46 protein-coding genes (1 of these 46 cut by a window edge) are annotated in these 57671 nt (G+C 64.2%); 17 read left to right on the forward strand and 29 right to left on the reverse strand.

From position 1 onward, the window contains the following. From FOY53_RS13865 to FOY53_RS13900, 8 genes are all read right to left on the reverse strand, one after another. Window positions 1-524 carry the 5' portion of an NAD(P)-dependent alcohol dehydrogenase gene (locus FOY53_RS13865; protein WP_146589820.1) on the reverse strand. 520 nt of this gene lie to the left of the window's left edge, so 524 of the gene's 1044 nt are visible here — the first part of the coding sequence; it begins with the start codon at window positions 522-524; the stop codon falls past the left edge of the window. A 57-nt stretch (window positions 525-581) separates the two neighbouring features. Then, window positions 582-2219, reverse strand: a complete 1638-nt coding sequence (locus FOY53_RS13870) for a molecular chaperone GroEL (RefSeq protein WP_146589822.1) — start codon at window positions 2217-2219, stop codon at window positions 582-584. Window positions 2220-2290: 71 nt separating this feature from the next. Beyond that, window positions 2291-3094, reverse strand: a complete 804-nt coding sequence (locus tag FOY53_RS13875; protein ID WP_146589825.1) for a metal-sulfur cluster assembly factor — start codon at window positions 3092-3094, stop codon at window positions 2291-2293. 4 nt (window positions 3095-3098) lie between these two features. Continuing rightward, a complete protein-coding gene (locus FOY53_RS13880) occupies window positions 3099-4124 on the reverse strand; it encodes an amidohydrolase family protein (RefSeq protein ID WP_146589827.1) in 1026 nt (341 codons plus the stop codon). An 86-nt stretch (window positions 4125-4210) separates the two neighbouring features. Beyond that, window positions 4211-4582: an MmoB/DmpM family protein gene (locus FOY53_RS13885; protein WP_146589829.1), complete on the reverse strand. Its 372-nt coding sequence runs from the start codon at window positions 4580-4582 to the stop codon at window positions 4211-4213. A 32-nt stretch (window positions 4583-4614) separates the two neighbouring features. Next, window positions 4615-5679, reverse strand: coding sequence for an aromatic/alkene monooxygenase hydroxylase subunit beta (locus FOY53_RS13890; RefSeq protein ID WP_146589831.1), 1065 nt, complete (start codon window positions 5677-5679; stop codon window positions 4615-4617). 50 nt (window positions 5680-5729) lie between these two features. Then, entirely contained in the window at window positions 5730-6788 is a 1059-nt protein-coding gene (locus FOY53_RS13895; protein ID WP_146589833.1) for an NADH:ubiquinone reductase (Na(+)-transporting) subunit F, read from the reverse strand. A gap of 88 nt (window positions 6789-6876) precedes the next feature. Next, a complete protein-coding gene (locus FOY53_RS13900) occupies window positions 6877-8541 on the reverse strand; it encodes a ferritin family protein (protein ID WP_146589835.1) in 1665 nt (554 codons plus the stop codon). A gap of 1026 nt (window positions 8542-9567) precedes the next feature. On the opposite strand from FOY53_RS13900, the gene FOY53_RS13905 reads away from it, so the two are divergent. The 3 genes from FOY53_RS13905 to FOY53_RS13915 are packed head-to-tail and all read left to right on the forward strand — an operon-like array spanning window position 9568 to window position 11142. Further along, window positions 9568-9801: a hypothetical protein gene (locus FOY53_RS13905; RefSeq protein ID WP_146589837.1), complete on the forward strand. Its 234-nt coding sequence runs from the start codon at window positions 9568-9570 to the stop codon at window positions 9799-9801. A gap of 2 nt (window positions 9802-9803) precedes the next feature. After that, window positions 9804-10934 (forward strand): WD40 repeat domain-containing protein, encoded by a 1131-nt coding sequence (locus FOY53_RS13910; RefSeq protein WP_146589839.1) that lies wholly within the window; start codon window positions 9804-9806, stop codon window positions 10932-10934. A 25-nt stretch (window positions 10935-10959) separates the two neighbouring features. Next, the gene (locus tag FOY53_RS13915) at window positions 10960-11142 is read left to right on the forward strand and encodes a hypothetical protein (RefSeq protein ID WP_146589841.1); all 183 of its coding nucleotides are present in this window, start codon (window positions 10960-10962) and stop codon (window positions 11140-11142) included. On the opposite strand, the gene FOY53_RS13920 is transcribed toward FOY53_RS13915, so the two are convergent. Next, on the reverse strand, window positions 11139-12107 hold the full coding sequence (locus FOY53_RS13920) for a hypothetical protein (RefSeq protein WP_146589843.1): 969 nt from the start codon (window positions 12105-12107) through the stop codon (window positions 11139-11141). The genes FOY53_RS13915 and FOY53_RS13920 overlap by 4 nt on opposite strands. A gap of 125 nt (window positions 12108-12232) precedes the next feature. On the opposite strand from FOY53_RS13920, the gene FOY53_RS13925 reads away from it, so the two are divergent. The 4 genes from FOY53_RS13925 to FOY53_RS13940 all read left to right on the forward strand — a co-directional run bounded on the left by FOY53_RS13925 (window position 12233) and on the right by FOY53_RS13940 (window position 16980). Continuing rightward, on the forward strand, window positions 12233-13549 hold the full coding sequence (locus tag FOY53_RS13925; protein ID WP_146589845.1) for an RNA polymerase factor sigma-54: 1317 nt from the start codon (window positions 12233-12235) through the stop codon (window positions 13547-13549). Between the two features lie 146 nt (window positions 13550-13695). Continuing rightward, window positions 13696-14922 (forward strand): glutathionylspermidine synthase family protein, encoded by a 1227-nt coding sequence (locus FOY53_RS13930; RefSeq protein ID WP_146589847.1) that lies wholly within the window; start codon window positions 13696-13698, stop codon window positions 14920-14922. 15 nt (window positions 14923-14937) lie between these two features. Continuing rightward, window positions 14938-15519 carry a DUF1190 domain-containing protein gene (locus FOY53_RS13935; RefSeq protein ID WP_146589849.1) on the forward strand — a complete coding sequence of 194 codons (582 nt, stop codon included), beginning with the start codon at window positions 14938-14940 and terminating at the stop codon, window positions 15517-15519. A gap of 42 nt (window positions 15520-15561) precedes the next feature. After that, the gene (locus FOY53_RS13940) at window positions 15562-16980 is read left to right on the forward strand and encodes a DUF6880 family protein (RefSeq protein WP_146589851.1); all 1419 of its coding nucleotides are present in this window, start codon (window positions 15562-15564) and stop codon (window positions 16978-16980) included. Window positions 16981-17028: 48 nt separating this feature from the next. Here the strand turns inward: FOY53_RS13940 and putA are convergent, their stop codons facing one another. Continuing rightward, on the reverse strand, window positions 17029-20697 hold the full coding sequence (putA, locus tag FOY53_RS13945; protein ID WP_146589853.1) for a bifunctional proline dehydrogenase/L-glutamate gamma-semialdehyde dehydrogenase PutA: 3669 nt from the start codon (window positions 20695-20697) through the stop codon (window positions 17029-17031). Between the two features lie 192 nt (window positions 20698-20889). Beyond that, complete coding sequence (locus tag FOY53_RS13950) at window positions 20890-21810, reverse strand: hydrogen peroxide-inducible genes activator (protein WP_146589855.1); 921 nt, start codon at window positions 21808-21810, stop codon at window positions 20890-20892. Between the two features lie 142 nt (window positions 21811-21952). Here FOY53_RS13950 and katG point away from each other — a divergent pair, with 142 nt between their 5' ends. Continuing rightward, window positions 21953-24181 (forward strand): catalase/peroxidase HPI, encoded by a 2229-nt coding sequence (gene katG / locus FOY53_RS13955; RefSeq protein ID WP_146589857.1) that lies wholly within the window; start codon window positions 21953-21955, stop codon window positions 24179-24181. 78 nt (window positions 24182-24259) lie between these two features. On the opposite strand, the gene FOY53_RS13960 is transcribed toward katG, so the two are convergent. The 10 genes from FOY53_RS13960 to FOY53_RS14005 all read right to left on the reverse strand — a co-directional run bounded on the left by FOY53_RS13960 (window position 24260) and on the right by FOY53_RS14005 (window position 36105). Continuing rightward, window positions 24260-25330, reverse strand: coding sequence for an NAD(P)-dependent oxidoreductase (locus FOY53_RS13960; protein ID WP_146589859.1), 1071 nt, complete (start codon window positions 25328-25330; stop codon window positions 24260-24262). A 9-nt stretch (window positions 25331-25339) separates the two neighbouring features. Next, window positions 25340-26395 carry a dipeptidase gene (locus FOY53_RS13965; protein ID WP_146589861.1) on the reverse strand — a complete coding sequence of 352 codons (1056 nt, stop codon included), beginning with the start codon at window positions 26393-26395 and terminating at the stop codon, window positions 25340-25342. Between the two features lie 12 nt (window positions 26396-26407). Continuing rightward, a complete protein-coding gene (locus FOY53_RS13970) occupies window positions 26408-27172 on the reverse strand; it encodes an ABC transporter ATP-binding protein (RefSeq protein WP_146589863.1) in 765 nt (254 codons plus the stop codon). Then, complete coding sequence (locus FOY53_RS13975; RefSeq protein WP_146589865.1) at window positions 27169-28002, reverse strand: ABC transporter ATP-binding protein; 834 nt, start codon at window positions 28000-28002, stop codon at window positions 27169-27171. Before FOY53_RS13975 ends, FOY53_RS13970 begins: the two co-directional genes overlap by 4 nt. Then, entirely contained in the window at window positions 27999-28901 is a 903-nt protein-coding gene (locus tag FOY53_RS13980) for an ABC transporter permease (protein WP_146589969.1), read from the reverse strand. The genes FOY53_RS13975 and FOY53_RS13980 overlap by 4 nt, the downstream gene beginning before the upstream one ends. An 8-nt stretch (window positions 28902-28909) precedes the next feature. Beyond that, window positions 28910-29974: an ABC transporter permease gene (locus FOY53_RS13985; protein WP_146589867.1), complete on the reverse strand. Its 1065-nt coding sequence runs from the start codon at window positions 29972-29974 to the stop codon at window positions 28910-28912. Continuing rightward, window positions 29971-31572 carry an ABC transporter substrate-binding protein gene (locus FOY53_RS13990; RefSeq protein WP_146589869.1) on the reverse strand — a complete coding sequence of 534 codons (1602 nt, stop codon included), beginning with the start codon at window positions 31570-31572 and terminating at the stop codon, window positions 29971-29973. The genes FOY53_RS13985 and FOY53_RS13990 overlap by 4 nt, the downstream gene beginning before the upstream one ends. Window positions 31573-31802: 230 nt before the next feature. Beyond that, a complete protein-coding gene (locus FOY53_RS13995) occupies window positions 31803-33764 on the reverse strand; it encodes a pre-peptidase C-terminal domain-containing protein (RefSeq protein ID WP_146589871.1) in 1962 nt (653 codons plus the stop codon). 253 nt (window positions 33765-34017) lie between these two features. Then, window positions 34018-35259 (reverse strand): lytic murein transglycosylase, encoded by a 1242-nt coding sequence (locus FOY53_RS14000; RefSeq protein WP_439332543.1) that lies wholly within the window; start codon window positions 35257-35259, stop codon window positions 34018-34020. A 102-nt stretch (window positions 35260-35361) separates the two neighbouring features. After that, on the reverse strand, window positions 35362-36105 hold the full coding sequence (locus tag FOY53_RS14005) for a hypothetical protein (RefSeq protein WP_246107404.1): 744 nt from the start codon (window positions 36103-36105) through the stop codon (window positions 35362-35364). A gap of 128 nt (window positions 36106-36233) precedes the next feature. Between FOY53_RS14005 and FOY53_RS14010 the strand changes: the two genes are divergently transcribed. Continuing rightward, window positions 36234-37109, forward strand: coding sequence for a glycosyltransferase family protein (locus tag FOY53_RS14010; RefSeq protein WP_146589873.1), 876 nt, complete (start codon window positions 36234-36236; stop codon window positions 37107-37109). Between the two features lie 149 nt (window positions 37110-37258). On the opposite strand, the gene FOY53_RS14015 is transcribed toward FOY53_RS14010, so the two are convergent. Beyond that, window positions 37259-37672, reverse strand: coding sequence for a hypothetical protein (locus FOY53_RS14015; RefSeq protein WP_186766613.1), 414 nt, complete (start codon window positions 37670-37672; stop codon window positions 37259-37261). Window positions 37673-38015: 343 nt separating this feature from the next. Then, entirely contained in the window at window positions 38016-39386 is a 1371-nt protein-coding gene (locus tag FOY53_RS14020; RefSeq protein WP_146589875.1) for a M20/M25/M40 family metallo-hydrolase, read from the reverse strand. Window positions 39387-39728: 342 nt separating this feature from the next. On the opposite strand from FOY53_RS14020, the gene hemA reads away from it, so the two are divergent. The 3 genes from hemA (at window position 39729) to ispG (ending at window position 43596) form a co-directional block, all read left to right on the forward strand. Continuing rightward, window positions 39729-40952 carry a 5-aminolevulinate synthase gene (gene hemA, locus FOY53_RS14025; protein WP_146589878.1) on the forward strand — a complete coding sequence of 408 codons (1224 nt, stop codon included), beginning with the start codon at window positions 39729-39731 and terminating at the stop codon, window positions 40950-40952. Window positions 40953-41077: 125 nt separating this feature from the next. Continuing rightward, window positions 41078-42346: a helix-turn-helix domain-containing protein gene (locus FOY53_RS14030; RefSeq protein WP_146589880.1), complete on the forward strand. Its 1269-nt coding sequence runs from the start codon at window positions 41078-41080 to the stop codon at window positions 42344-42346. Between the two features lie 116 nt (window positions 42347-42462). After that, the gene (gene ispG, locus FOY53_RS14035) at window positions 42463-43596 is read left to right on the forward strand and encodes a flavodoxin-dependent (E)-4-hydroxy-3-methylbut-2-enyl-diphosphate synthase (RefSeq protein WP_146589882.1); all 1134 of its coding nucleotides are present in this window, start codon (window positions 42463-42465) and stop codon (window positions 43594-43596) included. Between the two features lie 82 nt (window positions 43597-43678). On the opposite strand, the gene FOY53_RS14040 is transcribed toward ispG, so the two are convergent. The 3 genes from FOY53_RS14040 to FOY53_RS14050 all read right to left on the reverse strand — a co-directional run bounded on the left by FOY53_RS14040 (window position 43679) and on the right by FOY53_RS14050 (window position 46917). Continuing rightward, window positions 43679-44452 carry a transglutaminase-like domain-containing protein gene (locus FOY53_RS14040; protein WP_146589884.1) on the reverse strand — a complete coding sequence of 258 codons (774 nt, stop codon included), beginning with the start codon at window positions 44450-44452 and terminating at the stop codon, window positions 43679-43681. A 364-nt stretch (window positions 44453-44816) separates the two neighbouring features. Continuing rightward, window positions 44817-45569: a DsbA family protein gene (locus FOY53_RS14045; RefSeq protein ID WP_146589886.1), complete on the reverse strand. Its 753-nt coding sequence runs from the start codon at window positions 45567-45569 to the stop codon at window positions 44817-44819. Window positions 45570-45597: 28 nt separating this feature from the next. Continuing rightward, window positions 45598-46917: a M48 family metalloprotease gene (locus FOY53_RS14050; protein ID WP_146589888.1), complete on the reverse strand. Its 1320-nt coding sequence runs from the start codon at window positions 46915-46917 to the stop codon at window positions 45598-45600. A gap of 76 nt (window positions 46918-46993) precedes the next feature. On the opposite strand from FOY53_RS14050, the gene FOY53_RS14055 reads away from it, so the two are divergent. From FOY53_RS14055 to prfB, 4 genes are all read left to right on the forward strand, one after another. Then, window positions 46994-48178: a pyridoxal phosphate-dependent aminotransferase gene (locus tag FOY53_RS14055; protein ID WP_146589890.1), complete on the forward strand. Its 1185-nt coding sequence runs from the start codon at window positions 46994-46996 to the stop codon at window positions 48176-48178. 84 nt (window positions 48179-48262) lie between these two features. Then, on the forward strand, window positions 48263-49471 hold the full coding sequence (locus FOY53_RS14060; protein ID WP_146589975.1) for an N-acetylmuramoyl-L-alanine amidase: 1209 nt from the start codon (window positions 48263-48265) through the stop codon (window positions 49469-49471). Window positions 49472-49603: 132 nt separating this feature from the next. After that, window positions 49604-52153 (forward strand): penicillin-binding protein 1A, encoded by a 2550-nt coding sequence (locus FOY53_RS14065; protein WP_146589892.1) that lies wholly within the window; start codon window positions 49604-49606, stop codon window positions 52151-52153. 167 nt (window positions 52154-52320) lie between these two features. Further along, window positions 52321-53445: a peptide chain release factor 2 gene (gene prfB / locus FOY53_RS14070; protein ID WP_146589894.1), complete on the forward strand. Its 1125-nt coding sequence runs from the start codon at window positions 52321-52323 to the stop codon at window positions 53443-53445. Window positions 53446-53526: 81 nt separating this feature from the next. Here prfB and FOY53_RS14075 read toward each other — a convergent pair whose 3' ends face one another. Beyond that, window positions 53527-54288 (reverse strand): helix-turn-helix domain-containing protein, encoded by a 762-nt coding sequence (locus FOY53_RS14075; protein WP_146589896.1) that lies wholly within the window; start codon window positions 54286-54288, stop codon window positions 53527-53529. 287 nt (window positions 54289-54575) lie between these two features. On the opposite strand from FOY53_RS14075, the gene FOY53_RS14080 reads away from it, so the two are divergent. Further along, the gene (locus FOY53_RS14080) at window positions 54576-54923 is read left to right on the forward strand and encodes a hypothetical protein (protein WP_146589898.1); all 348 of its coding nucleotides are present in this window, start codon (window positions 54576-54578) and stop codon (window positions 54921-54923) included. A 107-nt stretch (window positions 54924-55030) separates the two neighbouring features. Here FOY53_RS14080 and ilvN read toward each other — a convergent pair whose 3' ends face one another. Together ilvN and FOY53_RS14090 are read right to left on the reverse strand one after the other, a co-directional pair. After that, a complete protein-coding gene (gene ilvN / locus FOY53_RS14085; protein ID WP_146589900.1) occupies window positions 55031-55591 on the reverse strand; it encodes an acetolactate synthase small subunit in 561 nt (186 codons plus the stop codon). Between the two features lie 85 nt (window positions 55592-55676). After that, window positions 55677-57431, reverse strand: coding sequence for an acetolactate synthase 3 large subunit (locus FOY53_RS14090; RefSeq protein WP_146589902.1), 1755 nt, complete (start codon window positions 57429-57431; stop codon window positions 55677-55679). Between the last annotated feature and the right edge of the window lie 240 nt (window positions 57432-57671).

Consider the following 57671-nt stretch of genomic DNA (forward strand, 5'->3'; position numbering starts at 1 on the left):
GGATAGACCAGCCGGGCGGCGCGTTTGGCGGCGCGATAGGCGGTGATGCCGGCGTCCGCCATCGGCGCGACCTCGAGAGGGGTGACATTGGTGTTGAGCTTGATCAGCGAACTTTCCGTCGTCAGGAAATACTCGGCAAAGCCACCGTCGAGCCCCAGGCCGGGGAACAACCCGTGATCGCAATACATGTCATGGCCATAGCGACAGTTGAGGCAGATGCCGCAGCTGCGGTGCGGGTGGCAGATCACCGCGTCGCCGGGTTTGACCGAAGTGACATTGCTGCCCACATCCTCGACCCAGCCGGCATTTTCATGCCCCATGACATAGGGCAGCAATCCGCCCTGCGGGTCCATGATGTCCTTCCAGGCCCCTTCGATGATGTGCAGGTCGGTGCGGCAAAGCCCCGCTGCGCCGACCTTGACCACCACTTCGTCAGGGTGGTTCACCGTGGGGGCGGGCACTTCTTCGATCCTGAGCTGGGTGTTCATTTCGGGGTCGTATTCGTATAGCCGTGCAGCTTTCATCTTGCGCTCCTTTTCTGAGTTTGGGTCCGGTGCAGCGGGGACTGCACCGGGGCAGGGTCAGGCGCGACCCAGCAGTTCCGCGCCGCCGCCCAGGGCCGGCCCGGCGGTGGGGTCGGCTTCGCCTTCGGCCAGATCGCCCACCAGGGTTTCGGTGGTCAGGATCAGCACGGCGACCGAGGTGGCGTTGACCAGCGCGCTCGCCGTCACCCGCGCCGGGTCGATGATGCCGGCCTCGTACATGTCGCGGAATTCGCCGACCGAGGCGTCAAAGCCGTGCCCGTCGGGGGCCGAGATCACCGTGGCCACGACGGCGGTGGCATCAGCCCCGGCGTTGCTGGCGATGCGTTCCACCGGCCGGGTCAGGACCGAGCGGACCAGTTCGACTCCGCGCAGCACATCGCCCTGGTTCGAGGACACCAGATCGTCGAGGATCGGCCCGATCTGCGCCAGGGCAGTGCCGCCGCCCGCCAACACACCGTCTTCGGCGGCGGCGCGCACCGCGCACAGCGAATCCTCGATCAGCTGGATCTTGCGTTTCTGTTCGACCGGGGTGAAGCCGCCGGCATAGATCACCGCCGTGCCGCCCGAGAGTTTCGAGAGCCGGTCGCGCAGCTTGTCCTGCTCGATGTTCGGCGGGGCGACGTCGTGCTGGCGCTGGACCTGATCGCGGCGCGCCTTGATGTGCGCCGGGTCACCTTCGCCGCGGATGATGCTGGTGAAACTGGAGGTGACCTTGACCTTGTGGGCGCCGCCCAGTTGCGCGAGCGTCACGTTCTCGATCTTGCGGCCCAGATCCCGCGCGATCACTTCGCCGCCGGTCAGAATCGCGAGGTCGTCCATCATCTGGGTCCGCCACTGGCCGTATTCGGGCGGGTGAACGATCAGGTACTTGCCGGCCCCGCCACCGTTCATCAGCGACACCACCACGTCCGGGGCGATTTCTTCGGCGATGATCAGCAGCGGGCGGCCTTCCTGGTCGGCAAGCGTGCGGGCGGTCTGCAGCAGATCGGGGTGCGGGATCTTCTGGTCGGTGAGCAGGATCAGCGGATTGTCCAGCACCGCTTCCATCGCCTCGCGGTCGGTGACCATGTGATGCGAGATATAGCCGCGATCAAAGGACATGCCCTCGACCACCTCCAGCGTGGTGTCGATTGTGACCGAGAAATCGGCGCTGATCACGCCCTCCTTGCCGACGCGGCGAAAGGCCTGCGCCACAAGCGCGCCCAGTTCGCTGTCGGTGGCCGAGACCCGCGCCACCGCCTCGAGGTATTCGGGGTGGTCGTCACACGAGCGGGCGGTGGCGTTCAGCCCCGAAACGATCTTGTCCACCGCAAGTTCGATGCCCTTGCACAGGTCGACCGGCTTCACGCCTTCCTCGGTGATCTTGACGCCGCGCTGGATCAGCGCATTGGCGAGAACGATGGCGGTGGTGGTGCCGTCGCCGGCCACTTCGTTGGTCTGCATCGACACTTCGCGCACCACCTGAGCGCCCATGTTCTCAAACCGGTCAGGCAGTTCGATCTCGGAAGCGATCGACACCCCGTCACGGGTCACCAGCGGCGTGCCGACCGGACGGTCGATCATGGCGTTCAGCCCCTTGGGCCCCAGCGTCGGTTCGACCGCGGCGGCCAGCTTCAGGACGCCGGAGGCCAGCGCGCGCCGCGCGGTGCCGTTGTGAATGATGAGTTTGGCCATAGTATTCTCCCTCCCGGGTCACGAAGGCCCGGGTCTCTTGTGTGAATGTGCTTTCGTGTCCGTGGCCGCGCCTAGCGGGTGGCACGGTCCTGCCGAGGCGGCACGCGGTTCTGGATGAAGTCGATCAGGGTCGGCCCGTCCGCGCCGATACGGACCTCTTTGTACCGCGTGGACTGAAGCCCGCGGCACAGCGCGCCGTTGAACTCCATGTTGATCCGCACGCCCCGCAGCTTGGCGAGATAGTCGCGCAGTCCCGCGGTGGTGAGCCGCGCGCCGTCCCAGGTCACAAAGGCCGGATCCGCGGGCAGTCCCGCCAGCCCCTGCGCCAGCAGCAACGCGCGGTAGCGTGGCTTCTGCTTGCGCTCTTCCTCGCCCTGAAAGGCAATGCCGTCCAGGGTGCCAAGGGTCATGTCGACGATGTCCTGCGCCGAGTACCCCCAGGCTTCGAGCGCCAGAAGCAGCGTTTCCTGTCGCCGCACAAAGGCCTTTTCGAGGAATTTCATGCGGACGGCGTGCAGATCGTCGCCATCGCAATAGGCCGCGAAGACTTCGGAAAAGGGCCGGTCGCTGTTGACACCGGCGTTGACCTTGTCGGCAAAGCAGTGATCGTTCAGCGTGACCTGCACCTGTTCCACCCAGGGCATCCGGCCAACGGCGATGCGGATGTCAAAGGCCATCAGGAAGGCAAAGTTCGGCGAACACCAGTAGGTCGGAAGCCGAAAATCGACTTCCACCCGTTTTCTGTCGGGAAAGACCGCGATCCTCTCGACAAAGCCCATGTCGGTCACGGGTTCGTCGAGTTCGGGGTCGGTGACCTGTTCGAGGCAGTCCCAGACATCGGCCTCGAGTTCGGTTTTCTGAAACTCCAGAAACATCGGACTATTCCGCCGCGATCTGGACGGGCGCAGCGCCAAGCTCGGCCTTCTTGGCCGCGACGTCGATGTTGTAGAGTTTGGCGGCGTTCAGACCCAGGATCTTTTCCTTGATCTCGTCCGTCAGCTGCACACCGCCGCGCTCGGCCGAGATATCCTCGGGGATCTGATAGTTCCAGAACTGGTCCACCAGCCAGCCCGGCGTCCAGATTGCGTAATCCGAGCCGAACAGCAGCTTGTCCTCGCCAACCCACCAGAGCAGTTCGGCCATGACCTCGCCAAAGTAGCGGGGGCGCGAATGTACAAACGGCATCGCAACCGCAAGGCCGGCGTAGACGTTGGATTCCTGCGTGGCGATCCAGCAGAAGTCGTCCAGACGGGGCAGGCCGCAGTGTTCGACGATCCAGTTCAGGTTCACAAAGTCGGTGGCCGCGTGGTCGACGTCATGCACGTCGAAGGCATCCTTGTTCAGCGGCCGGATCGTCGGGCCCTTGTGGACATGGATGTTGCGGATGCCGAGCTTTTCGCACAGTTCGAAGCATTTGTAGGCTTCGGGATCGTTCAGCGCCCAGCCCTTGCTTTCGCCGTTCCATTCAGCGGTGTACATCTTGACGCCCTGAATGTTGAAAGTCTCCTTCATGTAGTGGATGTATTCCAGCGCCTTCTGGCCGTCCCGCGGATCGAAGGAGCCATTGACGATGAAACGCTCGGGGTGGCGCGACGCCATGTCGGTGCTGCGCTCGATGCTGGAAAAGCCGTCCTTGTAGAAATCGCGCAGATAGGTCGACTGGATGATCGCCATGTCATCCGGACCGTCGACAAAGAGGTCGCGATAGATGTCATCCGCGGAATATTTCTGGAACCGGCCCTTTTCCCAGAGATGCTCGGGCGGGCTCAGGTTGGTGTGGTAGGCGTAAAAGCAGTCGATGAACTGTTCGCCGTGCACGTTGGACTGGTTCTCGGGGCTCGCGTCCCAAAAATGGGTGTGCCCGTCGAGCACAAAGATTTCCTTGCCGTCCTTGGTGGTGTACATGTTGCAGCTCCTTGTCGGGATTTTGTTTTTTGGAAGAAAGACTGCAAACCCGGCCGGGAGGAGACCGGGCTTGCAGGAGGTCGGCGTTATTCGATGTATTCGAAAACGTCGTCCATATTGCCGAACAGGATGATGGTGTTCTCATCCACCCGAACCATCCGCCCGTAGTGGGTCGAGGTGTTCACCTCGAAGGTCTCGGCCGTCATGTCACGGCCCAGGTATTCGCTGATCTCGTCCATCTTGAAGACCAGCTTGCCCTCGCCGTCGACCCGGATCGTGGCCGGGTTGTGGGTCACGGTGACGGCGGGATCCTGATCCATGAATTCGGCGATTGCGCGGGCTTCGACCGAGTCATTCATGGTCACACCGCACTGGTGTGAAATGGTCTGATCAAAGGTGATGTCCTTCATCGCCTTGAAAATATTGCTCTTGGACGCGTCGCGTGCAGTACTCGACATGTGCGTTACTCCTTGGGGTTGGCGGCTGAAGGTTAGAGGCTGAGACCGAGTTCCGAGAGGATCTGCCCGACGCGTTCCTGCGACACGGCCTTGACGTCGTGGAACGACACCGGCTTGGAATGCGGCTGCGACCAGATCGGCTGCAACGCCAGGGCGGCCTTTTCAGCCAGAGCACCGTGCTTCTGTGCCCAGGACTGGAACAGCGCCTTGTTGTGCGCGCCGTGCTGCGCGTCATTCACCAGCAGATACATCAGGTCGATCGTGTTCGCGAGATTGCGCTCGTAGTCCGCCTCGGCGGCCGAGATCACCGGCGGGGTGATGAAATCGTTGTTGGCCGCCGCCGCCTGCATCAGGAAGCCCGAGCGGAACAGTTCGCCCACCATCGGTTCAAAGATGATGTTGGTGGCGAAATACTGCTCCAGATAATCCTCCGAACCCATGATGGTTTCGATGGCTTCGCGTGTCGGCTGCCAGATCGGATCTTCCAGCCAGCACTTTTTGCCCAGATCATCGTCCCAGCCGTCGATATCCATGCCGATTTCTGCGAGATACAGCGTGATGTCCTGGGTCAGGCGCATCTTGTAGGACGAGTTGGTCAACGTCGCGTTGTTGATCATCTGGGTGTAGCCGTAGCGCTGCGCCTGCATCATCGAGGTGCCGAGGCCGAATTCGGCATGTTTCCACGCACCCAGATGGGACTGCAGGATGCGGTTCCAGGTCTTGTCAAAGGCGGCATGGGCACCGGCCTTGCGGGCGTTGGAGATCACCGCCTGCACCATCGACACGATCTTGGACTGGCGCTGATAGTGGGTCCGCTCCCACTCCTGATCCGGCGCGCGGAAGGCATGCCAGTTCGAGCTCAGCGCGGCGGTGTTGTCCTTGACATAGGCGCCGCCGCCCTTGCCGCCCTCGAACTCGATGATCCAGTTCTGGATCAGATAGCGTTCGGGGTCGGGCTGGACGTCGACCGTGACATCCTCGTAATGCGTGGCGCGTTTTCCGCGCGGTTCAAAGTAGTTGTATTTGCGGCTTTTGGACCCCACGAACTGTGCGGCGCCTGCGGCACCCGATCCGACGGAACTTGATGTAGCTACCATTGTAGCCTCCCTTGGTTGGTTGTTGTCACGTGACGAGCGATCAACCCAAATCAGTGAGTTGATGAACCGGACGTCGGCGTGAACTTGTCGAAGAAAATACGTTCGGATTCGAAGCCGTTCATGAACAGCACCGGTGTCAGGGCGTCGATCATCGGCGGGGGACCGCAGGCATAGATGTCGCCTTCGCCATCCGCGTTCATCGCCTTGAGCCGCCGGTCCACGGTTTCATGCACAAAGCCGCGCTCGCCCGTCCAACTGGCATCGTCCTCGGCATGGCTCAGCACCGGGATGAATTCGACGGTGGGATAGGCCCTGGTCAGTGCGTCGATTTCGTCCAGCTTGAACAGGTCGCTCTGCGCGCGCGCGCCATAGAAGAACAGGATCGGGCGATCCTCGGCGCTGGTGATCTGATCGTGCAGGATCGACCAGACCGGCGACATGCCGGATCCGGCCCCCACCAGCACTACGGGTCCTTGTCGCTCTTCCCGTCGGAAGCACATTCCGAAGGGGCCGCTGACCTTGACGGTGGCGCCTTTCCTGATCCCGCCGGAGTCGAGCTCGTTGGAGAACCGTCCGTCGGGGTATTTCTTGATGATGAAAGAGAGCTTTTGGCCTTCGCTCGGCGGATTTGCCATGGAGAACGAGCGTGTAATCTCCTCCCCCGCTTCGGTGGTGACGGTGATGTCGACATATTGGCCCGCCCAAAATTTGAGCGGTGTGTCAATTTCGATCTCAACACCGCGGATGTCGTGGGTCAGCTTCTGGAAATCGGTGATCTGGCCGGTGAATTCCTTGACCGGGATGGATTTCGACATGAGCTCTTCGTCAAAGTTCAGAAGCTCCAGTTCGACATCGCTGTAGGCCACGGCGCGGCACATCAGGATATGGCCGCTCTCGCGCTCAAAGTCATTCAACGCGAAGGTCGAATACTTCAGCATGTCCGTTTCGCCGTCGAGCTGCACGCATTTGCAGGCGGAACATTGGCCGACCTTGCACCCGTGTGGCAGCGGGATGCCCTGCCGGAACGCTGCATCAAGGATGGTCTCTTCTTCTTCCACCTCGAATTCGACACCAACCGGTTCCAGGCGAACGGTGTACACTTCACTCATTTCTCGAGTCTCCTGTGGCCCGAAGTCCTGACGGACTTCGTGGAGGGATGCAGTGCAGAGGGGCCGACCCGCGGCCCCTCCACATGGATCAGTTGCAGGGATTGATGGTGAACCCGGCGCGGTAGTCGGCCAGATGGGCCGCGCGCTCGGAGTCGGACATCGCGCGCAGGGCGTTCAGCGGCGAGCCAAGGATGTTGCCGCGGACGTCGTCGAGGGTCCACATGTCCTTGTTGTCAAAGCGCAGGTGCGGTTGCGGCACCAGAGTCTTGCCATCGTCGCGGACAAAGTTCAGGTCCTTGATCGCATCCGCGAGGTCCCAGCCGTCATACATGCTTTCCCATTCGCGCTTGCCCGAGAACTTGCCCATGGCCGGTGTCGGACGGCCCTGATATTCGTCCGAGAACGCTTCGACGGCGGTCCAGCGGTCAAGTTCATGCGCAAAGGTGTGCAGTTGACCGTCGATCTCGTCGACCACCATGTCCTCGCGGATGAGGCAGGGCACGAGGCACGACCAGCAGCGGTGCGGATAGACATAACCCGTCTCGCTGTTCATGGTGATGACCTTCTGGCCCGGCACGCTGAGTTTGGCGTACCATTTCCAGTACTCACCGAACTCGGCGTACCAGCCCGGATACTTGTGCTCGAACCATTCGAAGTCCTTCTCGGTCTGGGCTTCGATCCGCCAGAAGTTCACCGGCCAGCCGACCGAGAAGAACTGGGCGACCTTGTGGACGTAGTTCTTTTCGGTGATCCGCTTCCAGGCTTCCTGCACGTCGTCGTGATGGATCTTCACGCCGTATTTCTCGAGCGGCAGCATGTAGGTCCGGTAGTAATCCTCAAAGATCCAGCGATGCCACATTTCCGCGTAGGATTCCTTGTCCTTGTCGCGGTTGGTGGTGCCGTATTCGATGAAGGTGCCGATGGCGGCATCGACGATGGCGTGGTTCTGCCAGAAGGCATAGCGGATGTCGCGTTCCAGCAGCAGATGGTTGTCGGGCTCTTTCAGCGCGGCCATCAGCAGCGAGTGGCCGTTGCCGATGTGACGGCTTTCGTCCGATTGCACCGACAGGAACACCGTGGGCAGCGCATAGTCGCCGTTGCGCGCGGCTTCCGACGGCATCGCCACGAACAACGTGTTGGTAAAGGCAGTTTCCGCGACCACGGTCAGGTACATGCAGGCGGCGGTCATGGTGTCGCCGGTGATGAAGCCTTCGCCGAACTGACGGCCGATGGTGGTGGCGTAACACTTGCCGAAAGCCTCTTCGGTGATGTCAAAACCAGCCGGGTCGATGTAGTTTTCCATGTACCACTTCTTCAGGTTCATCTGAATCGTGGAGTGGCGGAATTCGTCCACCATCTGCATGGTAAAGCCGGTGCGCAGATCCTCGCCCGGGGCCAGGCGGGCGACCATGGCCATCGACCGCGCAGCCGAGATTTCCGGAAAGGGGATGATCGCCAGGAAAAGCTTCATCCATTCGATCCAGCGCGGTTCCACGTTGCGGAACATGTCGCCCCGCAGCGCCGCATCCAGCGCGCCGTACACCCGGTTGTCCTTTTCCTCTTCCATCGGGAAGTAGGAGCGCAGCACCTGCTTCATCGGATCGCGCGGCGCCTTGGTGATCTTGTAGTCCGACGGATAGGTGCTGGCTTCCTGCACATAGGTCGGATTCCAGCCCAGATCCGAAATCTTCTTGGTGGCTTCGCCCACCGAGATTCCCCGTTGGGAGGTAATTTTATTTAGCGTTATTGCCATGCCATGAGCCTCCTTCAGCTCTGACCGATCAAACGGTCTTGTTGGAGGCAGCGAATGCTGCCGGGTGTTCGGTCCGGGTTGCGGCGTCACGCCCGTCGGGCATGCTGCCGGTTCTGCGACCGATCGGTTCACGGCAAAGGTTTAAGATATGGAGTCCTCCGGCGGCGGTTGCGTCGGCCCATCGGGCGGACCTCTTCCGTCGTGTTTGCCGGTCTTCTCCTCCCTGTTCCTTCGTTCTTGGTGGTCCCCGTTGTCCGGGAACGCGGCGTTATGACTGGGGAGTTGTAAGAACCGTGCCAGATTGGTCGGCACGGTCGTAAATTCTGGATATTTTTGTGATGGGATGGGTGTAACTAATTGAAAGAAATATTTTTATTTCGATGAGATTTTTACCGCAGCCCACCTGGGCAGGGGGCAGGCTGGCAAAGGGCGCAGTGGTGCGGACACTGCGGGGCGTATCGTTTCTTTACGAATGTTACGTTCACCGGACAGAGTTACACCCGCTGTTACAGCACCGCCCCGGCAGACGCGGCCCCCTCGTGTACCGGGCCCGCCCGCCACCGGTCGCGCCGCACACATATTCTATGCAAGGAAAATTTCGCATCCGACGGTGGGGACTGCTGGCGGCGGATTGCAATCGGTTCCGGCGATCGCATGGCCGGATCCCGGCGCAGTGCTGCAGCGCCGCATCCGGCGGGGTGATTCGCGCGCGCTGCCCCGGCAGGATCAGCTGGAAAAACGGCAGTGTAATGTTCTGAAACCATTGAGCTTTACACATCGTAACGAAGTGTAACGAACTGCCGGAATCGGCCCGAAATAACTTGGAATGACCCGGGTTTTCGGACCTCAACTGCCTTTGTCACCGGGGCGGGCGGTGGTAATCTTGGGGTGGTCAGAGGGCAGAGAAAAGCCCGCATCTGGCATCAAAACTTTTGTATGCCAGCGCGTCGCGCGGCACGCCAAGCCACAAGCGAGCGCCCCATGTCCGGTCAATCCAGCCCCCTGCAAGACCTGTTTCACAAACGCATGTCCGTGATCACCGCCCTGTCGCAGGCCAACGCCGACTATCTGCGTGCGCTGCAACTGCGCAGCGGCAGTGACATCCTGCTGCTGAAGGACGATCTGACTCCGGTCGGTCAGGCTGCGCTGAACGAGGCGGAAACCGCGCTTGCCGCGTGCCAGGTGCGCATCGACACGCTGGAACAGGATCTGGCGCGGATCGACCTCGACATCCAAGCCACAGAAAACAGGGAGATATGACAATGGGCCAGCATGCCGCATCGGGGCTTTCGCTCTTTGATCTGCTTGCACGGGAATGGACGCTTGAAAGCGATATCGTTCAGACCGACTTCAGCCAGGATGAAAGTGTCGCCGTGTTCCGGCTGTCCTCGGGCAGGATTGCACTGGCGGCCACGGCGGACGGCGAAAGTCCGAAGATCCGCACCCGGATGGATCTGGAAACCGGGCGTACCACGATACGGCCGCGCGAAAAGCCTGTGCCAGCGCTGAAAGTCCCTTTGGTGCAGGTCCATCCGGGGTTGCCGGTGGTGCGCTTCGGCGCCCGGGGCTTTGCGGTGGTGGACGACAGCGGCGCCCTGCAGCAGGTCACGGCGGGCGGGCAGGTGGTCGAACGGCTCAAGCCCCGCGACGGCGCCGTGACAGCACTGTGCAGCGATGCCCGTGGCGCGGTTCTCGCGCTTGCCCGGGGGGATGCGATCACGGTCCTGACTGCCGCGGACATGACCACGACCCAGTCCCGCAGTCTGGACCATGCGGTAAGCTGTGTGGCGATCAGTCCGCAGGGGACGACCCTGGCTGCCTGGGGGCAGGGGATGCTGAGCCTGGTTGACCTTCGGGAGGCACAGAGGATGCCGCAGGTGATGGAATGCCCCGGTGATATTGCCGAAATCAGCTGGAACGCCACGGGCACCCACCTGTCCTGTGCGTCAGAGGACAAAAGCGTTGTCATCGTCAACCGGGGCAGCGGTGGCCTGCAACGGATCGAGGGGTTTCCGGCGCCGGTGCGCTACACCGCGTTCTGTGGCCCCGACGGTGCGCTCGTGGCCTCTGGCGCCTACCGGCTGGCCGCCTGGTCGGGCACCGATTTACCAGCCAATGACCGTCCCGGCACGCCGCTGAGCACCGGAAAGCCGGGCTTTGTTGCGATCAGTGCCATCGCTGCGCATCCCACGCGGCCGCTCGTCGCCAGCGGATATGCCAGTGGCCTGGTGGCAATAGCCAGCATCGGGTCACCCGAGGAAATGATGCTGCACCAGGAACGCGGCACCGACGTCGGCGCGATGCGCTGGTCCGCCTCGGGGACACATCTGGCGATCGGGTTTGCCTCCGGCAAGGCCGCGATCGTCACCTTCCCCGAACAGATGTTCAAATAATCCCAGACTGCCAAGGAGAGTCATCATGCAGACGCAACTTTCACCCGAAGAGATCAGCAAGGACCGGTTCTTTGCAAAACTTTCGGCGCTGTCCGAGGAAATGGTCGAGGAACACGGCAAGGACTTTGCCATGGGCGCCCTTGTCATGGCGGCCCAGTGGATCGCCAAGGCGCAGACCGGCGGCCCGCAGCGCGACACCACGCACTAGTGCTGATATCTTGCCGGTGGCGCTTCCGAGGCGGTGTCACTGGCAAGGCTCCAGCGCAGCTGATCCACGGTGATTTCCGAGATCCGCGCCGTCAGCGCCCCGAGCGGCCTGCCCGCCGGGTCGCCGCAACCGGCGGCGGCGATCTTCTGGACCGTTGCCAGATCCTCACCGAAATCCTTTTGCAGAACATGAGAGTAGGCGCACATCTCTTGCAGCCGCAATGTCACGAAATACAGACAGTCGCAGATCTGCGACAGGTTTCCGCCACCCGGCCGCTGCAGGGCCAGTCCGCCGGGACGGAACGATGTATGCACCGCTGTGCCAAGGATTGCGGTGACTTGTTTGCGCCAGGCCGCGTATTCGCCCGCCTGATCAAACTCGAGCCCGGCGCGGTAGAGCTGTTCGCTGACCGCCTTGAACGCCCGGCCCCCGGCGATATGGCGGCGCCAGAATTCGTTTGCCTCGTCGATGGTGGCACAGCCGACAAAGCGCCGGGCCAGTTTCGGGCGGGCCAGAAAGGCCAGCGCCATATCGACATCCTCCGAGATCGACCGCGCGATCTGCATCGCGGCTGCGGGCAGTTCTGTAAGAAACAGCAGGCGGATGGCGTCCAGCTGTTCGATCATCCGAAAGGTCAGGGCCTGCAACGCCTGCCACTGCGCGGGATCAAGCCGGGTGGCGCGCCCGTCACAGGCCAGAGCCGCGGTGCCGTTCAGCGCCCCGACCCAGATGATCGCCTGATCCAGCATGAACAGGTTGTCCACCGGCCCGCTGTCCGGCCCGCCGTCCCAGCCATCGACGCCGCGAAATCCGCGCAGGCGTCCCACGGTCGCGTGCCAGGCCTGATCCAGTTCGAGATTGCGCGCCGACCACATCTGCCGTGTCCGGGCCAGCAGTTGCGGCGACAGCCCGGCATAACTTTTCTCGAGAGTGGCGGCGGGGGGGAAGGTGAGGTCGCTCAGCATGACGGCAGCACTGCCTCCTGTCTGCGGCAAGAGTACCAGACCGGAGTCAGCCGACAACCGCTGAAACGGACCCCGACCGGATTTTCCTGTCCCGTCACCGGCGGGGGTCGCAGCAGGAGGCCGCGATGGCCCTGAACTTCACCCAGACCGCCCGCCACACCGGGACGCTGAACCACAGTCTGGTGCAGGCGATTGCCGTGATGCGGATGAGCCGCATCGAGTTGCAGGAACATCTGGCCGCCGCCGCCGAGTCCAACCCCTTTGTACAGCCGGAACGGCCGCGTCCGGCCTCTGGGGGCGGTGGGTCGGGCGACCGGGATCTCGGCGACGTGGCCGCGAGGACAGAGCCCAGCCTGTACCAGCATGTTGGCGAGCAGATCGCTTTCGCCTTCGACAATCCCTATTGCGCCGCTCTGGCGCAGGCGTTTCTGCGCGAGCTGGAGCCAAGCGGGTGGTTGGGGAAATCGCCCGAGCACATCGCGGCGGAATTGGGGGTGCCGCCGGGGGATTGCATGGATATCCTGTACCGGCTTCAGGCGCTGGAACCAGCGGGGCTGTTTGCCCGCGACCTGCGCGAATGCCTGCGTCTGCAGGCGTCCGAGCGCGGCGAACTGGATGCGTTGATGCTGGCGCTGCTGCGCGATCTCGATGCGGTGGCCGAGCTGAGTCCGGAACAGCTGGCGCGTCGGTTTCACTGCACGCCCGCCGACATCGCCGAGCGTCTGCGACTGATCCGCCGACTGGACCCGAAACCCGGCAGCCGGTTTGACACCGAACAGCCGGTGTTGCGCGACAGCGACGTCCTGGTGGTGGTGCGGGGGCAGGACCTGATCATCGAACTGAACAGCGCCAGCTTTCCCACCCTGCGCCGCGTGGCGCCGCTGGATACCGGCAAGGTCGCGCCGGAGCACCGCGACGGGCTGCGCAATCTGGTGGCCGAGGCGCGCGCCCTGCGCAATGCCTGCGCGCTGCGCCGGGCGACCTCGCTTGCCCTGGTCAGCGCGCTCTTTGCCCGTCAGCGCAGGTTCCTGTCCCGGGGATATGCGGCACTGGTGCCGATGCGGATGGGCGATGTAGCTGACGACATCGGCGTCAGCGAAGCCACCGTCTCGCGGATACTCAACGGGTTGTCGCTGCAATGTGCACAGGGCACGATCCCCGCGCGCAGTCTGTTCTGCGCCCCGGTGTCCCGAGGCACGGGCGACCAGACCAAACATGTCGCATTCGGGCGGATCCGCAGCCTGATTGCGGCAGAACCCGCGGATGCGCCGCTGAGCGACGGCAACATCGCGACGGAATTGCAGCGCAGCGGATTCACCGTGTCGCGGCGGACGGTCGCCAAATACCGGCAGGAACTGGGACTGGATGCGCCTGCGGACAGGCGCCGCCGCGCGCGGGTTGCAGCGCACCTCGTCAGCGCCCCGGCCCGCGCGCCGGAGTGAGGCCACCTGCGCTGCGGCCTCCTTCTGCACCCCCGGGCCGCTGGCTGGCCTGCCCGGCCCTGCATCGGCCACCCTGCGCACCCTTCCGCCGCTGGTAACCCGCACTATATTCCCGTACGAGGATAGCGAACCGGCGAGGGCAGGACATGCAGAGAATTACGATGCCCGAGCGGGCGGATTGGCGAGAGCTGGCCAAAGAGGTCGGCTTTACCTTTGCCGATATGCACGGCGAACCTTACTGGGACGAGACCTCGGCCTATCAGTTCACCCTGCGACAGATCGAAGATGATCTAGAAGACCCGGCCACCGAGCTGCACGCGATGTGCCGCGAGGCCGCCGCGCAGATCGTGCAGAGCGAGGACCTGCTGGACAAGCTGGGCATCCCGTCGGCCTATCACGATCTGGTGGCCGACAGCTGGCAGCAACAGCACCCCGAGGTCTATGGCCGGTTCGATCTGGTCTACGATGGAAGTTCGCCGGCCAAGCTCCTGGAATACAACGCCGACACGCCGACCTCGCTGTACGAGACGGCGTCATTCCAGTGGAGCTGGCTCGAAGGGCAGCTCGAGGCGCAGGTGCTGCGCGACGGCGATGACCAGTTCAACGGGCTGCACGAGGCACTGGTCGAACGGTTCCGCGCGTTGTTTGCGCCCGACAGTGACCTGCATTTCGCCGCCCAAACCGCCAGCGTCGAGGATTACGCCACGGTCGAGGCGATGGGCTGGGCGGCGCGCGAGGCGGGCCTGGGCGCGCATTACACCGATCTGGCCAAGATCGGCATCAGTGACGAAGGACAGTTTCTCGATGACGAGGACCGGGTGATCGGCACCCTGTTCAAGCTCTATCCCTGGGAGGAGATGCTGCGCGACGACTATGCGCAGCACCTGGCGGGGTCGGGCTGCCAGTTCATCGAGCCGCCTTGGAAGGCGCTGTTGTCCAACAAGGGCCTGCTGCCGGTGCTTTGGCAGATGTTCGAGGGCCATCCGAACCTGCTGCCCGCGTATTTCGAAAGCGATGTCGCCGAGGCGCTGGCCGGGCGCGGACGGGCGACCACTTCGGTGGCCAGCAGCTTCGAGCGGGCCCGCGACGGTCTGGCCCGGGGCTATGTCACCAAGCCGCTGTTTTCGCGGGAAGGCGCGGCGATCCGCATTGTCGAGAACGGTGCGCAGGTCCTGGCCTCGGATGACGCGGGCTATGGCGACCATCCGCGCATCGTGCAGGCCTATGCGCCACTGCCGACGTTTGACGGCTTTCATCCGATCATTGGCGCCTGGATCGTCGGACAGGCCTGCGCCGGCATCGGCATCCGCGAAGACCGCTCGCGCATCACCCAGGACCTGTCGCGCTTCAAGCCGCATTTCATCCGGGACTGACATCAGGAGAGAGACATGAGAAAACGATCCAGAACCGTCGCGCTCAGCATTCTTGGCGCCACTGCCTTTGCCCTTGCGGGCTGCCGCGAAGAGCAGGTCGACGCCCAGGCCTTTCCCGACATCGAAAGCTGCAAGGCGGCCTCCAGCCAGGGCGGGCTGTTCTCTGTGCAGGAATGTGATGCGGCCTTTGCCGAGGCACAGACCCTGCATGTGGAATCCGCGCCGCGCTATGACAGCGTGGCGGTCTGCGAGGAACAGCACGGCGAAGGTGCCTGCGGGTCCGAGGACCAGGTGGCCGGAGGCGGGTCGGGCAGCATCTTCATGCCGCTGCTGGCGGGCTATCTGATCGGCAACATGCTTGGCGGGCGCGGTGGTCTGGCGGGGGCGCAACCGCTCTATCGCAACGCCTCGGGCGGCTATACCGATGCGGCGCGCAGCAGCAGTTATTCCAGCAATTCGGGCAAGGCCAAACTCGGTGCCTCGAAATTCTCGAAACCGCCGGCAACGGTGGGCAAGGCACCGATGAGCCGCGCCACCGCCATGTCACGCGGTGGTTTTGGCAGTTCGGGCTCGTCGCGCGGCATGTTCGGCGGCTGACGGGGCTTTTCCCGGCCACGCCGGGATGGCAGAACGTGTGACATGTCAAAGAAAACGCTCAACGCCGCCAATCTGACCACACTCGGGGCCGAGCGGCTGGCCGACCTGCTGATCGAGGTCGCCCAGGGCAGCGCCGAGATCAAGCGCCGCCTGCGGCTGGAACTGAGCCACAACCTTGGCCCGCAGGAACTGGCCCGCGACGTGCGCAAGCGGCTGGCGAGCCTGCGCAAGTCCACCAGCCATGTGAGCTGGCGCAAGCGTCCGGCGCTGGTGCGCGATCTTGCCACCCAGAGCCAGATGATCACCGAGCGTATCGCGCCCGACGATGCGGTGCTGGGCTTTGACCTGTTGTGGGATTTTCTCGAAATGGCGCCGTCGGTGTTCGAGCGCGTCGATGACAGCCGGGGCGACGTCGGCGATGTCTTCCGCACCGCGCGGGCCTGTCTGGGGACGATCGCGCCACGCGCGATGCAGGATCCACAGGTGCTGGCCGAGCGGGTCTGGGACGCGGTGCGCGATGACGGGTACGGGGTCTTTGACGGGGTGATCGGGCTGCTCGCGCCGACGCTCGACGACGCGGGGCTGGGCCATCTCAAGGCGTTGGTGACGGATTTTGCCGACGCGCCGCTGCCCGAGCCGGACGAACCCCATGCGGCGCTGCGGTTCCTGCGGGATTTGCGCAGCAGTGGCGGCGACTACCGGGCCGAGCAGAAGGCGCGGCTGGTCCGTTCGATCCTGCAACAGATTGCCGACGCGCAGGGCGACACCGACGCCTACATTGCCCAGTATTCCGAAAGCGAGCTGTCGCACCCCCGCGTCGCCGCCAAGGCCGCGCGGCGGTTGCTGGACGCGGGCCGGGCCACCGAGGCGCTGGAGCTGCTGGGCGAGGTGGACGGCCAGGCGGGCGAGGAATGGGATCAGGTCTATGTCGATTGCCTGCTTGCATCGGGGCAGACAGAGGCCGCGCAACAGCATCGCTGGAGCCGGTTCACCGCGACGCTGGACCTGTCGTGCCTGCGCGATTACCTGAAGGTGCTGCCGGATTTTGACGATATCGAGGCCGAGGACCGCGCCACGGAGCACGCGCTGCGGTTTCCGGATGCGATGGCGGCGCTGGTTTTCCTTGTCAACTGGCCCGATCTGGTCAGCGCCGCCCGGCTGGCCGAGACCCGTTGCGAAGAGTTGGACGGCGACTGTTACGAGATCCTCACTCCCGCTGCCGAGGCGCTGCGCGCGCGGCACCCGCTGGCGGCGGTGATGTGCTGGCGGGCGATGATCGACTTTGCCCTGACCAAGGGGCGCGCCGGGCGTTACGGCCATGCGGCGGACCACCTGATGGACTGCGCGGCGCTGGACGGCGAGATTTCCGACTACGGCGCGCAGCCGAGCCATCTGCGCTATGTCGAGAGGCTGCGCGCCCGGCACGACCGCAAGACCGCGTTCTGGAGCCGGGTGGCATAGGTCGGCGCCGCCCGGAGGCGGGGCGGCGCTGACTCGGGTCCGGCTGGTTCAGGAGGTGGTCGCCAGCAGGCTGGCATTGCCGCCCGCCGCCGTGGTGTCGATGCACAGGTGGCGCTCGATCACATAGCGTTCGGGGGCGATCACTTCGGTCACCAGCGGCAGGATCGGTCCGTTGCGCCGCGATAGCGCGATCCGCAGGCTGCGGGTCCAGTCCGATGACCCGGCGGCGGCCACCACCGCGATGCCTTCGAGCGCTGTCAGCGTTTCGGCATCCACCGTGCCGTCCAGCGACACCACCGGCGCCCCCGCCGCGGACAGGGCCACGGCCATCGACGACAGGGCCCCCGGCACCACGATCAGCGCGCCACAGCCGGCGCCGGTCGCCTGGATGGCCTGCGCCACGGCGATGTCCTGCGTCGGGCCAAGGCAGAGCACCATGCCCCTGGGGAACATCCGCAGGCGATTGCTTTCGCCGGTCGGGCCGGGCAGGGTCCGGGGCGACGTGTCGAAGGCGGCGGTCTCCGCCAGAGCCCGGCGCACCACTCCGCTGCGGCCGCTGAGGGCAGCGCGCAGGACCGAGACCTTGTCGCCCCGCGCCGCCCAGTTGCGGGCGTCGATCTGGGCAATCGCCCGTTCTATCGCGGTCTTGCCGGAGATCGGGCCCACGGGGGCAGGCAGGGTGTCGACCCGACCGGTGCGGCGGAACCTGCCGAGGTACAGCGGGCCGCCGGCTTTGGGGCCGGTGCCCGACAGACCTTCGCCGCCGAACGGCTGGCTGCCAACGATGGCGCCGATCTGGTTGCGGTTGACGTAGGTGTTGCCGACATGGATGCGTTCGACGATCTGCTGCACCCGGTCGTCGATCCGGGTGTGCAGGCCGAACGTCAGCCCGTATTCCCGGGCGTTGATCGCATCGACCACCTTGTCGATGTCGCGCGCCCGGAAGGTGGCCACATGCAGCACCGGGCCGAATATCTCGCGCTCCATGTCCGCGATGCCGTTCACGCTGACCACCGCCGGGGTGACATAGGTGCCGCCGGTCGGGGCGGGCAGGGACTTCATCAGCGTCCCGGCTTTTTCATGCCCGGCGATGTAGTCCATGATGCCCTGCTGCGCCTCGGCATCAATCACCGGCGAGACGTCGACATCGGTGTTCCAGGGATCGCCGATCACCAGCGCCTCCATCGCTCCGTAGAGCATTTCGATCAGCCGGTCGCGCGCCTCTTCCTGGACGTACAGCATGCGCAGGGCCGAACAGCGCTGGCCCGCCGACTGGAACGACGAGATCAGGATGTCCCGCACCGCCTGTTCTGTGAGCGCGGTGGAATCGACGATCATCGCGTTCAGCCCGCCGGTTTCCGCGATCAGCACCGCATCCGGCCCGGCGTTGGCGGCCAGCGCCCGGTGGATGATCTGCGCCACCTCGGTCGAGCCGGTGAAACACACACCGGCGATGGCGGGCGAGGATGTCAGCGGCCCGCCCACGGTCGGCCCGTCGCCGGGCAGCAGTTGCAGCGCCGCCTCCGGCAGTCCCGCGTCGCGCATCAGTTGCACCGCGCGGGCGGCGATCATCGGCGTCTGTTCGGCGGGTTTGGCAAGCACCGCATTGCCTGCGGCGAGCGCCGCCGCGATCTGGCCGGTGAAAATCGCCAGCGGAAAGTTCCAGGGGCTGATGCAGACAAAGACACCGCGCGGGGTGCCGGGGTCCTCATCCTCCAGCCGCTCGGCCTCGTTTGCGTAATAGCGCAGGAAATCCACCGCCTCGCGCACCTCGGCGATGCCGTCCAGCAGCGTCTTGCCCGCCTCGCGGGTGGCGATGGCGGTGAGTTCCGCGATGTTGTCCTCGTATAGATCGGCGACACGGCGCAGGACATTGGCGCGTTCGCCCACCGGCACGGCGGACCAGTGCGCAAAGCCCGCCGGGGCGGCGTCGAGGGCCGCGGCGACCTCGTCCGCCGTGGTGTCCTGCACGGTGCCCACGACGCGGGTGCTGTCGGCTGGCGAATAGACCTCGCGCGCCTTGCCCTGCGGGGCCGGGTTGCCCGCGATCATCGGGCTGGCGGACCAGGTCGCACTGGCAAAGGCGTCGCGCGCCGACAGCAGCGGCAGGATTGATGCGGGTTCGTTGACGCGAAAGCCCCTGGAGTTCGGTCGCTCCGGCATGAACAGATCGCCCGGCAGGGATATCGTCGGGTTGGCGACCTGGCCGTTCAGGGCGCGCACCTCGGTCAGCGGATCGGTCGAGATCGCGGTCGACGGGATCGAGGTGTCGACAATCTGGTTCACGAAGGACGAATTCGCGCCGTTTTCCAGCAGGCGGCGCACGAGATAGGCCAGCAGATCGCGGTGCGCCCCGACCGGCGCATAGATCCGGCAGCGGGTGCCTTCGCTCTCCTTGACGATGGCGTGCAGCGATTCCCCCATGCCGTGCAGCCGCTGGAATTCAAAGCAGTCCCTGTCATTGCCCGCCATTGCGATCACCGCGGCGCAGGTGTGGGCGTTGTGGGTGGCAAACTGCGGATAGATCCGGTCGCGCCGGTCCATCAGCATCTGCGCGCAGGCCATGTAAGAAGTGTCGGTGTTAATCTTGCGGGTGAACACCGGGAAACGTTCGACACCCAGCTCCTGCGCCAGCTTGATCTCGGTGTCCCAGTAGGCGCCTTTGACCAGACGCACCATGATCCGGCGGTCATAGCGTTCCGCCATGTCGTAGAGCGTTTCGATCACCGGTGCCGCGCGACGGCCATAGGCCTGTACCACCACGCCGAAACCGTCCCAGCCCTTCAGGCCCTCGTCTGCCAGCATCGCCTCGATCACATCCAGCGACAGGTCAAGCCGGTCCTGCTCTTCGGCGTCGATGTTAAAGCCGATCTGCGCCCGGGCTGCCTGCCTTGCGAGATCCAGCGCACGGGGCAGCAGTTCGGCCAGGACCGTCGATCGGTGGGTGAATTCGTACCGGGGGTGCAGCGCCGACAGCTTGACCGAGATCCCGGGCGAGGAACGCACATCGCCCCTGGCCTGTTTGGCAATTGCTCCGATGGCCGAGGCATATGCCGCGTGATAGCGCACCGCGTCGGCATCGGTCCGGGCGGCTTCGCCCAGCATGTCGTATGAATAGGTGTAGCCCTTCTTCTCGAGCTCACGGGCGTTGCGCATCCCTTCGGCAATGGTCTGTCCCAACACGAACTGACGTCCGAGAATCTTCATCGACTGGCCGACGGCGGTGCGTACCACCGGCTCGCCCAGGCGCTTTACCACCCCGCGCAGAACCCGGGCCGGGGCGCGGGGGTCATCATCCAGAACCCGGCCCGTCAGCATCAGCGCCCATGTCGAGGCATTGACCAGCGAGGACGAGGAATGGCCCAGATGCGCGCCCCAGTTGGACGGCGCGATCTTGTCCTCGATCAGGTCGTCGATGGTTTCGGCGTCCGGCACCCGCAACAGGGCTTCGGCCAGACACATGAGTCCGACGCCCTCCTCGGTGGATAGGCCATATTCGGCGAGGAACGCCTCCATCATCGACGGCGACGTCTCGCGCCGCACCCGGTCGACATAGCGTGCCCCGGCGGCGGCAACCTTGGCGCGTTCGGCATCCGTCAGTTTGATGCGGGCCGCAAGCGCCTCGATCATCGTGGCTTCGTCCGCGGTATAATTGGCGCGGACCTGCTGGCGGAACGGATTGGCGGCGGCATAGTCGCGCGGGGCGGTGGCGGTCATGAATGCACTCTCCTGAGTAGAACGAAGCGGTCCGCTGCGGGCGGCCGACCTTCATTTCCGGAAACGCTAAACTGAAGCGATGCGGATGCAAGCCTTGGCTTGTGTGCCGGTATCAATACGGGAAATGTGACAAGTCAAAGCGAAAATCGCATTATGTTCGTCCTGAGAAACCGCCTGTTTTCAGTCGGCCCTTCAAGCGCCGTTGGACGTCGGCACCGGTGAATCAGGGGCCAGGCTGGCAGCGAGTCCTTTGGCGAGAGCGGCCAGTTCCTGTGCCAGCGGTGTGGATTTGCGCCAGATCATGCCCACGGTGCGGGTCGGCTGCGGATCCTCAAAGCGGCCAATCACCACCGGTGCCGACCGCGCCTCGGCTGAAATTGCCATCTCGGGCAGCAGAGTAACGCCAATCCCGGCGCCGACCATCTGCACCAGCGTCGACAACGAGGAGGCATCGAGCCCGTATTTTGCCCGCCCTGCGGCAATATCGCAGAACGACAAGGCCTGATCGCGAAAGCAATGCCCTTCTTCCAGCAGCAACAGCCGCATTTCGCGCAGGGACTCGCGGTCGGGCATCGGACGGCCGCCATCATCCCAGTGACGCACCAGCACGAAGGCTTCGGTGAACAGGGCCACTTCGGTGAGCGACGGCTCCGAGACCGGCAGCGCAACGATGGCGGTGTCCAGGTGACCTTCTTCCAGCTCGGCGATCAGCTTGGGCGTGGTGGTTTCACGGATATGAATGTCGAGCGAGGGCCAGTTTCGGGTCAGGCTGCGGATCATTGCGGGCACAAGGTAGGGGGCGATGGTCGGAATCACACCGATGCGCAACCGCCCCGACAGCCCGCCCTGTGACAGACGCGCCAGATCGTCGAGCTCGTCGACCTTGCGCAGGATCTCCCGCGCTCGGATGGCGAATTCGCTCCCGAACGGGGTGAGCCGCACCGAGCGCGGGCCGCGTTCGAACAGCGACACCGACAGGCCGGCCTCCAACTCGCGAATCTGCACCGACAGCGCCGGCTGCGATATCGCGGACGCCTCGGCGGCATGGCCAAAATGGCCGTGTCGGGCCAGAGCCTCGAAATAACGCAGCTGTTTGAGGGTGATGTTGGCCATAACTTCAGATTATCGCCGGCATATGTAAATGCAACTTAAATCAATCGCTGACCCCTGCTATACGGTCCCGGTAACACCATCGCCAAAGCGGTGACGGGCGCGCCATTCAAGGCTGGCCCGGTCCACTCACAGGGAGATCCACATGGACGGAAATGACGCAAGCGCAGGCAAATGCCCGGTACTTCACGGTGCAAAGACACTGCACACGACCAACCGCACCCGGACGAATCGCGACTGGTGGCCAAACCAGCTCAATCTGAAGATCCTGCATCAGAACCTGCCGCAGGCTGATCCGAACGGTGCCGAGTTCGACTATGCCGCCGAGTTCGCCAAGCTGGACCTTTCCGCGGTCAAGGCCGATCTCACCGCGCTGATGACCGACAGCCAGCCCTGGTGGCCGGCCGATTACGGCCATTACGGCCCGTTTTTTGTGCGCATGGCCTGGCACTCGGCCGGCACCTACCGCACTGCCGACGGGCGGGGCGGGTCGACCTCGGGGTCGCAGCGGTTCGCGCCGCTGAACTCGTGGCCGGACAACGGCAACCTCGACAAGGCGCGCCGCCTGCTTTGGCCGATCAAGCAGAAATACGGCAACAGCCTCAGCTGGGCCGACCTCTTCATTCTGGCGGGCAACGTCGCGATGGAGAGCATGGGCTTCAAGACCTTCGGCTTTGGCGGCGGACGTGCGGACATCTACGAGCCCGAGGAAGACATCTATTGGGGTGTCGAGGACGAATGGCTGGGCACCAAGGACGAACGGTATGATGCGGGAGAGGACGGCCTGGGCCGGTTTCTGGAAAATCCGCTGGCCGCCGTTCAGATGGGTCTGATCTACGTCAATCCCGAGGGCCCCAACGGCAACCCCGATCCGCTGAAGTCGGCGTTCGACATCCGCGACACCTTTGGCCGCATGGCGATGAACGACGCGGAAACCGTCGCCTTGGTCGCGGGGGGGCATACCTTTGGCAAGGCGCATGGCGCGGGGGATGCGACGCTGGTGGGCGTCGAGCCCGAAGGCGGCGCAATGGAGGACATGGGGTTCGGCTGGAAGAACACCTTTGAAACCGGACACGGCGCCCACACTACCACCAGTGGCATCGAAGGTGCCTGGAAACCCAACCCGACGACCTGGGACATGGGATACCTTGAAACCCTTCTGGGCAACGACTGGGAACTGACCAGGTCTCCGGCCGGTGCGAACCAGTGGCGGCCGGCCGGGGGTACCATGGCGGATGCGGTGCAGGACGCACATGATCCGTCCAAGCGTCACGCGCCGATGATGACCACTGCTGACATGGCGCTGAAGCTTGACCCGGAATACGCGAAGATTTCGCAGCACTACCTTGAAAACCCCGAAGTTTTCGCGGACGCCTATGCCCGTGCCTGGTTCAAGCTGACCCATCGCGACATGGGGCCGAAGGTGCGGTATCTCGGCGCCGAAGTGCCCGCCGAAGACCTGATCTGGCAGGATCCGATCCCGGCTGTCGACTACGACATGATCGACGCGGCCGACATCGCCAGCCTCAAGGCCAAGCTGCTCGTCAGCGGCCTGACGCCGTCGGAACTGATCCAGACCGCCTGGGCATCGGCTTCGTCGTTCCGCGGCTCGGACAAGCGCGGCGGCGCCAACGGGGCCCGCATCCGTCTGGCACCGCAAAAGGATTGGGAGGCGAACCGTCCGGCGCAGCTGGCCCGCGTTCTGGGGGTAATGGAAGGCATCAAGACCGCATTCGACGCGGCGAATGGCGCGAAAAAAGTCAGCCTGGCCGATCTGATCGTGCTGGGGGGTGTTGCGGCTGTGGAGCAGGCGGCGGCAGCCGGTGGTCACGCGGTCGAGGTGCCCTTCACTCCGGGGCGCGCCGATGCCACCCAAGAGCAGACCGACACCGAGAGCTTTGAGCCGCTCGAGCCGCGTGCCGACGGTTTCCGCAACTTCCAGGCGGCGGATTTCACCGCCTCTCCCGAGGAACTGCTGGTCGACCGGGCGCAGCTTCTGACCCTGACCGCGCCAGAGATGACGGTGCTGGTTGGCGGGCTTCGGGCGCTGGATGCGAACGCGGGCGGGTCGCGTCACGGGGTCTTTACCGACCGTCCGGGCACGCTCAGCACCGACTTCTTCCGCAACCTTCTGGATATGGGGACCGAATGGAAGCCGGTGAGCGACGGTGCAACGGTCTATGAGGGCCGCGATCGTGCGACCGGTGCCGCCAAATGGACCGGCACCCGCTGCGATCTGGTATTCGGTTCGAACTCGCAGTTGCGGGCGATTGCCGAAGTCTATGCCCAGGACGATGCCGGGGCGAAATTCGTCCGGGATTTCGTCGCGGCCTGGACCAAGGTGATGGAACTTGACCGCTTCGATCTGAAATAAGGTCGCAGGCCCGGTTGCGGGCTCATCGTGAAAACCATCAAAAGCGGCCGTCCCTGCGGCCGCTTTTGTCGTGCCGCCCTAACGGGACGGGAACACTTCGTAACCAGAGGCTTCGGGTTCGTCGTCGATCAGTGTGCGCGGAAAGCCGTCGGCCAGAACCTTCAGGCCGGTGGCCTCTTCCAGCCGTTCGATGATGCGGTCCGACTGCGCCCGGCTGCCATAGCGGCGCGCCCCGTCCTGCATGATGGCGATCACCTGCGGGGACAGCTCAAGCGGCACGCCGGCGGCCTCCGCGAGCGCCTGGAACAGGCCGATGTCCTTGAGCACGAGATCCATGGTGAAATCCACGTCCCGTGCGCCCGACAGGATCAGCTGGCTTTCGGTTTCATGCACGAATGAGGTGCCGGACGAGATCCGGATCGCCTCGTAGGTGGTGGCCATGTCCAGCCCCTGCGCCTGCATCGTGACCAGCGCCTCGCACAGGGTCAGCAGGTTGGCCGTGGCCAGGTAGTTTGTCATCACCTTCAGCTTTGACGCGGTGCCGACAGGACCGGTGTGCAGCACCCGCCGCCCCAGGATGGTGAGCAGCGGCAACACCTGTTCAAAGGCCGTGCGCTCGCAGCCCGCAAAGATCGAGATATTGCCGGTTGCTGCCCGGTGACAGCCACCCGACACCGGGCATTCCACCGCCAGCGCCCCGGTTGCCGCGACGCGCGCCGCCTGATCGACGATCTGCACCGGGTCGGTCGTTGACATTTCAAGCCAGATTTTTCCGGGTTCCATTTCCGGCAGCATCTGCGCCAGGACCGTCTCGGACGCGGCCGGGCTGGGCAGGCTGGTGATCACCACGTCACAGGCGCGCATCATCGCGCCCGGGTCGGCGGCGGTCGACGCGCCGCGGGCCACAAAATCGGCAACCGGGGCCGGGTCGCGGTCCAGCACCGCAAGCGCGATGCCGTTGCGCAGCAGGCTGCCTGCCAGCTTGGCGCCGACCGCGCCCAATCCGATGAAACCTACCTGCATGCTCTGTGCCCCTGTCTGTGCAGGGGCAGGGTGGGCCGTGCGCCCGGCCGTTGTCCGCTCCGAAACCGACGCCTGAGAGCGCAATTGCACGCGCCCGCGGGCGTCAGTCCGGCACGCCCCCGGCATGGCGGGGGCTCAGAGGGTGCGTTCCAGAACCGACATCCAGTTGCCGTGCGCCAGCTTGGTCAGCAGGGCATCGTCGTACCCATGCCCGCGCAGCGCCTGCATCAGCCCCGGCAGCCCGGCGACGTCACTGATATCCCGCGGCACCGTTGCCCCGTCAAAGTCAGAGCCAAAGCCGACATGATCCTCGCCCAGGTGCGCAATCAGATGGTCCAGATGCTGCAGCACCGGCTCCAACGACATGTCGGCCGAGCGCTTGCCGTCCGGGCGCAGGAAACAGGTGGCAAAGTTCAGACCGACCATGCCGCCACTGTCACGGATCACGGCAAGCTGGCGGTCTGTCAGATTGCGCGCCCCCGGTGTTACGGCATGGGCGTTGGAGTGGGTGGCGACCAGCGGCGCGTCGGAAATCCGCGCCACGTCGTCAAAACCCTTTTCGTTGAGATGCGACAGGTCCACCAGAATGCGCAATTGGTTGCACAGCCGCACCAGATCCTTGCCCGCCCCTGTCAGCCCGTCACCGGTGTCCGGCCCCGAGGGGTAGGCAAAGGGCACGCCGTGTCCAAAGACCGTCGGGCGGCTCCAGACCGGCCCGACCGACCGCAGGCCCATGGCGTGGAATACATAAAGCGCGTCGAGATCTTCGCCGATAGGCTCGGCCCCTTCGAAGTGCATCAGCGCGGCGACGACGCCGGCGGCCAGGCAATCGCGCAGCTCCTGGGCGGTGCGGCAGATCCTGAAGGCGCCCTGCGCGGCCCGCTCCATCCACAACAGGTGACCCGCCATCTGCAGCGCAATGTTCTGGGCGTGGTCGATATGCACCGGCTTCGGCAGCTCGAGCTGGTATGGCGGATTGTCCATCAGCGCATCGACATCGCCGAGACCTTCGGGGGAGGGGATGTAAATCGCGAAAAAACCGCCGGCGAATCCGCCCGCCCGCATCCGCGGCAGGTCAAGATGGCCGGTGCCGTCGCCCTTCAGCCAGATCGCATGACGCCGTGCGGGATCGCGCAGCAGCCGCAGCAGGAAGTCGTTGTGGCCATCAAAGACCGGAAATTCTGAGGACACGTCGGGCTCCTGTCAGCTCGGGGTCGGCGGTTGGAACCCGCTGCTGGCGCGCAGCAGATCCTTTGTGTAATCCTGCTGCGCCGCCTTGTGTTGCAGGGCACTGCGGGTCAGTTCCTCGACCACAAGACCGTGCTGCATGACGATCAGCCGCTCGCACATATGCGCAACCACGGCCAGATCGTGGCTGACCAGAAGATAGGTGAGACCGCGCCGGGCCCGCAGATCGTCGAGCAGGTTCAGCACCTCGGCCTGAATCGAGGCATCCAGCGCCGAGGTCGGCTCGTCCAGCAGCAGCACGCTGGGTTCAAGGATCAGCGCCCGGGCGATGGCGACGCGCTGGCGCTGCCCGCCCGATAGCTGGTGCGGGAAACGGAAGCGAAAGCCGGTGCCGAGGCCGACATCGTTCAGCGCCTGCGCGATACGGTCTTCGACATCTGCAAAGCCGTGAATGGCCAGCGGCTCGGACAGCACCTTGTCCACCGTGTGGCGCGGATGCAGCGAGGCATAGGGATCCTGGAACACCATCTGCACATTGCGGTAGAACTCGGCAGAGCGGGGTGTGTCGACGGGCGCCCCGTCAATGCGCACCCTGCCGCCGCTGATCGGTGCAAGACCGCAGATTGCGCGCAGAACCGTGGATTTTCCCGAACCGGATTCACCGACAATGCCAAAGCTTTCGCCGCGCGCCACGTCAAAGCTGACACCGCGCACCGCGCGCACCGTGTCGCGGCCGTGGCCGAAGGTGACCTCGAGCCCGTCGCAGGAGACCAGACTCACGCCAGCCACGCCGGATCACGTTTCAGGGTCGGCAGCGGCCGCTGACCGCCGTCGATCTGCGGCAGGCAGTTCAGCAGGCCACGGGTGTAGGGGTGTTGTGCGTTGTGCAATTCGCTTGCCTTCAGTTCCTCGACCATGCGGCCGGCATACATCACCAGCACCCTGTCGCAGAACGAGGACACCAGCCGCAGGTCATGGCTGATGAAGATCAGCCCCATGCCGCGCTGGGTCACCAGATCGTCCAGGATGCGCAGCACGTCCAGCTGCACGGTGACGTCGAGCGCCGAGGTCGGCTCGTCCGCGATCAGCAGGTCCGGTTCGGTGATCAGCATCATGGCGATCATCGCGCGCTGCCCCATGCCGCCCGAAAGCTCGTGCGGGTAGGCGTTGTAGACGCGCTCGGGGTTGCGGATCTGCACCGCCTCCAGCATCGCCATGGCGCGGTCCTTCGCCTCGCGTTTCGGGGCGTTGTCCTGACGGCGAAAGGCCTCGACGATCTGGCGGCCGATCGTCATCACCGGATTGAGCGAGAATTTGGGATCCTGCATCACCATGCTCATCCGCCGCCCGCGCAGCCTGCGCCATGTGGCGGCGCTGGCGCCGCGCAGGTCAATGCCGTCGAATTCCAGCCGCTGCGCGGTGACGCGGCCCGAGGGCGGGGTCAGGCCGAGAATGGCGCGCCCGGTCTGGGATTTGCCCGAGCCGCTTTCCCCGACGATGCCCAGCCGTTCGCGGCCCAGATCAAAGCTGACGCCGCGCACCACCTCGACCGGGCCGGAGCGGGACGGAAAGGCGATGCGCAGGTCTTTCACGTGCAGGATATCGCTCATTTCTCGCCTTTCGGGTCCAGCACGTCGCGCAGGCCGTCGCCCAGCAGGTTGAACCCGAGGCTGACCACGAAGATGGCGATGCCGGGCATGGTCGCGACCCACCAGAAGTCGATGATGAAGCGGCGGCCGGATGCGATCATCGCCCCCCATTCCGGCTGCGGCGGCTGTGCGCCGAGGCCGAGAAATCCAAGGCCGGCCGCCGTCAGGATGATCCCCGCCATGTCAAGTGTGACGCGGACGATGACGGACGACATGCACAGGGGCACCACGTGACCCCAGATGATGCGCGGGCTCCGCGCGCCCTGCAGGCGGATCGCGGCGATGTAGTCGGTGTTGCGGATGGTCAGCGTCTCGGCCCGCGCAAGGCGGGCGTAGGGCGGCCACGACGTGATGGCGATGGCGATCACCGCGTTCTCGATCCCGGGCCCCAGGGCCGCGACGAAGGCCAGAGCCAGGATCAGGCGCGGGAAGGCGAGGAAGATGTCGGTGATGCGCATCAGGATCGTATCGACCCAGCCGCCGAAATAGCCCGCCGTGGTGCCGACCGCCAGACCGATGGGGGTGGCGATGAGGGCGACCATTGCCACCACCAGCAGCGTCACCCGGCTGCCATAGACAATGCGCGAAAAGATGTCGCGTGCCAGGTCGTCGGTGCCCATGAGGTGCGTCCAACTGGGCGCCAGCAGGCGTTCGGTCCGCAGGTCTCCGGCGGTATAGGGGTCGAACGGTGCAATCACATCGGCAAAGATCGCCATCAGGATCAGCACCACCACGATGCCAAGGCCCAGCATCGCCAGCCGGTTCTGCCGCAGGTGCAGCCAGGTGCGGTAGCTCTGCCCCAGCTTGGCCTGCCGGCGCGAGGTGGGCTGGTCCGAAAGCAGCCAGTCGCGGGTTGTCATCTCGGTCATCAGCGGCGCCTCACGCGTGGGTCGAGGACCGTGTAGAGCAGATCCGACAGCAGGTTCAGTCCGACAAAGATGATCCCGATCACCAGGGTGCCGCCCAGAACCGCGTTCATGTCGGCGTTTTGCAGGGAATTGGTGAGATACTGGCCCAGGCCGGGCCATGCGAACACCGTCTCGGTCAGCACGGACCCTTCGAGCAGGCCGGCGTAGGACAGGGCGATCACCGTGACCAGCGGCACGGCGGCGTTGCGCAGCGCGTGCACCCAGATGATGCGCCACTCTGCCACGCCCTTGACCCGCGCGGTGATCACGTATTCCTGCGCCAGTTCCGCGAGCATGAACGAGCGGGTCATCCGGCTGATATAGGCCATCGAGTAATAGCCCAGCAGCCCGGCGGGCAGGGCGAGATGCGCAAGCACGTTGCGGAAGGCATCCCACTGGCCCTGCATTGCGGTGTCGATCAGCAGAAGCCCGGTGGTCTGGGTGACCGAGTATTCGTAAGCGATGTCAATGCGTCCCGGCCCGGCGACCAGGCCCAGCTTGGCGTAAAACACCAGCAGCCCGAGCAGCCCGAGCCAGAAGATCGGCGCCGAGTAACCGACAAGTCCCACCACCCGCACGATCTGGTCGGCCAGCTTGCCCTGCTTGACGGCAGACAGCACCCCCAGCGGCACACCAAAGAGGGTGCCGAGGATGATGCCGGCGGTGGCCAGTTCCAGTGTCGCGGGAAACACGCGGGCGATGTCGGCGGTGATGTCCTTCTTGGTCAGCAGCGATGTCCCCAGATCGCCACTGAGGGCGTTGGAAAGGTAGATCCAGAACTGCTGGTACAGCGGCTTGTCGAGGCCGAGCTCGATAAAGGCGGCGTCGTAGGTCGATTGCGAGGCCCGGTCGCCGACCACCGCCAGCACCGGATCCACCGGCACCACGCGGCCAATCAGAAAGGTGACGAACAGCAGGCCCAGGAAGGTCACGGCCACCGTCACGACCAGCTTTCCGGTTTTCATGCCAAGGTACGGGAGGGCGCCCCAGCGCCCCCCTGCGTTTTCGGGGTTTGTCGCGCTCATCTGTCTTTTGTGACGGACTTGAACGAGTTGTCGTTGAACGACGGGCCGATGATGTAGCCGTTCACGTCCTTGCGCATGCCGAAGACCTCGATCTCCTGGAACATGATGACAAAGGGCGACACCTGCTGGTGCTCGGTCTGAAGCGCGACATACATCTCGGCGCGGGCGGCGGCGTCGGCCTCGAGCACGGCGGCATCGGCCTTGGCGGTCATCTCGGGGATGTCCCAGGCGTTGCGCCATGCCAGCGGCTTGGAGGCCGCGTCGTCACCATTGTCGGGGTTGCGCGCAAAGGTGTCGGCGTTGGTGTGCGGGTCCTGATAGTCCGGACCCCAGCGGCCGATGTAGATATCGTGGTTGCGGGCACGGTACTTGGTCAGGGTCTGCTGGCCGTCACCGGGGATCAGCTCCATCTTGATGCCGGCCTCGGCCATGGTCTGCTGGATCGCTTCGGAAATCGAGGTGATTTCCGGTGTGTTGCGCACATCCATCGTCACCGAGAAACCGTCGGGCACACCGGCTGCCGCCAGAAGCTCTTTGGCCTTTTCGACGTTCAGCGCAAACGGGGTGTCCTCGAGCGCGCCAAGGAAACCCTTGGGCAGGAAGGCCTGATGCACCTGCACCTTGCCCTTCATGATGGTGTCGGCGATCGTGGCATAGTCGACCAGATATTTCATCGCCTGCCGCACTTCGGGCTTGGACAGGAATTCGTTCTTCTGGTTCAGGCCCATGTAGTAGATCGAGCCCTTCACACCGCTTTCGATCTTGACGTCCGGGCTGTCGGCGAGGGCGGTGATCTCTTCGGCGCCAAGGTTGCGGGCGATGTCGATGTCGCCCTGTTCCAGCAACAGTCGCTGGGTCGCGCCTTCGGGGATGTGGCGGTAGATCGAGCGGGCCATTGCCGGAGCATCCCCCGAATAGTTCGGGTTGCGTTCCAGCACGATCACTTCGTTCGCGCGCCAGTCGCGGATGGTGAAGGCGCCCGAGCCGGCATAGTTGGTCTTGAGCCAGTTGTAGCCGAAATCGCCGTCGGCCTCGTTGGCCATGACCAGTTCCTTGTCGACGACAAAGCCGATGGTCGCGGTCAGGCAGTACAGCACGAGGGTGGGCGCATAGGCCTTGTCCATCTCGAACTCGAACGTCATGTCGCCGGTCTGGCGGACCATCGCATCGACGTTTTCGGCGTTCAGGCCGAACTGCGTCAGGATGAAGGCCGGTGATTTGTCGAGCTTGATGGCCCGCGTCAGCGAGAACACGGCATCCTCGGCCCGGATCGGGTTGCCAGAGGCAAAGGTCATGCCCGGGCGGATGGTAAAGGTAAAGGTCTTGCCGTCCTCGGACACGTCCCACTTTTCGGCGATCACCCCAAAGATGTCGCTGACGTTGTTCACGTCATAGCCGACCAGCGGCTGATAGCTGTTGCCCAGCACTTCCGAGGCGGTGAACTCGAACACTTCTGCCGGATCGAGGGAAATCACATCGTCGATGGCCCAGGCCTGAATCAGGGTGTCGGCAGGCGTTTCCGCCTGCGCTGCCGTGAAGGGCAGGGCCAGTACGGCTGACATTGCTGCGGCCGCAAGGAATCTTGGCACATGTCTCATTGTCGTCTCCCGGTTGGTGGCATGATTTTTTTGGGCCGCAGGCAAATCGTTGCGGCCATGTCCGAGAGAGTAGCCGGCACCTGTGGCTCCGAGTCAAGCAGTGACCCGACAGGACCCTGAACCGGTTCGCAAAATCCGCCCGGGGTTCCCTGGGCTTGAAACGCAACCGGGCCCGCCCGGTCGGTGGGGCGGGCCCGCATTTGCCGGCCGGTCGGGTCCGGAAGGCGCTGTCAGAGAAACACGAAGTCCCCGATGCCGATGTCCGCAGCGGACACGAAATTCAGCACGATGACGTGACCCTGATAAGAGATTTCGGCGCCGTCGTCGCCGTCGCTGATGTCCAGGGCGGCAAACTGCGCCTCTGCATCGCTGCCCGCGACGCCCGCCAGCACCAGCCGGTCCTCGAAAAGGTCGTAGTCGGTGATCACGTCGATTTCACCGGTGCTGAAGGCTTCAAAGACAAAGCTGTCCGCGCCCCAGCCCCCCGACATTGTGTCGTTTCCGGATCCGCCGATCAGCGTGTCATTGTCGTAGCTGCCGCCGCCGAACAGAAGGTCGTTGCCGGTGCCGCCGTGGATCCAGTCCGCGCCCTGTCCGCCATACCCCACGTCGTCACCCGCCCCCAGGATCAGCACGTCGTCGTCATAGCCGCCGCCGACGGTGTCATTTCCCAGGCCCGCATAGATCACGTCTCGGCCGCCACCGGCGCCGATGTTGTCGTCTCCGGCACCGCCGAGCATGACGTCATCGCCCCAGCCGCCGGACAGGCGGTCATCGCCGTCACCGCCAGAGACCAGATCGTCGCCGTCGCCCCCGCGGATGCCGTCATCACCGGCGCCACCGCGCAGGGTGTCGTTGCCCTGACCTCCGCCGATCAGGTCATTGCCGCCGCCGCCCTCCACACTGTCATCACCGAACGACGCCGCGATGGCATCGTTGCCTTCTCCGCCCAACAGCGTGTCATTGCCGCCACCGCCCAGAAGTTCATCTTCGCCGTCACCTCCGTCCAGAAGGTCGTCGCCGTCAAACCCCTCAAGCCTGTCGGAAGCGCCAAGTCCACGCAATGCGTCGTTGCCCGCGCCTCCCAACAGCGTGTCGCGCCCCTCTGTGCCGTTGGCGATGACCGGATCCAGCGTCAGGACGTTCAGTGCATAGTCGAAGGTGGCATAATCCGAACCCGACACGGCGATGAAGTATCTCCCGCTTTCCGGCGCTTCGAAATCGTCGATGCGCCAGGTGCCGACAAAGTCGTCAAATACGCTTTCAGCCAGGATCCCGCCGTCAGTATCAATGACCGTGATCTGTGGATCGTGGTATCCGAAAATGTCGCCGAATGCGGGCGCCAGGGAAATGCGGTTCCGGTCGCCTTCGGACAGCGTTATCGCAAACCAGTCGGAATCGCCCAGGTAGTCATAAGAGCTTTCAACCGTTTCACCCACAGTGATTTCGGCGCTTGTCGTGGCATCGCCGGCTATCGCGTCAGGGCCGCCCGAGGCCAGTGTGATCGAATAGCTGCCGACGCCAAATTGGTATCCATTGCCGACGTCCAGGTAGTAGAGCCCGGTTTCGGACACCACAAACGGGTCGAGCGTTATCAGGCCGTCCTCTGAATACCTGTCGGTCACATACCCGTTGTCCGGGGACACGACAAAGAGATCCATGATCTGCAGGCCGGATCCGTCAAGGCTTTCGCCGTTGACCTCGATTGCATAAAACTCCCCGGCCTCCAGCGAGACGGCGAACACGTCGCGGTCGTCGGGATAGAAGATGTCCGTGGCAATCGTGGCGCCAAGGGTCAGGTCGGCGGCGGTCTCGATGGTGTCGCCGATATCATCGCCGCCGTCGGTCGCGTGGAGCGTGTAAGTGCCGGTGCCGTCATCGGAATAGGCGCCGGCGCCAAGATAATAGGTGCCGGAGTAGGGGGCCTCAAAGCCGATAATGCTGGAATCCAGCGTGTAATAGTCGTCATTTTCGGCCAGCAGGACACCTTCGTTGTCGAACAGCCGCAGATACGGATCGAACAATGTGCCGCCGGACCCCAGTTCGCCGTTGAGCGTGAAGAAGTAGGTCTGCGACGCTTCCAGCGTGATTGCGAACCAGTCCCGGTCGCCCGATTCCTCGATCTCTCCGGTTGCGCTGGCGCCAGTGACGATCTGTCCGGTCGTGTTGAAATCGGCGGTGAAATCATCCATCTCTGAAATCCTTGTTCAATTTATTGAGGTTCAAGTTTTGCAAGGGGTGGTGGCCGGTATGCGGCGACATGGTCCTGAATGCCGTCTGGACATCTGGAGTAAGCGCCCGCTGCCGCTTTGAATCAAGCAATTTCAATTTGGGATCGAGGAGCGCATGCGCGGTGTGTGGCCGCGCTGTGCGGATGCCCGGGACGCGTGATGTCGCCCTGCAGGAATATCTGCAGGTTGCGTTGCCCCGGAGGACGGGGCGGAGTTATGGGCGCAGCGCGGTTTTCATGCGCTTCTCGGGGAAACAGGTGGCCTTTTGTCCCGTCGCCTCCTGCCAGCGACCGATCGAGCGGCGGGTGCGGAAACCGGGCAGGCCGTCAGCGCCGCCGACATCATGCCCCATGGCTTCGAGCGCGCGCTGCATTCCGGCAATGTCGGACCGGAAAAGCCCGCCCACAGCACCCCAGCGGGCAGAAAAATCTCCGACACCGTACTGGATGCGGTCACCGACGTGGCCGACGAACAGCGCGTACAGATCACTGGTATTGTAGTCTTTCAATACATAGAAATTCGGGGTGACGATGAACGCCGGACCATTGCGCCCGGCGGGCAGCATCAGAAAACCCTGACTGTTGCGTTCGTGTTCGGGAAAGGGCCGTCCGGTGACCCGCCGGATGCCAAGCCGTTCCCAGTCACGGATCGGGCGGCCCTGGTCCGGCCCTTCAAGCGCACAGGACACCGTGTCGGGCAGGGTAACCTCGAAGCCCCAGTCGCGCCCCGCGACCCAGCCGTGTTTTGCCAGGTAATTCCCGATCGAGGCGATGGTATCGGCCTCAGAGCGCCAGATGTCCGCGCGTCCGTCGCCGTCCCCGTCGGCCGCGTACTTCAGGAAATTCGAGGGCATGAACTGCGGCTGCCCCAAAGCTCCGGCCCAGCTGCTTTTCATCGCACGCTGAGGTGCGTGCCCGGCCTCGGCAATCCGCAGCGCGGCGATCAGTTCGTCGCTGAAATACGCCGCGCGGGTGCTCATGAAGCCCTTGGTGCCGAGAACTTCAAAGACGTTGTGCGGGATCGCGACCCGGCCATAGCCGCTTTCGCGGCCCCAGATGGCGAGAATGATGCGCCCGGGCACCCCGGTGGACCGCTCGACCGCTGCAAGGGTTTTGGCGTGGCGCTGCGCCATCTGGCGGCCAACCGAGGTCGCGCCATCGACCGACCCGCGATTGAAGTACTTTCCCGGCGCGCCGAATTCTGCCTGGCGCTGGCGTCTGGGCGTCTGCGCCTGTGCCCCCGGCACCACCAGGTCGGGAAGATCCCAGTTCAGGGCGACGCCGGCAAAGGCCGCATCGAAAGTACTGCGGCTGACGCGGCTGGCCTGGGCGCGCGGCCAGATCACCTGTTCGAGCCAGCCGCGAAATTGCCGTTCAGCCGCGCTCCGGTCCTGCGCCCCGGCGGGCAGGGCGGACAGGGCAAGCGTCAGGGCGGTGAGCAGGGCGCGCAGGGTCAAGACGTCTCTCCGGGTTCGGGGGGCTGGCGTGTCATCCTTTTGCGGGCATGGTCTTTCAGTGGTGCAAGGGTCGGGCCATCAATCACCGGGCCTGCGTGAGGGTCAATAGACATACCCCAGCTGTGCCTCCTGACGTACATCGGTTTCGGTGCGCAAAAACGCCAGATCGGCCACCGAAAGCCGTGCCGGAACAGTCGGGCGCCGGTCGACCGAGGGGCGGAATTTCGCCCCCAGTCGTTTCACCACGGGACGATAGGTTTCGGCCGGTGGCAGCCCCAGCGCGCCGCAAAGAGCCGATAAAAAGCCCTGCGGGTCAGCCTGCGCCGCTTCGAGGCGCACCAACGCCGCCGGGCGCGTGCGTGACAGCAGGCTGAGATGACCGTGCAGCTTGGCCCGCCGCAGGGCAAACAGGTTGTCAAAGACAGCGCCGGTGATCGGGTGCCGGTCAAATTGCAGCGGTTGGCCGATGCTGCCATGCGCCGCGCTCTGCGGGAAATACCGCGGCCGGTCCGCGATCGTCGCCCAGCCGGTCCGGATAAAGGCGGAAAACTCCATGCGCTGCATTTCCGGTGTCGCGTGCCAGGGTTTCGCAAACATCGACAGGGTCCAGTCCCGCGCGTCCCGCACCACCGTGACCACCAGAACGTCCTGCGGAATCGCCGTCATCTGCGGAAAGCCGTGCTTCCAGCCAAGATCCTCGATCGGAACGAGGCCGGTGTTGCGCCCGATCAGCCGTTTGACAAAGTTCGTGCCGGACGAGCGTTCACCGAACACCTGCACCCGGGTGGGCGCCACGTCACCGGACAGGAACTGCCAGCCAAGGTTTGGAAACTCTTGCGAAATCACATCATGTGCCTTGTCGCAGTCGCATTTCGGGGTCGCATTCCTTCCAACCTAGCGCGGCGGCGGGCAGATTGCGATTCTCTTGTCACGAACCGCGCGCTAGACTGCGCGAAAACATGAGGCCCGAGAAGATGCAGACAGTGGCAGCCGCCGTGACCATGGTCCGGGACGACGCGTTTTTCCTGCGTGCCTGGTTGCGCCACTACGGCACCCTGTTGGGACGCGAGAACTGCTATGTCATCAACCACGGCCACGGCGACGCGGTCACGGCACTGGCGGCGGGGTGCAATGTCATCGGCATTCCCGGCGATGCCCATGCCAAGTTCGACATGAAACGCTGGCGGCTGCTGAACGGCGTCGTCGCCGGTTTGCGCGGTTACTACAACCATGTGATTGTCGGCGATGTCGACGAACTGGTCGTCGTGGACCCGCAGGCCGGGCTTACGTTGCTGGAGTTTCTTGCAACGACTCCCTCGCGTCGGGTGCTGACGCCGGTCGGGCTGGAGGTGATACACCGGATCGAGCTTGAGCCCGACGCCATCGGCGATGCCATTCTCGGCCCGCGCCGTCACGTCCGCCCCGCGCCGCATTACTCCAAGCCCTGCATCCTCAGTCTGGGGACCAAGATCGCCCGGGGGGGGCACTTCACGCAGTTCGACAAACTGATCGTGCCCGACGGGCTGTATCTGTTGCACCTCAAGTTCTGTGACTTCGACAGCTATGTTGCGGCGATGGACCGGCGCAACGCGGTGACAGAAGCGGTGGGCGTCGGGGTCAGGGATGCCGCCATCGGGCGCCATTGGTTCGCCAGTGCCAGAGGCGAAGACCGCGCCGTGTTCGATGCCTTTGCCGATCTCAAGGTTCAGGAGGGATTCGACCTAGGTCCGGTCCGCCGACGGATGCAACGCAGCTGGCAACCCCGGGGTGCCACGGGGTTCTGGCAGTTCGACCGTCCGGATTATGATGTGCAGTTCGTTCTGCCCGAGCGTTTCGTGGGCATGGTCTGAGGCGCGTCGTAGGGCTGTGGGACGCATTGCCCCGCAAGTGACCGCCGCATCGGGACTTGCATCCTCAGGACCGGGTGTCAGGCCCGTGGGCGCGGCGTGTGTGTCAGGGATCTTCCTGCAGGGACACGCCAGTTCGGCAACACAGTGCCTCAGCGGCCGTTGGATGCCACCATCACTGCGCCGGCCCAGTCGATGCCCGGAACACTGTCTTTTACCGTGGTGTGCGCGGCTTGCAGAAGTGACCGCGAGTTTTCGTCGAGCAGGCCATAACCCGCCTCGAAAACGCTGGCTGGCGTGTAGACCAATGCCGCGGCAGCAAGTGCGCCGAACAGCAGATTGCCGCTGTTGCCCTTGGAGGCGCCGCGTTTCGTGAGAAAGCGCAGAACGTGAAGCCCCAGCATGACCCCGGAAATTGCCAGCAACGCCGCGAGGACCGCAAAGATCGTGTCATGCGTGTTGGCGGGCAGGGACCCCTGCAAGAGGCTTTCGCGGATATGTTCCTTGCGGTTGGCGACGGCGATCACCAGGTAGCACCATCCAAATCCTGCAAGCGTCCAGAACACCGGGCGCCGCTGTGTTGTATCTACAGCCGGCCTGCGGCTTCCAAGACCCTGGTCCACACGCTGCAAGCGCGCTGTGAAGTCCGACTTGGTTTGTTTTTTCAATGCATATCTCATGCCTTAACTTCTCTAACCAGAATGTGGCGCGGTTGTGAAAGGGGTAGGTCACAATTCGGACTATGCTGTTAAACTTTACAGGCATTTAAGGCACATTTCCGGAAGACCTGCGGAAATGCACGTCAAGGTTGTGAAATCGGACGCTCCGCACGCCTTGCTAATGTCCGAACGGTTAAACATTTCCGCAACTTCGGACTGCAAATTGCATCAGGTCGGCGCCGGTGCAGCCTCAGCTTATGGCGTCAAGCACCCGGGCCCAGGAACGGATGCCCTTGTGAAAGCTTTCCAGGTCGTACTTTTCATTCGGGCTGTGGATCTGGTCGTCGTCCTTGCCGAACCCGATCAGCATCGCGTCGGTGCCCAGGATCTGTTTGAAGTGCCCGGCAATCGGGATGGAGCCGCCGCAGCCGACATAGGCCGCACTTGCGGGCCATTCGTCCGACAGTGCCTTGCGCGCCGCCTCGAACGCCGGATGGTCCGTGGCCATGGTCGATGCCGCCGAGGCGCCGTGCCCGTGGAACGATACGCTGCAATCCGCAGGCAGCTGGGCCGCGACCCAGGCGCGAAAACTTTCGCGGATCTTGTGGGGATCCTGCTGACCGACAAGCCGGAAACTGATCTTGGCGCTGGCCTTTGACGGCAGAACGGTCTTGAAGCCTTCGCCGGTGTAGCCGCCCTTGATGCCGTTGACCTCGCAGGTGGGGCGCGACCAGATCATTTCCAGAGGGGTGCGGTCCTGTTCGCCGGCGGGTACCGACAGGCCGACATCGCCCAGAAATCCGGCGTGGTCAAAGCCAAGGCCACGCCATTGTTCGGACAGTTCTGCCGACAGCTCGGGCACACCGTCATAGAATCCCGGAACGGTGATGCGGCCGTTGTCGTCGTGCAGACCGGCGATGATCCGCGACAGCACCCGGATCGGGTTCATCGCCACTCCGCCGTACATGCCGGAATGCAGGTCCTTGCCGGGGCCGGTGATCGTGATCTCTTCGCCCAGAAGGCCGCGCAGCATGGTGACAATGGCCGGGCTCTGGCTCTGAAACAGTCCGGTGTCGCAGATCAGGGCGATGTCGGATGTCAGTTCGGCGGCGTTCTGCTCCATGAAGGGCACCAGCGACGGCGAGCCGGATTCTTCCTCGCCCTCAAAGAAAAAGGTGATCCGGCAGGGCAGGGTGCCGTTGACGGCCTTCCAGGCACGGCAGGCTTCGACAAAGGTCATCAGCTGCCCCTTGTCATCCGACGCCCCCCGGCCGCGAATGACCCGGCCCTTTGCGGTGTCTTCGAGCCGGGGGTCGAACGGGTCGCGGTCCCATAGCTCCAGAGGGTCCACCGGCTGCACGTCGTAATGGCCGTAGAACAACACATGAGGTCCGGGACCGTCGATGTGGCCGACCACCATGGGATGGCCGGGGGTCGGACGTTTCGAAGCCTGGATGCCAAGAGATTGCAGGTCTGCGACCAGCCAGTCCGCAGCCTGGTCACAGGCTGCCTTGTAAGCCGGATCGGTCGAAATAGACGGGATTCGCAGCAGGTCGATCAAGCGGTCGGTGGCAGCGGGCAGATCAGCGTCGATACGCGACAGAACAGCGTCGAGGGACATGGGCCGGTTCCTTCAGATGGCGGTTTGCGCCGACGGTAACAGGCCGTTCGGTGGTGTCCAGAGCGCGGAGAGCGATGGGGGATCACGGGCGCAGTCAGGCAAGTGTGAACACGGAAACCGCCCGGTACAGTACAAACTTTGGTATTGTGGCGGGGCGTGCCAAAATTCTGTACCTCTGTTCGACGCGACCGGCGGGTTGACGCAGATCAAGGCTGCGACACCGGGTCATCCCGTAGAACGGTTGTCAGGGACGAATGGAGCATATATCCATTCAAGAACATGAATAAGGTCGGGACCTTTGATGCGGCGGCGCCGACAGGGTCCAGGACAAGGGAGCTTCGGATGGACTACACCGCGAAACTTGACAGTGCGCTGGACCGTCTCCATCAGGAAGGACGCTACCGCACGTTCATCGACATCGAGCGTCGGCAGGGCCACTTCCCACACGCCACCTGGCGCAAGAGCGACGGCACCGAGGCGCCGATCACCGTCTGGTGCGGCAACGACTATCTGGGCATGGGGCAGCATCCGGCGGTGCTGGCCGCGATGCACGAGGCGATCGAGGCAACCGGTGCCGGGTCCGGCGGCACCCGCAACATCAGCGGCACCACGGTCTACCACAAGCGGCTCGAGGCCGAGATCGCCGATCTGCACGGCAAAGAGGCGGCGCTGCTGTTCACCAGTGCCTACATCGCCAATGATGCGACGCTGTCGACCCTGCCCAAGCTTTTTCCCGGTCTGATCATCTATTCCGACGCCCTGAACCACGCGAGCATGATCGAAGGTGTGCGCCGCAATGGCGGGGCCAAGCGGATCTTCCGGCACAACGATGTCGACCATCTGCGCGAACTGCTGGCCGCCGACGACCCGGACGCGCCCAAGCTGATCGCCTTTGAATCGATCTACTCGATGGATGGGGATTTTGGCCCGATCGAGGCGATCTGCGATCTGGCGGACGAATTCGGAGCACTGACCTACATCGACGAAGTGCACGCCGTGGGCATGTACGGGCCGCGTGGGGCAGGGGTGGCGGAACGCGACCGGCTGATGCACCGCCTGGACATCATCAACGGCACACTTGCCAAGGCCTACGGCGTCATGGGCGGGTATATCGCCGCGAGCGCCAAGATGTGTGACGCGGTCCGCTCATATGCGCCGGGATTCATCTTCACGACGTCGCTGCCGCCGGCCATTGCCGCCGGGGCCGCCGCCAGCGTGGCGCATCTCAAGCGCGACCCCGACCTGCGGGCGCAACACCAGACACAGGCGAAAATCCTGAAAACCCGGCTCAAGTCGATGGGCCTGCCGCTGATCGACCACGGCAGCCACATCGTGCCGGTCATTGTCGGCGATCCCAAACACACCAAGCAACTGAGCGACATGTTGCTGGAGGGCTACGGCATCTATGTCCAGCCGATCAACTACCCCACAGTGCCGCGCGGCACCGAACGTCTGCGCTTTACGCCCTCGCCCCTGCACGGTCCGTCCGAGATGGATAAACTGGTGCGCGCCATGGATGATCTTTGGTCGCATTGTGCGCTGAATCGCGCCGAACTCAGCGCCTGAGCCCCTAAGCCGTATATATATACTTGCGATGTGCTACACTCGTCGCAATAAGAACGCGACTCGAATCGTAACGCGTCGCAGAAGGCAGGCACGGGGCGAGAGATGTTGGATACGGGGCAGGCGACATGATCGGGCGCAAATCTTCGCGCATTGCAGTGGAACAAGAGCCGAAGCCTCGCAGCTTTGACGACTTTGAACTGCGTCTGGGCGATGTCATGCGCGGCGAACGTGCCACCATGGGCAAGAGCCTGCTGGACGTCCAGCGCGAACTGCGGATCAAGGCAAGTTACATCGCCGCCATCGAAAATTGCGACCCCAGCGCCTTTGACACTCCCGGCTTCATCGCCGGTTACGTGCGGTCCTACGCGCGTTATCTGGATATGGACCCCGACGAGACCTTTGCCGCCTTCTGTACCGAAAGCGGCTTTGCGACCGCCCATGGCATGTCGGAAAAAGCCTCGGTCATCAAGAAACGGGATGAGTTTGCGCAGGTCGCCCGCAGCCCGGCGCGCGACCCCTTTTCACAACCGGCGTTGCCCTTCGCGCCAGGAGGCGATTCGTTTTTCTCGCGCATCGAGCCGGGCGCGGTGGGTTCCACCCTTGTCTTGCTGGCTCTGATCGGCGGGATCGGTTTTGGCGGCTGGTCCGTCCTGAAAGAGGTGCAGCGCGTGCAGATGGCGCCGGTGGAACAGACGCCGGTGGTTCTGTCGGACCTGGATCCGCTCGACACCGCCGTGAAACCCGTGAGCAACGGCGAAGAGCCCGAGCTGGCCGGGGTCTTCAGCCCGCCCAGCAACGAAGCGATGGACCGGCTTTACCGCCCGCAGGCGCTAGACGTGCCGGTTCTTGTCGCCCGGGACGCACCGATCTCGACCCTGGATCCGCGCAGCGTTGGCGCCTTTGCCAGTGCGGCAAGCTCGGACCTCGCCAAGGTGCAGACTGGCACCGCGGACCCGGCGGACCCGGCAGAGCCGTCCGGAGACACCGTTCAGACCGCGCTTGCCGAAGCGATGGCGCAGCCGAATTCGCCTCAGGTGCTCGAAGCCTCCGCTCCCGGCGTGACGATGATCGCGGTGCGCCCGGCCTGGGTGCGGGTGCGCGCGGCGGACGGCACCGTGATCTTCGAGGGCATCATGAATGCCGGCGACACCTACCCGGTGCCGCAGACCGAAGACCCGGCGACGCTGCGCGTGGGCGAATCCGGAGCAATCTACTTTGCGGTCAAGGGCCAGACCTATGGTCCGGCCGGAGCCCGGGGCTCGGTGACCTCGAAGCTGCCGCTGTCTGTGGCCAACCTCACCAGCGCCTATTCGGTTGCGGCAATCGAAACCGATGGCGATCTCGCCCGCGTCGTTGCCGAACTGAACAACCCCGATGCGCCGGCCGCGGAATAGACCGGGTCAGCGTCGAAACACGGTCGATGGTTGAACCTGCGCCTGTCCATCGCTAGCTAAGGCATTGGGGGCGGCTCAGGTCGCCCGGTCCGTTTCTGTCGGCGAGGGAGCCTTCGATGAGCCTCAACCACATCCGTCCATGGCGCAACATCTACCGCCGGAAGTCACGTCAGATCATGGTCGGCTCGGTGCCCGTAGGCGGCGATGCCCCGATCACCGTCCAGACCATGACCAACACCCTGACCACGGATGTCACGGCAACGCTGGATCAGATTCAACGGTCGGCGGATGCAGGGGCGGATATCGTGCGCGTTTCGGTCCCGGACGAGGCCTCGGCCAAGGCCCTGAAGGAAATCGTGCGCGAAAGCCCGGTTCCGATCGTGGCCGACATCCATTTCCATTACCGGCGCGGGATCGAAGCTGCGGAGGCCGGCGCTGCCTGCCTGCGGATCAACCCCGGCAACATCGGCAGCAAGCAGCGCGTGCGCGAGGTGATCCAGGCCGCGCGCGACAATGGCTGTTCGATGCGGATCGGCGTGAACGCCGGCAGCCTCGAACGCCACCTGCTCGAGAAATACGGCGAACCCTGCCCGGACGCGATGGTTGAATCCGGCCTCGAACATATCCGCATCCTGCAGGACAACGACTTTCACGAATTCAAGATCAGCTGCAAGGCTTCGGACGTCTTCATGGCCGCCGCCGCCTATCAGCAGCTTGCCGACGCAACCGACGCGCCGATCCACCTTGGCATCACCGAAGCCGGCGGGCTGACGTCAGGTACGATCAAGTCCGCCATCGGCATGGGCAACCTGCTGTGGATGGGCATCGGCGATACCATCCGCGTCAGCCTGTCGGCGGATCCGGTGGAAGAGGTCAAGGTCGGCTATGAAATCCTGAAATCCCTCGGCCTGCGCCACCGCGGCGTCAACATCATCTCCTGCCCCAGCTGCGCGCGCCAGGGCTTTGACGTGATCAAGACGGTCGAGACGCTGGAACGGCGTCTGGAACATATCAAGACCCCGATGTCGCTCAGCATCATCGGCTGCGTGGTCAACGGCCCCGGCGAGGCGCTGATGACGGATGTCGGCTTTACCGGCGGCGGCAGCGGCGCCGGAATGGTCTATCTGGCCGGCAAGCAAAGCCACAAGATGTCCAACGACCAGATGATCGAGCATATCGTCGAAGAGGTCGAAAAGAAGGCCGCGCAACTCGACGCGCAGCCCGCTTCGGCGACACAGGCGGCCGAGTGATCGCCCTTCCGGCTCCTTCGGGGCCCGAATATCGTTAGGGAGCGCGAGGGGCAGACAAGCCCCGCGTTCCCGTCATGGCCCGTCAGCCCCTGGTCACATTGACGCTCTGCGCACGCAGTTCGGCAGGCCCGTAGGTGGTGAGAAAGGCAATGTCGGTCGCGTCCCGCCCGACACAGATCCCGGCCATGTTCTCGGGCTCCGCCATGCCGGTCGGGTCGACCAGGTGCCAGGCACCCTGGAGCCAGACTTCGACGACGGCGTGGAAATCCTGCGGGTCGACCCCCAGCGCATAGACGCTGACAATCCGGGCCGGGATCGTGCCCGCCCGCGCCAGCGTGATCAGCATGTGGGCAAAGTCGCGGCATACCCCCTGACGCAGGACAAAAGTCTCCAGCGCCGAGGTTTCGGCGTCCGAGGTGCCGGGCACATAAGAGAAGTTGTTCTTCACAAAATCATTCATCGCCACCAGCTTGGCGCCGCCCTGAAGCCGACCGAACTCGGTGTTCACAAAGGCCATGAACTTGTCCGACGGGCAGTAGCGCGACGGGAACAGGTATTTCACCACCTCCGGCGGCATGTCGTGCGGCATGTCGGACGACAGCCCGGCAATGTCTTCGACGGTGCGATCAATGTCGACCTCGGCAGTGTAGCGCCAGTTGATCCGATTGCTTTCGCGCACCCAAAGCCGTTCACCGATGCCTTCTTCTGCCGGGGTCGAGCGGGGCATGCCCGACTGTGTGGTCAGCACGCCCGACAGGATTTTCTGGTGTGGGGTTTCTGCGGCGTAGATCTGTGCCAGGCAGTCGGTGGGGCCGAACAGGGCATAGTCCAGCGTCACGTCGATCTTGAGGGTCATGGTCTCTCCTGGGAGGAAGGGCGCTGATGAGATGATGCGGGGGCGCGCCGAGACAGTGCAGCGCCGGTTGACGCCGCCTTAGCGCGCTGCTGTCGGTGAACGCAAGAGGAGCGCCGAAGGTTCCGCGGCAGAGCCGACCCATTGGCATGCCGCACAACCGCCTGCGGGGCATGCCGCACAACCGCCTGCGGCGCGCGCTTCAGCAGCTGCGCGCAAGGGGTGGTCATGGGGTCCGGGCGGTTCAAGCCGACGACAAGGCGCACGAATGTCCGGCACCGGTGCCCCGACCAGTCCCGGGGATACCCTGTCCGCGTCGCACCGTGGTCCGATGCGGCGGCCTCGCCCCGCCGCCGTGAAAGCCCTGTCAGCCTTCGGCACGCTCCTGCGCAACGATCTGAACCATCGAGTCGAGCGGCACGTAGCCGCGCACCAATTCGTTGCCCATGACAAAGGTCGGGGTGCCGTTGATCTTCAGTGTCTGTGCCAAGGCGCGCGTTTCGTTGATCTGGCGGTCGATCGCCGGGTCGTCCATCCGCGCCAGTACCGCATCGGCATCCAGCCCGAGCGTCTCGGCCAGTCGCCGCAGCACCGGCTCGCTCATGTCCGACGTCATGGTGATGAGCGCGTCGTAGGCGGACTTGTAGGCGTCGTCACCCGCGACCAGCCGCGCGGCCAGGGCAAAGCGGGTCGATAAGGTCGATGCTTCGCCCAGGATCGGGAACTCCTTGACGACAAAGCGGATGTTGCCGTCTGACTCGATCAGCTCGGCCACCTCGTCATGCGCCTTGCGGCAATAGCCGCAGCGGTAGTCCATGAATTCGACCACGGTGATATCGCCGTCGGGATTGCCGCCGACCCACGAGATCCCGTCGTCAAAGATCGCCTTGGCATTGGCGGCCAGAAGCTGGTCGTCCCCAGCGGCGATTTCGGCGGCCTGGCGCTGTTCGGCCACTTCGACGGCCTCGAAGATCACTTCCGGGTTGTCCAGCAGATACGCCCGGACTTCCGCCCGGAATGCCTCCCGTTCAGCGTCGGACATCGCCGAGACGTCAAAGGCCCACACCGGGGCGGCAAGGCCGATGGCCAGGGCGGCGGCGGCGGTAAGTGTCTTCTTCATCCGTAAATCTCCCGGGTAGGTGTTCTCATCAGCGCCGTTGCGCCTGCTCGGCTGCACTTAGCACATCCTGCGCCCGTTGCCACGGGGCAGAGCCGCGCGGCAACTGGTCCATGGCGCGTTTGGCGTGAATGCCGGCATCTTCCAGTCGCCCCTGCAGGGCATAGCGTTCGGCGGTTGCGACCGAGGCCAGACCAGGCTGGCCGGTGCGCGCATAGCCCACCGCCAGATCGCGCAGCAGACGCCCGTCCTGCCAGTCACGTCCCCGGGCGCGTTCCAGAACCTCCAGAGCGTCCTTGAACTGTCCTGCGGCCAGAAGCGCGCGGCCAAGCCCGCCAAGGATCAGCGCATCGTTCGGCGCCAGCGCTGCGGCCTGCCGGTAGCTCTGGACCGCCGCACCGGCCTGACGCGATTCCAGCAGGATCTCGGCCTTGAGGTCGATCAGGAACGGATCGCGCGGGCGCAGGGCGATGGCTGCGTCGATGGCTTTCAGCGCACGGGTCAGATTGCTTTGCTTGTGATAGGCGGCGGCTTCGCGCATCAGGGCGATGTCGCGCGACGGGCTGTCGCCGACGCGGCGCAGGGTCCAGTTCGGGTTGCGCAGAAACGCCGACAACTTGCCCTGCACCCGTGCGAACCAGTAATTCGCTGTCGGATCCTGCGGCAGCTCGACGCCCGATCCGGCGACAAATCCCTCCATCGCGCGCATCCGGTCCCGGGTCAGCGGATGGCTCAGCATATAGGGATCCTGGCGCCCGACCGACAGCGCCTCCTGACCACGGAACAGGTCAAACACCTCGACGGCGCCCTGCGGATTGACGCCGGCACGCAGCATCGTGCGCACGGCACTCTGGTCTGCGCTGGATTCTTCGGCACGGGTATGGGCCAGAAAGTTGCGCATCGCCGAGGATTGCGCGCCAAAGGCGATACCGGCCGCAGCATCGCCACGCCCCGAGACCGCCGCCGCCGCGGCCAGCGCCATGCCCAGTCCGGCGGCCGTGCGCGCCGTGCGCATGTTGCCGGCGCGGCGGCTGATATGGCCGTTGGCGATATGCGCCGCTTCATGGGCGATCACTGCCTGCAACATCCGCGCATTGCCGAGTTTCAGGATCATGCCCGAGTTGACAAAGATATGCTGCGTGTCGGCGATGAAGGCATTGAGCGAGGAATCATCCACCACCAGCACCTTGACCTGCGCCGGGCTCAGCCCCGCGGCACGCAGGATCGGGGCTGCCAGCTGCGACAGGCCGTACTCGATATCCGCGTCGCGCAGCAGCGACACAGCCCGCGCCGGTGTGCCTGCCATCAGCGCCAGAACCAGAGCCGCTGCCATCAGCCGGAGGTGAAACATTGACCTTCTGCCCCGTTCGTTTTCTAACCGCCCCTGCGTGGACCGTCCGGGCGCACCATACTTTAGGGAGATCGAGATGCGAAACTCAAACCGTGGGGCCGTCGATCCCTTTATCGTGATGGATGTGATGGAGGCCGCGCGCGCCGCCGAAGACGCAGGTCGCCGCATCATCCACATGGAGGTGGGCCAGCCCGGCACGCCGGCCCCGGCGGCGGCCCGCGCGGCGCTGTCGGCGGCGATGCAGTCCGACTCGCTTGGCTATACCGTGGCCCTGGGCTTGCCGGCCCTGCGTGCCCGCATCGCGCAGCTTTATGGCGAATGGTACAATGTCGATCTGGACCCCGGGCGGGTGGTGGTCACACCGGGGTCGTCGGGCGGCTTCATTCTGGCCTTCACGGCGCTGTTCGATGCCGGTGACCGGGTGGCGCTGGGGGCGCCGGGATATCCGTCCTACCGTCAGATCCTGCGCGCCCTCGATCTGGTCCCGGTCGAGGTGCAGACCGCGCCGGAAAACCGCCTGCAACCGGTGCCGGGCGATCTTGCCGGTCTGGATTATCAGGGGCTCATGGTCGCCTCACCCGCCAACCCGACCGGAACGATGCTGGACAGGGCGGCCCTCGGGGCGCTGGTCGGCGCGGCGCAGGACCGTGGTGCGGCGTTCCTGTCGGACGAGATCTATCACGGCATCGAATACGACCGCCGCGCCGTGAGCGCGCTGGAGATCAGCGACGATGTCTGCGTGATCAACTCGTTTTCCAAGTATTTCAGCATGACCGGCTGGCGCGTCGGCTGGCTGGTGGTGCCGCCTGCACAGGTGCGCCAGTTCGAGCGGCTGGCGCAGAACATGTTCATCTGCGCGCCGCATGCGGCCCAGATCGCCGCCCTTGCCGCCATGGACGCGGGCGAGGAGCTGCAGGCCAACATGGCGGTTTACACCGAGAACCGCCGCCTGATGCTGGAGGGGCTGCCGAAGGCGGGATTCGACCGTATCGCCCCGCCCGACGGCGCCTTCTACGTCTATGCCGACGTCAGCCACCTGACCGATGACAGCCGGGCCTTTGCCGCCGAGATCCTGGACCAGGCCGGGGTGGCGGTGACGCCGGGGCTGGATTTCGATCCGCTGCGGGGGGGCGGCACGCTGCGGTTTTCCTATGCCCGCAGCACCGCAGACATCATCGAGGGGTTGGAGCGGCTGACGGCCTTCATGGCGGCGCGGGGCGCAATCAAAGGCGTTGGACCGGCTGATCCGGCGGCCGGGTGAGTATTTGGAAAGAGAAGAAGCGGACAGGTGTCAAAGACTGTCGCAGGGTGTAGTGTCGGGCAAAACCAGCCGGGGCAGGGGCGGATGCGCAGGATACTGAGAGTTTTGAGCCTTTTGGGCTGTCTGAGCAGCGGCGCGGTGCAGGCGCAGGAACTGGGCGGTTTGGCGCAGTTTCTGGAGGGATCGGTGCGGGACAGCCGTGTCGGCGCCGAGGTGCATCTGAAAGTCAGTCAAGGTGTGCCGTGGCGTGTCTTCACGCTCACCGATCCGGACCGGCTGGTGGTTGATTTTCGCGAGGTCGACTGGCAGGGCGCCGATCCGGCGGCGCTGCGCCAGTCGGAAAAGGTCACGGCGCTGCGTATTGGCGGCTTTCGCCCGGGCTGGTCCCGGCTGGTGGCCGTGCTGGCGCTGCCGATGCCGTTGCAGCAGGCCGGGCTGACGGTGGATGCCGAGACCGGCGCGGCAGAGCTGTTGCTGCGGCTGGGGGCGGCGGACCGTGCGGCGTTCGACGCCCGGGCCGGGGCGCCGCAGGATCCGCGCTGGGATCTGCCGCCCGCCTCGGCGGTGCGGCCCGTGCCGCAGGGGGCCGGGCCGGTGGTGGTGATGATCGACCCCGGACATGGCGGCATCGATCCCGGCGCCGAGGCCGGGAGTGCGAGCGAGGCCGACCTGATGCTGACCTTCGCGCGCGAATTGCGCGAGGTGCTGCTGCGCGCCGGCGGGTTCGAGGTGGCCATGACCCGGGACACCGACAGCTTCATCTCGCTCGAGGGCCGTGTGGCGCTGGCCCATGCCGCGGGTGCCGATGTCTTTGTGTCGTTGCATGCGGATTCCATTGACGAGGGCATCGCCCGGGGCGCTGCGGTCTACACCCTTGCCGAAGACGCCTCTGACGCCGCCTCGGCGGCGCTGGCGGAGCGGCATGACCGCGATGACCTGCTGGCGGGGGTGGACCTGAGCGGAGCGGATGACAGGGTGGCGAACGTGCTGCTGGATCTGGCGCGGCTGGACAACACGCCGCGCTCGCAGGCGATGGCGCAACATTTGCTGGACGGGATCCGCAATGCGGTGGGGCGCGTCCACAAGCGGCCGCTGCGGCAGGCCGGGTTCTCGGTGCTGAAGGCGGCCGACATTCCCTCGGCGCTGATCGAACTGGGGTTCCTGTCGACCGCCGGCGAGCTGGCCAACCTGCAGGACCCGGCCTGGCGGGCGGGCATGGCGGCGGGCATCCGCGACGGGCTGCAGGCCTGGGCGCTGGAGGATGCGGCGCTGGCGCGCCTGCGCCGCCAGTAGGGGGTTCGGCGGCGTCGACCAGACGGACCCGGCACGGCCCGAGCGGCGCCGCGCCGCCCAGACGCGACGTTGTGTTTTGACGCGGCAACGCTTGGGGTATACTGAGCGCGCAAAGCCTAAGGGGGCCGTGTCATGACCCGATTCATCCTGTCGTTTTTCGGAACGATCTTCAGCCTGGTCACCATGGGCGCGATGATGATCGCGCTGACCATCGGTGCTGTCTTCTGGATGTATGGCCGTGACCTTCCCAGCCACGAAAGTCTGGCGCAGTACACGCCGCCGACCATCAGCCGGATCTATTCGGTCGAGGGGCGCATCATTGATGAATTCGCGCAGGAGCGGCGCCTGTTCACCCCGGCGAACGAGATTCCCGAAATGGTGAAGCAGGCCTTCATCAGCGCCGAGGACAAGAATTTTTACCAGCATTCGGGGTATGACCTGCGTGGCATCGCCGCCGCGGCCTATGACGCCGTGCGCACCCGGGGCCGGGATGTCCGCGGCGCCTCGACCATCACCCAGCAGGTGATGAAGAACTTTCTGCTGGGGGGCGACCGGCGGGCGGAGCGCAAGATCAAGGAGATCATCCTGGCCTCCCGGCTTGAGGAGACGCTGTCGAAGGAAAAGATCCTCGAGCTGTATCTCAACGAGATTTTCCTCGGGCAGAATTCCTATGGGGTCTCTGCCGCGGCGCAGACCTACTTCAACAAATCGCTGGTCGAACTGGTGCCGCACGAGGCGGCGTTCCTGGCCTCGCTGCCCAAGGCGCCGTCTGATTTTCATCCCGTGCGCCGCAAGGAGCGGCTGATGGAGCGCCGCGACTTCGTGCTGCGTGAGATGCACGAAAACGGTTATCTGACGGATGCGGTGTATGAAAGTGAGGTGGCGCAGCCGCTGCGGTCGGTACAGAACGGCGATTTCGAACCGTTCCAGGACAGTCTGCCGCCGCGCGATTACTTTACCGACGAGATCCGCCGCCAGCTGAGCCGTGACCGCGGCGAGGAAGATTTCTTCACCAACGGGTATTCTGTCCGCGCGACGCTGGATCCCGAGATGCAGGTCGAGGCGGCCAAGGCGCTGCGCACCGCTCTCGAGGACTATGACCGGTCGCTGGGTGTCTGGCGCGGATCGGGCAAGAAGATTCCGGCCAGCCAGCTGGAGTCCGAGGCGGCCTGGCGGGATGCCCTGCTCAACACGCGGATTTCGCGCGACGTCGATCTCGACAGCAAGTGGTATCCGGCGGTGGTGCTGGAAGTCGGCGCCAACGAAGCCCGCATCGGCATCGAGGATGTGCCCGAGGACGAGGATGGTCACTGGATCCCCGCAAAGGATGTGCAGTGGGCGCGCAAGCGTCTGCCCGGCGGCAAGCTGGCCGATCGCGCCCAGGTGGCGGGGGATCTGGTGGCTGTTGGCGACGTGGTGCTGGTGCGCCGCATGACCGCGGATGCCGACGGATCTTTCATCCGCTGGACGCTGCGGCAGATTCCGCAGGTTCAGGGCGGCTTCATGGCGATGGACGTCAACACCGGGCGGGTGATCGCCATGCAGGGCGGGTTCAGCTATCAGCATTCGGTGTTCAACCGCGCCACCCAGGCCAAACGCCAGCCGGGATCGAGCTTCAAACCGTTTGTCTACGCCTCGGCGCTGGACAGCGGTTACAGCCCGGCGACCATCGTCGTCGACGCCCCGATCGAGATCGACACGCCGCAGGGCGTGTGGCGGCCCAAGAATGCCAGCAACACCTTTTACGGGCCGACACCGCTGCGCACCGGGATCGAGCAATCTCGCAACCTGATGACCATCCGGCTTGCCCAGGAAGTCGGAATGGACACGGTGGCCCGTTATGCCGAACGGTTCGGCGTCTACGACCACATGAGCCGGGTGCTGGCCAATGCTCTGGGTTCGGAAGAGACCACGGTGTACAAGATGGTGGCGGCCTATGCGATGTTCGCCAACGGCGGTGAACGTGTGGAGCCGACGCTGATCGACCGGGTACAGGACCGTTACGGCAACACGGTGTACCGGCATGACAAGCGCGAGTGCACCAACTGCGACGATCCCAACATCGCCAGCGACCGCAGCCCGCGCATCGTTACCAACCGCGAGCGGGTGATGGACCCGGTGACGGCCTATCAGCTGACCTCGATGCTCGAAGGTGTGGTGCAGCGCGGCACCGCCTCGAAGACGGTCAACCTGCCGGTGCCCACGGCGGGCAAGACCGGCACGACAAACGATTCCAAGGATGTGTGGTTTGTCGGGTTCACCAGCAATATCGTTGCGGGCTGCTACATCGGCTATGACCAGCCGCGCAACATGGGGCGCGGGGCATCCGGCGGCGGCATGTGCGGGCCGGTGTTCCAGCAATTCATGACCAAGGCCGTGGCCAAGTACGGCGGGGGCAAATTCAAGGTGCCGCCGACCTGTCAGTTCATCAAGATCGACAGGTTTACCGGGGCGCGGCTCAGCGATGGCGCCGGCGGGGCGAATGTCGTGTCGGAATGCTTCCGCGAAGGCGAAGAGCCGATCTTCGGCATCCAGTTCGACGGCGGCTTTGCCATGGGCGGCAACTTTGATGTGATCCAGCCCGATGGCACTTCCCGCCAGGTCCGGACCTCGTCAGGCGGGACCGGGGTTGTCGGACCAAAGGCCAGCTTTGGCACACTGAGTTCTGGCGGGCTGTACTGACACCCTGGCCGCCCGTGGCGCCACGACATTGCCATCGGTGCGCCCCGGGGGCCGGACAGCCCATCAGGCGCTCCGTGTGGCGATGCATGGCGGAGTGCGGCTGATCTTGTCCCTGTGCCTCAGGCTTGGTATCAGGCAGGCCTTGAACGAACTTGCAGGATACCCCGATGCGCGCAGACCTTCAGAACTCAGTCGACAAGATCGAGAAATCGCTCGACCTGCTGCGCCAGCGGCTGGACTGGGAAACCGCGCCGTACCGGCTGGAAGAATTCAATGCCCGGGTCGAGGATCCGAACCTCTGGAATGACCCCGATGCCGCGCAGAAACTGATGCGCGAACGGCAGATGCTGGTCGATGCGATGGAGACCTACACCTCGATCAAGCAGGAACTGGCGGACAATCTCGAACTGATCGAGCTTGGCGAGATGGAGGACGACGCCGAAGTCGTCACCGAGGCCGAGGCCGCCCTGAAGAAGCTCGAGCAGAAGGCCGGGGTCAAGGAACTTGAGGCGCTGCTGGACGGCGAGGCGGACGGCAACGACACCTTCCTCGAAATCAACGCCGGGGCCGGGGGGACGGAAAGCTGCGACTGGGCGAACATGCTGGCGCGTATGTATGTCCGCTGGGCCGAAAAGAAGGGCTACAAGGTTGAACTGCAGTCCGAAAGCGCAGGCGAAGAGGTCGGCATCAAATCGGCGTCCTACAAGATCACCGGCCCGAACGCCTATGGCTGGCTGAAGTCGGAATCGGGGGTGCACCGGCTGGTGCGGATTTCACCCTATGACTCGGCGGCCAAGCGGCACACCTCTTTCAGCTCGGTCTGGGTCTATCCCGTGGTCGACGACAACATCGAGATCGAAGTGAACCCGTCGGATATCCGCATCGACACCTACCGTTCTTCGGGGGCCGGCGGCCAGCACGTGAACACCACCGACTCGGCTGTGCGCATCACCCACCACCCCACCGGGATTGTGGTGACCAGTTCCGAAAAGTCCCAGCACCAGAACCGCGATATTGCCATGAAGGCGCTCAAATCGCGGCTGTATCAGATGGAGCTGGACCGGCGGAACGCCGACATCAACGCCGCGCACGAGGCCAAGGGGGATGCCGGATGGGGCAACCAGATCCGCTCGTACGTTCTGCAGCCCTACCAGATGGTCAAGGATCTGCGCACGCAGCACGAAACCTCCGACACCAAGGGGGTGCTGGACGGCGACCTCGATCCCTTCATGGCCGCGACGCTGGCGCTGAATGTCTCGGGAAAATCCCGGGCGGACGCACAGCGCGACTGATCCAAAGCAACCGGGTGGCCGCAGCCTGCGGCCGCATCCGGTGTCGGCAAGGCGCCCTTAGCCCCGGACGCGTCGACGGGTTCAGATGAATGGCTCGTCGGTGCGCAGCTGGGTGCGGTGAAACGGCACCAGCTGACTCTCGTCGCAAAAGCCGGAGGTGCGGGCGGCATTCATGATCGTACCGCGGTCCTTGCCCAGAAATTCATAGACCAGCCGGGTGACACGGCGCCCGGTCACACTTTCCCGGACGGTGCGTGCGGCATATCCGACCCAATAGTTGTTTTGGAAAGACGGAATTCTGGCGAGGTAATTGAACGATGTGGTCAGCGAATTGCGACGGCTGACCAGTGCCGCGATCCCGCCCTCCTGCGGCAGCAGGAATCCGCGGAATTCCCGCGTGTGCGGATCGGTGCGCAGACCCTGCGCACGCATGGCCTCTTTGGCCTCGAACCCCCGGATAAAGGCGAAACCGTCCTCGCGGGTGACATAGACCAAACCCTGGACGAATTTTTCGTCGTCCATGAAGCTGCGGCGGGTAAAGCGGTAGAACCCCGAGGGAAACAGGTCCTCTGACAGAGATATCGCGCTGCCGCCGACAAATTCCGCCACCGCAGGGTGGTGCAGCAAATCCCGGCGGATCGAGTCAATCTCGTCGACAGGTTCAAGCAGGATACGCGCGTCAACCTGAAAGAAACGACAGATGCGATGCAACACATCGGGTCGCGGAAAGCTCTCCCCCGCCAGGTAGCGGTTGAATTGCGTGCGGTTTATCCCAAGGTCGCGGCACAGCGACGAAATCGAAACGGCGTCCTTGGTCAGAAGACGCAGGTTAGCACCAAGCATGTTGCGCAATTCGGCCGGATTTGGCGGAGATCCACCGTTTCGGGAGGCAAGAGACATGGCTGGCTTCTTCTTGTAGATGTATTTCACTATCATAGAGCCACTTTGGGTGGCATGCTGCACCTTATTGTACACCGATGTGACGCCATTTGGCGTCATGCCTGATGCTTATAAGCTTCATTCAATAATATAACCGTCACAAAATGCAAGCCGGAGTCGCGGCAATAAACATACCAGCATGCCGCGATTTGCTTGAAACTGGAGAGAATGCAACGCGAAGGGTTTCGATGATGTCCAGTACAAACATGTATGGGGTCGTATTGTGGACCGACACGGCGGAGAAAAAAGCCGTGATCTGGTGCGAAGATCACGGAAATCTCGCGTTCTATTCCGGGACTGATCAAAGTGCTGTCGAGGGGGTGAGCCTTGACGCCGGCGATCTGATCCAGTTTGACATGAACGAGGAAAGCAATCTGCGCCGCGCCCGCAATCCGCAGCTGGTCGGACAGTCGCATTTTCCGGAAATTGCGCAACGCTTGCGTCCCGAGGCGACATCGCACAGGGCGATGCCTCAGTCGGCGGCGACAAATGTGATTTCGATGGATGCATTCGCCGAACGGCGTCGGGTCGCCGTCTGAACGACCCTGTCGGCCTGCGCCGACCCTGCGTTCGGCTCGCGGCAGGCAAGAGAATTGTTCAATGGACCGGGCCTGGGGCGGCGCCGGTCCTTTTCAATTGCAGCGGGTCAGAGCCCCCGGGCCAGGGCCGCAACACCCGTCCGTGCGATTTCACTCAACCCGAGAGGGCGCATGAGGTCGGCAAAGGCATCAACCTTTTCCGGCGTGCCGGTGATCTGAAAGACAAAGCTTTCCAGCGTACTGTCGACGACCTGCGCGCGGAAGATATCCGCCAGCCGCAGTGCTTCGACCCGTTTGTCATTCACGCCCGACACCTTGAGCAGGGCGAGCTCGCGTTCAACGGAACTGCCCTCGGCGGTGAGGTCGTGCACCTCGTGAACCGGGACGATGCGACCCAGTTGTGCCTTGATCTGTTCGATCACCTGAGGCGTGCCGGTGGTGACGATGGTGATGCGCGACAGATGGCCCTTGTGGTCGACCTCGGCCACCGTGAGGCTGTCGATGTTGTAGCCGCGCCCGGAAAACAGGCCGATGACCCGTGCCAGGACGCCGGGTTCGTTTTCCACCAGAACGGCAATGGTGTGCGTTTCCTCGACGTCTGAAAAGGTGGAGCGCAGGTTATAGGCCGAATGTTTGGTCGACCCTTTCTTGATGTGTAGAGCGGACATTGTCTCTTCCTTTGGCTGGAGCCGGGTGCCAAGACTTTTCAAAAAAGTCTTGGCAAAAGTTTTGCTGAAAACTTTTGGGTGCGGGTCAGACCATCACCGCGCCCTTGGATCCGATCGCATCCTTGGTTTTTGCCTCGCCCAGCAGCATCTTGTTGTGCGGCTCACCGGACGGGATCATCGGGAAGCAGTTTTCGTGCTTCTCGACCAGGCAATCGAAGATCACCGGTCCATCGTAATTCAGCATCTCCAGAATCGCATCGTCGAGATCGGCCGGATCCTTGCACTGGATGCCTTTTGCGCCAAAAGCTTCGGCGAGTTTCACGAAATCGGGCAGGGCCTCGGACCAGCTGTGCGAGTAACGCTGCCCGTGCAGCAGTTCCTGCCACTGACGCACCATGCCCAGACGTTCGTTGTTCAGGATGAATTGTTTGACCGGAAGGTTGAACTGGATCGCCGTGCCCATTTCCTGCATGTTCATCAGCCAGGATGCTTCGCCGGCCACATTGATCACCAGAGACTCCGGATGCGCGACCTGGGCCCCGATGGAGGCCGGGAAGCCGTAGCCCATGGTGCCAAGCCCGCCGGAGGTCATCCAGCGGTTGGGATCCTCGAACCCGAGGTACTGCGCCGCCCACATCTGGTGCTGGCCGACTTCGGTGGTGATGTAACGGTCGCGCCCCTTGGTCAGGGCTTCGAGCCGTTCCAGCGCATACTGCGGCCGGATGGTGCCCTCGTTCGGCTTGAACTTGAGGCAGTCGACCTTGCGCCAGTCTTCGATGCGGGCCCACCACTTCTGAAGTCCTTCGCGGTTCACCTTGCGGCCGCGGGCCTTCCAGACCTTGAGGATGTCCTCGAGCACGTGGCCGACATCGCCGATGATCGGCATGTCGACACGGATCACCTTGTTGATCGACGACGGGTCGATGTCGATGTGTGCCTTGCGCGACTTCGGGCTGAAGGCATCCAGCCGCCCGGTGATCCGGTCGTCGAAGCGCGCACCGACGTTGATCATCAGGTCGCAGCCGTGCATGGCGAGGTTGGCCTCATAAAGGCCGTGCATGCCCAGCATCCCCAGCCAGTGTTTGCCCGACGCCGGATAAGCGCCCAGCCCCATCAGGGTCGAGGTGATCGGAAAACCCGTCGCCTCGACGAGCTCGCGCAGGAGCTGTGACGCCGCGGGGCCCGAGTTGATCACGCCGCCACCGGTGTAAAAGACCGGGCTGGCGGCGTTTTCAATTGCTTCGACCAGGGCGGTGATCGTCTCCATGTCACCCTTGACCTGGGGCTGGTAGTGCCCGGTCGGTGCCTTCTGCTTTGGCTGATAGTCGGCCGAGGCAAACTGCACGTCCTTGGGGATATCGACCAGCACCGGGCCGGGGCGGCCCGCCATCGCGACGTGGAACGCCTGATGGATGGTCGCCGACAGCTTGGCGGTGTCCTTGACCAGCCAGTTGTGCTTGGTGCAGGGGCGGGTGATGCCGACGGTGTCCGCCTCCTGAAAGGCGTCCGAGCCGATCATGAAGGTCGGCACCTGCCCGGTGAGCACCACCAGCGGGATCGAATCCATCAGTGCGTCGGTCAGGCCGGTGACGGCATTGGTCGCCCCCGGGCCCGAGGTCACCAGAACAACCCCGGGCTTGCCGGTCGAGCGGGCATAGCCTTCTGCGGCGTGAACCGCGGCCTGTTCGTGGCGCACAAGAATGTGCTGGATGTGGTTCTGCTGAAAGATCTCGTCGTAAATGGGCAGCACGGCGCCACCGGGATACCCGAATACCGTGTCCACACCCTGATCTCTCAGAGCTTGAACCACCATTTTCGCTCCGGTCATCTGACGTGTCATCGCTTTGCTCCGTTTACGACGTCTATCTGGGTCACTGCTGCGGGATGTCGTGGCTCCGGTCAGCATGTATCGCGCACAAAAAAGCCCCCGTGGGTTTCGGGGGCGCATGGGGTACCTTCTGGGTGTCCGTTACCGGCCCATGCGCTTGGTTCCTACAATTACGACTAGCGTTGTCACTGGTCGGGACTCCCTTGATTGCGTGCGCGACATTATGGCGGAGGGGCAGGGGCGTCAACCGTG

This window comes from Puniceibacterium confluentis (genome assembly GCF_007923445.1).
In the GTDB taxonomy this organism is placed as follows: Bacteria; Pseudomonadota; Alphaproteobacteria; order Rhodobacterales; family Rhodobacteraceae; genus Puniceibacterium; species Puniceibacterium confluentis.

Bases quoted from the DNA above. Each gene is read 5' to 3' on its own strand.
- FOY53_RS13915 (WP_146589841.1), top strand. From the start codon at position 10,960: ATGCAGACGCAACTTTCACCCGAAGAGATCAGCAAGGACCGGTTCTTT.
- FOY53_RS13900 (WP_146589835.1), bottom strand. From the start codon at position 8,541: ATGGCAATAACGCTAAATAAAATTACCTCCCAACGGGGAATCTCGGTG.
- FOY53_RS14090 (WP_146589902.1), bottom strand. From the start codon at position 57,431: ATGACACGTCAGATGACCGGAGCGAAAATGGTGGTTCAAGCTCTGAGA.
- FOY53_RS13870 (WP_146589822.1), bottom strand. From the start codon at position 2,219: ATGGCCAAACTCATCATTCACAACGGCACCGCGCGGCGCGCGCTGGCC.
- FOY53_RS13995 (WP_146589871.1), bottom strand. From the start codon at position 33,764: ATGGATGATTTCACCGCCGATTTCAACACGACCGGACAGATCGTCACT.
- FOY53_RS13940 (WP_146589851.1), top strand. From the start codon at position 15,562: ATGTCAAAGAAAACGCTCAACGCCGCCAATCTGACCACACTCGGGGCC.
- FOY53_RS13910 (WP_146589839.1), top strand. From the start codon at position 9,804: ATGGGCCAGCATGCCGCATCGGGGCTTTCGCTCTTTGATCTGCTTGCA.
- FOY53_RS13875 (WP_146589825.1), bottom strand. From the start codon at position 3,094: ATGTTTCTGGAGTTTCAGAAAACCGAACTCGAGGCCGATGTCTGGGAC.
- FOY53_RS14010 (WP_146589873.1), top strand. From the start codon at position 36,234: ATGCAGACAGTGGCAGCCGCCGTGACCATGGTCCGGGACGACGCGTTT.
- ispG (WP_146589882.1), top strand. From the start codon at position 42,463: ATGAGCCTCAACCACATCCGTCCATGGCGCAACATCTACCGCCGGAAG.
- FOY53_RS14080 (WP_146589898.1), top strand. From the start codon at position 54,576: ATGTCCAGTACAAACATGTATGGGGTCGTATTGTGGACCGACACGGCG.
- katG (WP_146589857.1), top strand. From the start codon at position 21,953: ATGGACGGAAATGACGCAAGCGCAGGCAAATGCCCGGTACTTCACGGT.
- FOY53_RS14030 (WP_146589880.1), top strand. From the start codon at position 41,078: ATGATCGGGCGCAAATCTTCGCGCATTGCAGTGGAACAAGAGCCGAAG.
- FOY53_RS14060 (WP_146589975.1), top strand. From the start codon at position 48,263: ATGCGCAGGATACTGAGAGTTTTGAGCCTTTTGGGCTGTCTGAGCAGC.
- FOY53_RS13920 (WP_146589843.1), bottom strand. From the start codon at position 12,107: ATGCTGAGCGACCTCACCTTCCCCCCCGCCGCCACTCTCGAGAAAAGT.
- FOY53_RS13905 (WP_146589837.1), top strand. From the start codon at position 9,568: ATGTCCGTGATCACCGCCCTGTCGCAGGCCAACGCCGACTATCTGCGT.
- putA (WP_146589853.1), bottom strand. From the start codon at position 20,697: ATGACCGCCACCGCCCCGCGCGACTATGCCGCCGCCAATCCGTTCCGC.
- FOY53_RS14055 (WP_146589890.1), top strand. From the start codon at position 46,994: ATGCGAAACTCAAACCGTGGGGCCGTCGATCCCTTTATCGTGATGGAT.
- ilvN (WP_146589900.1), bottom strand. From the start codon at position 55,591: ATGTCCGCTCTACACATCAAGAAAGGGTCGACCAAACATTCGGCCTAT.
- FOY53_RS13930 (WP_146589847.1), top strand. From the start codon at position 13,696: ATGCAGAGAATTACGATGCCCGAGCGGGCGGATTGGCGAGAGCTGGCC.
- prfB (WP_146589894.1), top strand. From the start codon at position 52,321: ATGCGCGCAGACCTTCAGAACTCAGTCGACAAGATCGAGAAATCGCTC.
- FOY53_RS13925 (WP_146589845.1), top strand. From the start codon at position 12,233: ATGGCCCTGAACTTCACCCAGACCGCCCGCCACACCGGGACGCTGAAC.
- FOY53_RS13880 (WP_146589827.1), bottom strand. From the start codon at position 4,124: ATGTACACCACCAAGGACGGCAAGGAAATCTTTGTGCTCGACGGGCAC.
- FOY53_RS14040 (WP_146589884.1), bottom strand. From the start codon at position 44,452: ATGACCCTCAAGATCGACGTGACGCTGGACTATGCCCTGTTCGGCCCC.
- FOY53_RS13990 (WP_146589869.1), bottom strand. From the start codon at position 31,572: ATGAGACATGTGCCAAGATTCCTTGCGGCCGCAGCAATGTCAGCCGTA.
- FOY53_RS13985 (WP_146589867.1), bottom strand. From the start codon at position 29,974: ATGAGCGCGACAAACCCCGAAAACGCAGGGGGGCGCTGGGGCGCCCTC.
- hemA (WP_146589878.1), top strand. From the start codon at position 39,729: ATGGACTACACCGCGAAACTTGACAGTGCGCTGGACCGTCTCCATCAG.
- FOY53_RS13975 (WP_146589865.1), bottom strand. From the start codon at position 28,002: ATGAGCGATATCCTGCACGTGAAAGACCTGCGCATCGCCTTTCCGTCC.
- FOY53_RS14050 (WP_146589888.1), bottom strand. From the start codon at position 46,917: ATGTTTCACCTCCGGCTGATGGCAGCGGCTCTGGTTCTGGCGCTGATG.
- FOY53_RS13895 (WP_146589833.1), bottom strand. From the start codon at position 6,788: ATGAGTGAAGTGTACACCGTTCGCCTGGAACCGGTTGGTGTCGAATTC.
- FOY53_RS13935 (WP_146589849.1), top strand. From the start codon at position 14,938: ATGAGAAAACGATCCAGAACCGTCGCGCTCAGCATTCTTGGCGCCACT.
- FOY53_RS14045 (WP_146589886.1), bottom strand. From the start codon at position 45,569: ATGAAGAAGACACTTACCGCCGCCGCCGCCCTGGCCATCGGCCTTGCC.
- FOY53_RS14075 (WP_146589896.1), bottom strand. From the start codon at position 54,288: ATGCTTGGTGCTAACCTGCGTCTTCTGACCAAGGACGCCGTTTCGATT.
- FOY53_RS14065 (WP_146589892.1), top strand. From the start codon at position 49,604: ATGACCCGATTCATCCTGTCGTTTTTCGGAACGATCTTCAGCCTGGTC.
- FOY53_RS13980 (WP_146589969.1), bottom strand. From the start codon at position 28,901: ATGACAACCCGCGACTGGCTGCTTTCGGACCAGCCCACCTCGCGCCGG.
- FOY53_RS14020 (WP_146589875.1), bottom strand. From the start codon at position 39,386: ATGTCCCTCGACGCTGTTCTGTCGCGTATCGACGCTGATCTGCCCGCT.
- FOY53_RS13950 (WP_146589855.1), bottom strand. From the start codon at position 21,810: ATGGCCAACATCACCCTCAAACAGCTGCGTTATTTCGAGGCTCTGGCC.
- FOY53_RS13960 (WP_146589859.1), bottom strand. From the start codon at position 25,330: ATGCCGGGGGCGTGCCGGACTGACGCCCGCGGGCGCGTGCAATTGCGC.
- FOY53_RS13890 (WP_146589831.1), bottom strand. From the start codon at position 5,679: ATGGTAGCTACATCAAGTTCCGTCGGATCGGGTGCCGCAGGCGCCGCA.
- FOY53_RS13885 (WP_146589829.1), bottom strand. From the start codon at position 4,582: ATGTCGAGTACTGCACGCGACGCGTCCAAGAGCAATATTTTCAAGGCG.